This window comes from Citrobacter sp. Colony219 (assembly GCF_019382635.1).
Lineage (GTDB): Bacteria > Pseudomonadota > Gammaproteobacteria > Enterobacterales > Enterobacteriaceae > Citrobacter > Citrobacter youngae.
This window is the reverse complement of record NZ_CP080033.1, coordinates 2,758,190-2,814,408: the sequence shown is the minus strand read 5'-3', so window position 1 is coordinate 2,814,408 and position 56,219 is coordinate 2,758,190. Positions and strand designations below refer to the sequence as shown.

General features: G+C 49.6%; 58 protein-coding genes and 4 pseudogenes (1 of these 62 cut by a window edge). 30 read left to right on the top strand and 32 right to left on the bottom strand.

The window, feature by feature from the left end; all coding sequences use genetic code 11:
• Positions 1-277 carry the 3' end of an orotidine-5'-phosphate decarboxylase gene (gene pyrF, locus JTI85_RS12565; RefSeq protein WP_219351585.1) on the top strand. It extends 461 nt beyond the left edge of the window, so the window shows 277 of its 738 coding nt (coding positions 462-738); the start codon falls outside the window, past its left edge; the stop codon is at positions 275-277.
• Positions 278-604 (top strand): stress response translation initiation inhibitor YciH, encoded by a 327-nt coding sequence (yciH, locus tag JTI85_RS12560; protein WP_048211503.1) that lies wholly within the window; start codon positions 278-280, stop codon positions 602-604.
• Between the two features lie 91 nt (positions 605-695).
• On the opposite strand, the gene osmB is transcribed toward yciH, so the two are convergent.
• From osmB to fabI, 7 genes are all read right to left on the bottom strand, one after another.
• Positions 696-914, bottom strand: a complete 219-nt coding sequence (gene osmB / locus JTI85_RS12555) for an osmotically-inducible lipoprotein OsmB (RefSeq protein WP_003020583.1) — start codon at positions 912-914, stop codon at positions 696-698.
• Positions 915-1,180: 266 nt separating this feature from the next.
• On the bottom strand, positions 1,181-1,933 hold the full coding sequence (locus tag JTI85_RS12550; RefSeq protein WP_219351583.1) for a DNA-binding transcriptional regulator YciT: 753 nt from the start codon (positions 1,931-1,933) through the stop codon (positions 1,181-1,183).
• A gap of 96 nt (positions 1,934-2,029) precedes the next feature.
• Positions 2,030-2,212, bottom strand: a complete 183-nt coding sequence (locus JTI85_RS12545; protein WP_048211505.1) for a hypothetical protein — start codon at positions 2,210-2,212, stop codon at positions 2,030-2,032.
• A gap of 194 nt (positions 2,213-2,406) precedes the next feature.
• A complete protein-coding gene (gene pdeR / locus JTI85_RS12540; RefSeq protein ID WP_061068002.1) occupies positions 2,407-4,398 on the bottom strand; it encodes a cyclic di-GMP phosphodiesterase in 1,992 nt (663 codons plus the stop codon).
• Positions 4,399-4,659: 261 nt separating this feature from the next.
• Positions 4,660-6,594 (bottom strand): exoribonuclease II, encoded by a 1,935-nt coding sequence (locus JTI85_RS12535; protein WP_119922088.1) that lies wholly within the window; start codon positions 6,592-6,594, stop codon positions 4,660-4,662.
• An 89-nt stretch (positions 6,595-6,683) separates the two neighbouring features.
• Positions 6,684-7,829 (bottom strand): carboxymuconolactone decarboxylase family protein, encoded by a 1,146-nt coding sequence (locus JTI85_RS12530; protein WP_219351581.1) that lies wholly within the window; start codon positions 7,827-7,829, stop codon positions 6,684-6,686.
• Positions 7,830-8,045: 216 nt separating this feature from the next.
• Entirely contained in the window at positions 8,046-8,834 is a 789-nt protein-coding gene (gene fabI / locus JTI85_RS12525; protein WP_005126472.1) for an enoyl-ACP reductase FabI, read from the bottom strand.
• Positions 8,835-9,346: 512 nt separating this feature from the next.
• On the opposite strand from fabI, the gene JTI85_RS12520 reads away from it, so the two are divergent.
• The gene (locus JTI85_RS12520) at positions 9,347-10,036 is read left to right on the top strand and encodes an EAL domain-containing protein (protein ID WP_219351579.1); all 690 of its coding nucleotides are present in this window, start codon (positions 9,347-9,349) and stop codon (positions 10,034-10,036) included.
• 44 nt (positions 10,037-10,080) lie between these two features.
• On the opposite strand, the gene sapF is transcribed toward JTI85_RS12520, so the two are convergent.
• From sapF to sapA, 5 genes are read right to left on the bottom strand one after another with little or no spacing between them, the layout of a single operon-like run.
• The gene (sapF, locus tag JTI85_RS12515; RefSeq protein ID WP_048211509.1) at positions 10,081-10,887 is read right to left on the bottom strand and encodes a peptide ABC transporter ATP-binding protein SapF; all 807 of its coding nucleotides are present in this window, start codon (positions 10,885-10,887) and stop codon (positions 10,081-10,083) included.
• 1 nt (position 10,888) lies between these two features.
• A complete protein-coding gene (gene sapD / locus JTI85_RS12510; protein WP_003020556.1) occupies positions 10,889-11,881 on the bottom strand; it encodes a peptide ABC transporter ATP-binding protein SapD in 993 nt (330 codons plus the stop codon).
• Positions 11,881-12,771 (bottom strand): peptide ABC transporter permease SapC, encoded by an 891-nt coding sequence (gene sapC, locus JTI85_RS12505; protein ID WP_005126480.1) that lies wholly within the window; start codon positions 12,769-12,771, stop codon positions 11,881-11,883. The genes sapD and sapC overlap by 1 nt, the downstream gene beginning before the upstream one ends.
• A complete protein-coding gene (sapB, locus tag JTI85_RS12500; protein WP_005126482.1) occupies positions 12,758-13,723 on the bottom strand; it encodes a peptide ABC transporter permease SapB in 966 nt (321 codons plus the stop codon). The genes sapC and sapB overlap by 14 nt, the downstream gene beginning before the upstream one ends.
• Entirely contained in the window at positions 13,720-15,363 is a 1,644-nt protein-coding gene (gene sapA / locus JTI85_RS12495) for an ABC transporter substrate-binding protein SapA (protein ID WP_101742276.1), read from the bottom strand. The genes sapB and sapA overlap by 4 nt, the downstream gene beginning before the upstream one ends.
• Before the next feature lie 545 nt (positions 15,364-15,908).
• Between sapA and JTI85_RS12490 the strand changes: the two genes are divergently transcribed.
• A complete protein-coding gene (locus JTI85_RS12490) occupies positions 15,909-16,361 on the top strand; it encodes an SgcJ/EcaC family oxidoreductase (RefSeq protein WP_048211511.1) in 453 nt (150 codons plus the stop codon).
• 74 nt (positions 16,362-16,435) lie between these two features.
• Here the strand turns inward: JTI85_RS12490 and JTI85_RS12485 are convergent.
• From JTI85_RS12485 to pspF, 7 genes and pseudogenes are all read right to left on the bottom strand, one after another.
• Positions 16,436-16,576: pseudogene (locus JTI85_RS12485) on the bottom strand (pentapeptide repeat-containing protein); the annotation flags it as partial.
• 5 nt (positions 16,577-16,581) lie between these two features.
• Positions 16,582-17,223 carry a transcriptional regulator gene (locus tag JTI85_RS12480; RefSeq protein ID WP_048211512.1) on the bottom strand — a complete coding sequence of 214 codons (642 nt, stop codon included), beginning with the start codon at positions 17,221-17,223 and terminating at the stop codon, positions 16,582-16,584.
• A gap of 126 nt (positions 17,224-17,349) precedes the next feature.
• Positions 17,350-18,318: a threo-3-hydroxy-L-aspartate ammonia-lyase gene (locus tag JTI85_RS12475; RefSeq protein WP_101742274.1), complete on the bottom strand. Its 969-nt coding sequence runs from the start codon at positions 18,316-18,318 to the stop codon at positions 17,350-17,352.
• 26 nt (positions 18,319-18,344) lie between these two features.
• A complete protein-coding gene (locus JTI85_RS12470) occupies positions 18,345-18,740 on the bottom strand; it encodes a RidA family protein (RefSeq protein WP_199954026.1) in 396 nt (131 codons plus the stop codon).
• Between the two features lie 374 nt (positions 18,741-19,114).
• Entirely contained in the window at positions 19,115-19,687 is a 573-nt protein-coding gene (locus JTI85_RS12465) for a TetR/AcrR family transcriptional regulator (RefSeq protein ID WP_061067996.1), read from the bottom strand.
• An 85-nt stretch (positions 19,688-19,772) separates the two neighbouring features.
• Positions 19,773-20,636 carry an arginase family protein gene (locus tag JTI85_RS12460; protein WP_115643346.1) on the bottom strand — a complete coding sequence of 288 codons (864 nt, stop codon included), beginning with the start codon at positions 20,634-20,636 and terminating at the stop codon, positions 19,773-19,775.
• Between the two features lie 213 nt (positions 20,637-20,849).
• Positions 20,850-21,839, bottom strand: coding sequence for a phage shock protein operon transcriptional activator (pspF, locus tag JTI85_RS12455; RefSeq protein ID WP_161958607.1), 990 nt, complete (start codon positions 21,837-21,839; stop codon positions 20,850-20,852).
• Between the two features lie 156 nt (positions 21,840-21,995).
• Between pspF and pspA the strand changes: the two genes are divergently transcribed.
• The 8 genes from pspA (at position 21,996) to tyrR (ending at position 28,215) form a co-directional block, all read left to right on the top strand.
• Positions 21,996-22,664, top strand: coding sequence for a phage shock protein PspA (pspA, locus tag JTI85_RS12450; RefSeq protein ID WP_003020532.1), 669 nt, complete (start codon positions 21,996-21,998; stop codon positions 22,662-22,664).
• A gap of 54 nt (positions 22,665-22,718) precedes the next feature.
• Positions 22,719-22,943 (top strand): envelope stress response membrane protein PspB, encoded by a 225-nt coding sequence (gene pspB / locus JTI85_RS12445; protein ID WP_048211519.1) that lies wholly within the window; start codon positions 22,719-22,721, stop codon positions 22,941-22,943.
• Positions 22,943-23,302, top strand: a complete 360-nt coding sequence (pspC, locus tag JTI85_RS12440; RefSeq protein WP_048211520.1) for an envelope stress response membrane protein PspC — start codon at positions 22,943-22,945, stop codon at positions 23,300-23,302. The genes pspB and pspC overlap by 1 nt, the downstream gene beginning before the upstream one ends.
• An 8-nt stretch (positions 23,303-23,310) precedes the next feature.
• Complete coding sequence (gene pspD / locus JTI85_RS12435; RefSeq protein WP_040230893.1) at positions 23,311-23,532, top strand: phage shock protein PspD; 222 nt, start codon at positions 23,311-23,313, stop codon at positions 23,530-23,532.
• Between the two features lie 76 nt (positions 23,533-23,608).
• Positions 23,609-23,926: a thiosulfate sulfurtransferase PspE gene (gene pspE / locus JTI85_RS12430; RefSeq protein WP_101742271.1), complete on the top strand. Its 318-nt coding sequence runs from the start codon at positions 23,609-23,611 to the stop codon at positions 23,924-23,926.
• A 142-nt stretch (positions 23,927-24,068) separates the two neighbouring features.
• Entirely contained in the window at positions 24,069-25,466 is a 1,398-nt protein-coding gene (locus JTI85_RS12425) for a YcjX family protein (RefSeq protein ID WP_048212579.1), read from the top strand.
• Positions 25,463-26,524 carry a YcjF family protein gene (locus tag JTI85_RS12420; RefSeq protein WP_219351577.1) on the top strand — a complete coding sequence of 354 codons (1,062 nt, stop codon included), beginning with the start codon at positions 25,463-25,465 and terminating at the stop codon, positions 26,522-26,524. Before JTI85_RS12425 ends, JTI85_RS12420 begins: the two co-directional genes overlap by 4 nt.
• A gap of 146 nt (positions 26,525-26,670) precedes the next feature.
• On the top strand, positions 26,671-28,215 hold the full coding sequence (gene tyrR / locus JTI85_RS12415; protein WP_061067993.1) for a transcriptional regulator TyrR: 1,545 nt from the start codon (positions 26,671-26,673) through the stop codon (positions 28,213-28,215).
• A 52-nt stretch (positions 28,216-28,267) separates the two neighbouring features.
• On the opposite strand, the gene tpx is transcribed toward tyrR, so the two are convergent.
• Entirely contained in the window at positions 28,268-28,774 is a 507-nt protein-coding gene (gene tpx / locus JTI85_RS12410; RefSeq protein ID WP_040230898.1) for a thiol peroxidase, read from the bottom strand.
• 115 nt (positions 28,775-28,889) lie between these two features.
• On the opposite strand from tpx, the gene ycjG reads away from it, so the two are divergent.
• Positions 28,890-29,876, top strand: a complete 987-nt coding sequence (gene ycjG, locus JTI85_RS12405; protein WP_115601986.1) for an L-Ala-D/L-Glu epimerase — start codon at positions 28,890-28,892, stop codon at positions 29,874-29,876.
• On the opposite strand, the gene mpaA is transcribed toward ycjG, so the two are convergent.
• The gene (gene mpaA / locus JTI85_RS12400; protein WP_219351575.1) at positions 29,851-30,558 is read right to left on the bottom strand and encodes a murein tripeptide amidase MpaA; all 708 of its coding nucleotides are present in this window, start codon (positions 30,556-30,558) and stop codon (positions 29,851-29,853) included. The genes ycjG and mpaA overlap by 26 nt on opposite strands.
• 184 nt (positions 30,559-30,742) lie before the next feature.
• On the opposite strand from mpaA, the gene mppA reads away from it, so the two are divergent.
• Both mppA and JTI85_RS12390 read left to right on the top strand, forming a co-directional pair.
• Complete coding sequence (mppA, locus tag JTI85_RS12395; RefSeq protein WP_061067990.1) at positions 30,743-32,356, top strand: murein tripeptide ABC transporter substrate-binding protein MppA; 1,614 nt, start codon at positions 30,743-30,745, stop codon at positions 32,354-32,356.
• Positions 32,357-33,310: 954 nt separating this feature from the next.
• On the top strand, positions 33,311-33,544 hold the full coding sequence (locus JTI85_RS12390) for a hypothetical protein (protein ID WP_048211527.1): 234 nt from the start codon (positions 33,311-33,313) through the stop codon (positions 33,542-33,544).
• Between the two features lie 573 nt (positions 33,545-34,117).
• Here JTI85_RS12390 and JTI85_RS21450 read toward each other — a convergent pair.
• Positions 34,118-34,229 (bottom strand): annotated as a pseudogene (locus JTI85_RS21450) (SOS response-associated peptidase); the annotation flags it as partial.
• 285 nt (positions 34,230-34,514) lie between these two features.
• On the opposite strand from JTI85_RS21450, the gene JTI85_RS12385 reads away from it, so the two are divergent.
• Positions 34,515-35,096, top strand: a complete 582-nt coding sequence (locus JTI85_RS12385; RefSeq protein ID WP_048211528.1) for a YrbL family protein — start codon at positions 34,515-34,517, stop codon at positions 35,094-35,096.
• A gap of 130 nt (positions 35,097-35,226) precedes the next feature.
• Here the strand turns inward: JTI85_RS12385 and JTI85_RS12380 are convergent, their stop codons facing one another.
• On the bottom strand, positions 35,227-35,790 hold the full coding sequence (locus JTI85_RS12380) for a MarR family winged helix-turn-helix transcriptional regulator (RefSeq protein WP_219351573.1): 564 nt from the start codon (positions 35,788-35,790) through the stop codon (positions 35,227-35,229).
• A 115-nt stretch (positions 35,791-35,905) separates the two neighbouring features.
• Here JTI85_RS12380 and JTI85_RS12375 point away from each other — a divergent pair, with 115 nt between their 5' ends.
• Together JTI85_RS12375 and JTI85_RS12370 are read left to right on the top strand one after the other, a co-directional pair.
• The gene (locus JTI85_RS12375; protein WP_048211530.1) at positions 35,906-36,136 is read left to right on the top strand and encodes a glutaredoxin domain-containing protein; all 231 of its coding nucleotides are present in this window, start codon (positions 35,906-35,908) and stop codon (positions 36,134-36,136) included.
• Positions 36,137-36,204: 68 nt separating this feature from the next.
• A complete protein-coding gene (locus JTI85_RS12370) occupies positions 36,205-36,474 on the top strand; it encodes a Rho-binding antiterminator (protein ID WP_040231149.1) in 270 nt (89 codons plus the stop codon).
• 28 nt (positions 36,475-36,502) lie between these two features.
• On the opposite strand, the gene JTI85_RS12365 is transcribed toward JTI85_RS12370, so the two are convergent.
• Positions 36,503-37,273 (bottom strand): DeoR/GlpR family DNA-binding transcription regulator, encoded by a 771-nt coding sequence (locus JTI85_RS12365; RefSeq protein WP_116360040.1) that lies wholly within the window; start codon positions 37,271-37,273, stop codon positions 36,503-36,505.
• 118 nt (positions 37,274-37,391) lie between these two features.
• Here JTI85_RS12365 and JTI85_RS12360 point away from each other — a divergent pair, with 118 nt between their 5' ends.
• The 4 genes and pseudogenes from JTI85_RS12360 to JTI85_RS21435 form a co-directional block, all read left to right on the top strand.
• Positions 37,392-37,775, top strand: a complete 384-nt coding sequence (locus tag JTI85_RS12360; protein ID WP_048211533.1) for a VOC family protein — start codon at positions 37,392-37,394, stop codon at positions 37,773-37,775.
• A gap of 375 nt (positions 37,776-38,150) precedes the next feature.
• Positions 38,151-38,612 (top strand): carboxymuconolactone decarboxylase family protein, encoded by a 462-nt coding sequence (locus JTI85_RS21445; RefSeq protein ID WP_121584702.1) that lies wholly within the window; start codon positions 38,151-38,153, stop codon positions 38,610-38,612.
• A 36-nt stretch (positions 38,613-38,648) separates the two neighbouring features.
• Positions 38,649-39,056, top strand: coding sequence for a cupin domain-containing protein (locus tag JTI85_RS21440; protein ID WP_048211535.1), 408 nt, complete (start codon positions 38,649-38,651; stop codon positions 39,054-39,056).
• A 109-nt stretch (positions 39,057-39,165) separates the two neighbouring features.
• Positions 39,166-39,449: pseudogene (locus tag JTI85_RS21435) on the top strand (zinc-binding dehydrogenase); the annotation flags it as partial.
• 22 nt (positions 39,450-39,471) lie between these two features.
• Here the strand turns inward: JTI85_RS21435 and JTI85_RS12340 are convergent.
• Positions 39,472-40,503 carry a mechanosensitive ion channel family protein gene (locus tag JTI85_RS12340; protein ID WP_048211537.1) on the bottom strand — a complete coding sequence of 344 codons (1,032 nt, stop codon included), beginning with the start codon at positions 40,501-40,503 and terminating at the stop codon, positions 39,472-39,474.
• 245 nt (positions 40,504-40,748) lie between these two features.
• Between JTI85_RS12340 and JTI85_RS12335 the strand changes: the two genes are divergently transcribed.
• Positions 40,749-41,009, top strand: coding sequence for a DUF2534 family protein (locus JTI85_RS12335; RefSeq protein ID WP_048211538.1), 261 nt, complete (start codon positions 40,749-40,751; stop codon positions 41,007-41,009).
• A 48-nt stretch (positions 41,010-41,057) separates the two neighbouring features.
• On the opposite strand, the gene uspE is transcribed toward JTI85_RS12335, so the two are convergent.
• Positions 41,058-42,008: a universal stress protein UspE gene (gene uspE, locus JTI85_RS12330; protein ID WP_005126626.1), complete on the bottom strand. Its 951-nt coding sequence runs from the start codon at positions 42,006-42,008 to the stop codon at positions 41,058-41,060.
• A 174-nt stretch (positions 42,009-42,182) separates the two neighbouring features.
• Positions 42,183-43,583 carry a PLP-dependent aminotransferase family protein gene (locus tag JTI85_RS12325; RefSeq protein ID WP_255574754.1) on the bottom strand — a complete coding sequence of 467 codons (1,401 nt, stop codon included), beginning with the start codon at positions 43,581-43,583 and terminating at the stop codon, positions 42,183-42,185.
• Between the two features lie 75 nt (positions 43,584-43,658).
• Between JTI85_RS12325 and JTI85_RS12320 the strand changes: the two genes are divergently transcribed.
• Positions 43,659-44,420, top strand: coding sequence for an AzlC family ABC transporter permease (locus JTI85_RS12320; RefSeq protein ID WP_233610545.1), 762 nt, complete (start codon positions 43,659-43,661; stop codon positions 44,418-44,420).
• Positions 44,420-44,719 (top strand): AzlD family protein, encoded by a 300-nt coding sequence (locus tag JTI85_RS12315; RefSeq protein ID WP_061067985.1) that lies wholly within the window; start codon positions 44,420-44,422, stop codon positions 44,717-44,719. The genes JTI85_RS12320 and JTI85_RS12315 overlap by 1 nt, the downstream gene beginning before the upstream one ends.
• 261 nt (positions 44,720-44,980) lie before the next feature.
• On the opposite strand, the gene fnr is transcribed toward JTI85_RS12315, so the two are convergent.
• Both fnr and ogt read right to left on the bottom strand, forming a co-directional pair.
• A complete protein-coding gene (gene fnr / locus JTI85_RS12310; RefSeq protein ID WP_003020397.1) occupies positions 44,981-45,733 on the bottom strand; it encodes a fumarate/nitrate reduction transcriptional regulator Fnr in 753 nt (250 codons plus the stop codon).
• A 194-nt stretch (positions 45,734-45,927) separates the two neighbouring features.
• A complete protein-coding gene (gene ogt / locus JTI85_RS12305; RefSeq protein ID WP_048211542.1) occupies positions 45,928-46,443 on the bottom strand; it encodes a methylated-DNA--[protein]-cysteine S-methyltransferase in 516 nt (171 codons plus the stop codon).
• 197 nt (positions 46,444-46,640) lie between these two features.
• Between ogt and smrA the strand changes: the two genes are divergently transcribed.
• The gene (gene smrA, locus JTI85_RS12300) at positions 46,641-47,204 is read left to right on the top strand and encodes a DNA endonuclease SmrA (protein WP_219351572.1); all 564 of its coding nucleotides are present in this window, start codon (positions 46,641-46,643) and stop codon (positions 47,202-47,204) included.
• A gap of 12 nt (positions 47,205-47,216) precedes the next feature.
• On the opposite strand, the gene JTI85_RS12295 is transcribed toward smrA, so the two are convergent.
• Both JTI85_RS12295 and JTI85_RS12290 read right to left on the bottom strand, forming a co-directional pair.
• Positions 47,217-48,449: a sensor domain-containing diguanylate cyclase gene (locus tag JTI85_RS12295; protein WP_048211544.1), complete on the bottom strand. Its 1,233-nt coding sequence runs from the start codon at positions 48,447-48,449 to the stop codon at positions 47,217-47,219.
• A gap of 67 nt (positions 48,450-48,516) precedes the next feature.
• A complete protein-coding gene (locus JTI85_RS12290; RefSeq protein WP_219351571.1) occupies positions 48,517-50,631 on the bottom strand; it encodes a bifunctional diguanylate cyclase/phosphodiesterase in 2,115 nt (704 codons plus the stop codon).
• A 411-nt stretch (positions 50,632-51,042) separates the two neighbouring features.
• Here JTI85_RS12290 and JTI85_RS12285 point away from each other — a divergent pair, with 411 nt between their 5' ends.
• From JTI85_RS12285 to dbpA, 4 genes and pseudogenes are all read left to right on the top strand, one after another.
• Positions 51,043-52,209 (top strand): methyl-accepting chemotaxis protein, encoded by a 1,167-nt coding sequence (locus JTI85_RS12285; protein ID WP_233609601.1) that lies wholly within the window; start codon positions 51,043-51,045, stop codon positions 52,207-52,209.
• A gap of 157 nt (positions 52,210-52,366) precedes the next feature.
• Positions 52,367-53,350 (top strand): zinc transporter ZntB, encoded by a 984-nt coding sequence (gene zntB / locus JTI85_RS12280; protein ID WP_061067982.1) that lies wholly within the window; start codon positions 52,367-52,369, stop codon positions 53,348-53,350.
• A gap of 330 nt (positions 53,351-53,680) precedes the next feature.
• Positions 53,681-53,809: pseudogene (locus tag JTI85_RS21765) on the top strand (hypothetical protein); the annotation flags it as partial.
• 28 nt (positions 53,810-53,837) lie between these two features.
• On the top strand, positions 53,838-55,211 hold the full coding sequence (gene dbpA / locus JTI85_RS12275) for an ATP-dependent RNA helicase DbpA (protein WP_219351570.1): 1,374 nt from the start codon (positions 53,838-53,840) through the stop codon (positions 55,209-55,211).
• A 95-nt stretch (positions 55,212-55,306) separates the two neighbouring features.
• On the opposite strand, the gene ttcA is transcribed toward dbpA, so the two are convergent.
• The coding region (ttcA, locus tag JTI85_RS12270; protein ID WP_219351568.1) for a tRNA 2-thiocytidine(32) synthetase TtcA at positions 55,307-56,219 on the bottom strand (913 nt) is incomplete at its 5' end.

Here is a 56,219-nt window from a genome sequence, read left to right as displayed (position 1 = left end):
GGCGCGTTTGACGCAAAATTGTGGGTTGGACGGGGTAGTATGCTCGGCGCATGAAGCGGTGAGGTTCAAGCAGGCGTTTGGACAGACATTCAAGCTGGTGACGCCAGGCATTCGTCCTGAAGGTAGTGAGGCGGGTGACCAGCGCCGTATTATGACGCCACAGCAGGCGCTGGCCGCTGGTGTGGATTATATGGTGATTGGTCGTCCAGTCACGCAGTCGGAAGATCCGGCGCAAACGCTGGAGATGATCAACGCCTCTCTGAATCGAGGTGCATAAATGAGCGACTCAAACTCTCGACTGGTTTATTCAACTGAGTCCGGACGAATTGATGAACCCAGAGTGGTAGCAGAGCGTCCGAAGGGCGATGGTATTGTTCGCATCCAGCGCCAGACCAGCGGTCGTAAAGGTAAGGGCGTTTGCCTGATTACCGGTATTGATCAAGATGACGCTGCACTGGTTAAATTGGCCGCAGAGCTGAAAAAAAAATGTGGTTGTGGTGGGGCAGTGAAGGACGGCGTAATTGAAATTCAGGGTGATAAACGCGACCTGATAAAATCGCTGCTGGAAGCCAAAGGAATGAAAGTTAAGCTGGCCGGCGGCTAATAAAAAAGCCACGGAGAGCATCCGTGGCTTCTCTAATAATACAAACCTGAAAAAGTAAACGTATTATTATATCGAGCCGTTCAACCGTAAATTATTTACCCACCTGGTGGCCGATAATACCACCTACTGCAGCACCACCCAGCGTACCCAGCGTGCTGCCGTCAGTCAGGACTGCACCGCCTATCGCACCTGCGCCAGCACCTATCGCAGTGTTACGGTCACGTTTGGACCAGTTAGAGCAGGCACTCAAAGACATTGCTAGTGTAATCGCCAGAATGGCAGCGGTCATTTTTTTGCTCGTTACTAACATAATACTTTCTCCTGAATTATTGAATCACGGAATCCAGTTCACTTTAATGATAGCGCCAAAATAGGACGACTAAAGATATTTCCGCGAAACCGTTTAGCGCAGGACGTTACAATCAAATCCTGAGGTGACTGTTCGCTCCTGTTATATCGCTAACATTAATTCTACGACTTTATCCTGTTAACGACAGGTAAAAAGTCTTAATTGGACTGTCGGATAAGTCTCAGAGAGAAGATGATCTGCCCGCGGACAAATCATCTGCTGAAGTATTATGCGTGAGCATCAATGATATTGACGGTTAAACCCGAGTGTTCAAGTTGCATTTGCACGCTGGCGTTGAGTCTGGAGTCCGTGACTACGCGACTGAATCTGTCTAACGGGCCCAGCGTGTATGGATGAATGGCTTCAAATTTAGAGCTATCGGTGAGTACAATCACCTCAGCGCCTTTTTCCAGAACCGCATTAACCACATCAGAGCGCATCATATCACGCCCGGTGAAGCCGGTGTCAGCCTGCCAGCCGTCAATACCGATAAAGGCTTTACTGAAATGTACCTGCTGAATAAATTGGCGAGTCAGCGGTCCGACCATGCTCTCGCTTTTTTTCTGATAGATCCCACCGAGGAGAATGACTTCACACGGTGTTTCTTTGAGCAGGTGCGCGATGTAGCTACTGACCGTGATGATGGTGACATCTTTTTGTTCTGCCAACGTTCTGGCCAGCAGCGCATTGCTGCTGCCATTTTCAATAAAGACGGATTCACCAGGATTAACCAGTGACGCCGCAAATTCGGCCAGTTCACGTTTAAGGGTGAAATTGGTCATCATGCGCGTTTCGACATCATCACTGTTCAGTGACACCGCAAAACCGTGCGCACGGCGCAAGTAGCTCTGTTTTTCCAGTGTGTTCAGATCCTGTCGAATCGTCACTTCGGAGACACCGGTGATTTTAGCCAGGTCGGCCACGCTCATCTGACCTTTATCGATCACCATCTGCAAAATAGATTGTTGTCGGGAATTCATAGTATTAATTTTTATAGCGATATCGTATCGGAAATTAAACGGTAGCTGCGTTATCTGAAATCTGATGGCTACAGCGACATAACGTGAGTGAAGTCATCAGATTTCCCACGGGGCCTTCGGTTTTTTTGACACAGACGCTGTATCTTCTTTGACCGTATCTAACAGTTCAGCCTTGAGAATTTCGAGATTGTGGATCGCTGAGTGGTAATCGCCTGCAACGAGAATATCCAGCACAGTATCAATGCGCTCGGCCAGACGTTGTGCGTCGGTATCAGACATGGTCATCATCCTAATGTCAAAAAGGTTTGAATTTCATGATGCAGAAATTCATGCCAAAAGAGAAGGGAAAAATAGTATTAACATGAATGATTGGAGAATATTATATATTCTGTGATTACATACAGATATGGTCATCACGTAGTGTTCATTTATGGCTATTTTTCACGTTTATCCCTTGCACTTTTCTTGTTGCGTTATCGCAATTTTTTATTCAGATGACGTTTATACCAACGTTCAAATGCAGCGGCTGGCATTGGCTTGGCGAACAAAAAACCCTGACGTTCATTGACGCCATTTTTGGTCAAAAAAGCATCCTCTTTCGTACTTTCAACGCCTTCAGCTATCACCTGTAGGTTAAGCGCCTGCGCCACTGCGACAATAGCGCGCACCAGCGACTGTGAAATGGGTTGTTTATGAATATCCCTGACGAACGCCTGGTCCAGCTTAATGGCATCAAGTGGGAAGCGGGCCAGTTGAGACAACGATGAATAACCCGTCCCAAAATCATCTAAATGGATCTGTGCCCCAAGCTGGCTAAATTGCTGAATAACGGACAGTGCCAGGTGTTCGTTTTCAATTAAACTGCTCTCGGTCAATTCGACATCGATAGGGCAATATTCAAAATTGAGATCGTGAAGCACCTGTTTCAGGTCGGTAAACAGCGTCTGATCGGCAAGCTGGCGAGCAGAAACGTTCACGGCCACTCGCAGATTAATCCCTTTATCGCGCCACTTTGCGACCTGACGAACAACGTCGAGAATAACCCAGCGCCCCAGCGGCACAATCAAGCCTGATTCTTCAGCGTAGGAGATAAACTCCAGCGGAGGAATGAGACCACGTTCAGGGGACTGCCAGCGCACCAGCGCCTCCAGACTACGTACTTCACCACGCCATGTTATTTTCGGCTGGTAATGAATCAACAGTTGATCGTTTTCCAGCGCCTTACGCAAGTTGGTATCCAGCCAAAGATACTCAAAGACTCGCTGGTTCATTTCCGGAGAGAAAACGCAGAATTGTCCCCGTCCGCCTTCCTTTGCGGTATACATGGCAGTATCGGCATTGCGAATAACGCTCTCGCAGTCGTGTCCATGCTGTGGTGCAAGGGAAATTCCAATCGAACAACCGGTATAAACCTCAATCAGGCCAATTCGGAAGGGCTGGCGCAAACGGGTCAAAATACGTGATGCCGTGGCTTCCAGCGCCACTTGAGATGTTTGAGTCGCGAGGACAATAAACTCATCGCCACCAAAACGGGCCAGTAACTGGTTATCATCAAGACAGCTGAGAATTGCCAGTGACACGCTTTGCAACAGTTGATCGCCGAACATATGTCCGTAGGCATCGTTTACTTTTTTGAAATTATCCAGGTCGAGGTACACAATACCAACCTGGGTATCTCCTGCATTCTCAATGGCTTCAGTGATCAGTTCATGAATCGCATTCCGATTAGGTAATCCGGTAATGGAGTCGGTATTTGCCAGAACTCTCAGGCGTTCCTGAGCACGCCGTTCTTCGGTGATATCGGTACCTGAGCAGATTAGAAATATCTCGTTCTTACCGCTGCCGTTGTGCACAAATTTATTGCGAAACAGAAACAGTCGCTGACCTTTACAGGTCTTCACCCAACGTTCGACTTCATATGAGTTACCTTCGCGAAAGAAAACATCGATGTTGCGTCTGGAGGCTGCGGCTTCGCGTCGACTCATAAACAGCGTGAAGACACTTTGACCAATCACTTCGCGTTCTTTGAGTCCGGTATATTCTTCACACAGGCGATTGAAACGCTGAATGTTCCCCATGCGGTCAAGGATGACAATAACGGAGTTGGCTTCAGAGACCACCTGTTCGGCAAAAGAAAGTCCTTGTGCCAAATCGCGGGCGACCGGAGGGGTATCATCCCAGGCGGATGCACTTCCGGCCCATTCGCGTTTATTTATTTTCCGCCCGACCAGGTGAACAGGGATATCGTCATCTTCAATCGACAGTGTTATTAACAGGCTTGACGTGATGACCGTCATCTCCCGAATGCGGTCGGCTTGCTCAGGTGATAATTCGATGTTTTGGTTCGTTTCTGCCGCTTCGTCAATAGAGAAATGCAGGATGTCGCAATCCTCTGACAAACGCCAGTAGGGGTTATGGGTGCCCACATAGCTATACAACGTAGCCAGCTCCCGAACGTCTTTCATGATGTGTACTATCCCGTTTAAAGCGCATAGAGCCTCAAAAGTAAGGGTAGCCATAATTCAAAGGGTGATGATGGCTGAACATATTGTTTTATTTATATATTTATGTGTAATCCAGATTCAGGAAAAAGCAAAGCCGGCGAACGGAAAATAGTAAAAAATAAATCTGACTGGATGGAAGAAGTGTAGTGCGTGGCAGGCAATTGGTCGGGAAAAAAGAAAACGACCTTTCACAAAAGAGAAAGGTCGTTGAGTTAATGCGTATTATACGGCAGGGCGCGCGATGACGCTGCGGGTTTCCATCCGCACTTCGGCGATGGTGACGTCAATGACATCAGTAACTTTGTAAACCACCTCACCTTTGATCTGGACCGTACCACTTTCCTGGCTACACACCAGTTCATCACGAACCGCGTGCAGGAAGGGGGCCGGAATAAAGGCTACCGCGCCGTTATCAATTAAACGTACACGCATACCACCACGGCTGACATCAATAATCTCGGCCGCAAAGCGGGTGTCGGTGCCGGCTTTGTCATTCAGAAAACGTGCATACAGCCAGTCACCCACATCACGCTCGGCCATGCGGTTCAGGCGGCGACGTTCAGCCATCTGCAAAGTTGTATCATCCTGCGGGCGGGAAATTGTCTCACCTTTGATGATGGCCTTAAGCAAGCGATGGTTGATCATGTCGCCATATTTACGGATAGGCGAGGTCCAGGTGGCATAAGCTTCCAGGCCCAGACCAAAATGCGGACCCGGCTCGGTGCTAATCTCAGCGTAAGACTGGAATCGGCGGATGCGGCTGTCGAGGAAACCGGAAGGCTGCGCATCCAGTTCACGACGCAGTTTACAGAAGCCTTCCAGCGTCAGGACCTCTTCAGCATCAACGTGCATACCATGGGTTTTCAGTAGGGCAGCCAGTGCTTCTGCGTTAGCCGGATCGAATCCCATATGCACGTTATAAATACCAAAGCCCAGCTTGTCGCGCAGTACGCGGGCAGCACAAATGTTCGCCGCAATCATGGACTCTTCCACAATGCGGTTCGCGATGCGGCGCGGTTCCGCCACGATATCCAGTACTTCGCCTTTTTCACCGAGAACAAAACGGTAATCCGGGCGGTCTTTGAATACCAGAGCGTGATTATGGCGCCATTCGCCACGACTGAGACAGATACGGTGCAGCAGATGGATCTGCTGTGCAATTGCGTCATTCTCCGGCTGCCAGTCACCCGTGCCTTCAAGCCAGTCAGAGACGTTGTCGTAGGCCAGCTTCGCTTTCGATTCAATCGTTGCTGCGAAGAAGGTGATATTGTCTTCGATCGTGCCGTCAGCAGTGATGCTCATGCGGCAGGCCAGAACCGGGCGAATTTCGTTAGCACGCAGAGAACACAGATCGTCCGAAAGCTCGCGCGGCAACATTGGGATGTTGAACCCCGGCAGGTAGTTGGTAAATGCACGAATTTTTGCAATGTTATCCAGCTTACTGCCTTCAGCAATCCAGGCGGTAGGATCGGCAATCGCGACGGTTAACTGCAATTTACCGTCCGTTTGTTCTTCGGCGTAAAGCGCGTCATCCATGTCCTGCGTACTGGCGCTGTCGATGGTGACGAAGTTCAGTGCGGTTAAGTCCTCGCGCACCAGACCCTCATCCAGCATCTCAGTGGCGATGCCATCGGGTGCTTCTTTTTCCAGATTATGGCGAGCCAGTGTGACCCACCACGGAACGAAGTGATCGTCAGCGAAGGTAATAAATTGGGTTAACTCGGCGTAGAAGGTGCGGTCGCCTTTTAACGGGTGGCGACGCATTTCTGCAACAGCCCAGTCACCTTCTTTAAATTCATGTTCAACGCCACGCGCGGCGCGGCAGGGAATCGCATCTTTCAGGAGCGGATGATCCGGCACAATGGACAGGCGGTCATTCTTACCCTGAACTTTGCCCACGAAGCGCGTCAGGAACGGCTCGATCAGTTCTTCCGGTTCGGCAGATTCGCGATCTTTTTCCGTATGGATAACCGCCACAATGCGGTCGCCATGCATCACTTTTTTCATCTGCGGCGGTGGAATGAAATAGCTTTTTTGTGCATCGACTTCCAGGAAGCCAAAGCCTTTTTCCGTGGCTTTTACCACCCCTTCAGCACGTGGCGTCTGGGAATGTAGTTGCTGTTTAAGCTGCGCTAGCAGCGGGTTGTCCTGAAGCATAATTGTCTATTTTCGTGGCTGAAAGAGCGGCTGACAGTTTTACGCGAATCTGCCAGTCGCAGCAAGCGCTCTTTCAGCAAGTGGATCGGTTAATACGTCTCGCCCAACGCGATCTTCAAACGATTTAACCATCCGCACAATCCGCTCCAGGCCAGTACGTTAATTGCCTGTTCTGAAGATATACCCTGGTCGAGTAACGGAGTAAGCAGTGCGGCGCTAAAGCGATCGGGCGCCCGGGTTAGCCATTGTACCGCCTGCAGGGTGACGCGCTCAACCGGATGTCGTTGCTCCCAACGCTGTATTTGGCGCTCATCCTGGCGAAGTACGGTAATAATCTCAGTGAACTCAGTGGCTGAGAGGGCGTACTCATTGAAGCAGGACACGCTACCGTTAATCCGCGATGTGAACAGCGTGGCCAGAGAAAATGTCCGTGATTGCACATCGCTGTGTAATGTGCTGGTAAAAAGCGCTTCAAATAACGCCAGTTCTTCAGGTGAGTGTTGCAGTAATGGCCTCAGCGCTTGCAACACAATGGGAGTATGGCTGGCATGTGCTTCTGCGCCGGCAAGATGTTTTTCAATTGGCAGGTCGGCGGTGTGCCACTGTGCTTCTTCTGCACTAAAGGGGGATGCCTCGGCAAATTGCTGAATATCAAGGCCTGGAATGCGTCGCACAGGATGGCCAAACCAGGCTTGAAACAACGCAACGACGCGGGCCTGAAAGCCGACAAAGCCAACGATTTGATTCATCAGAACACTGTCGCTGGTCGTGAGGCCAACCGCCTCCAGATGCTGGCGATCGCGTGAGCCGATGACGTCCGGAGAGCTGGCTAGCTGGCGAGCATATTGGGTGATTTGCGCCAGTCGGTGGTTGCTTTCCCTGGATGAATTAGGGCCAGGAAGGGGGGTCAGACGTGCAGCATAATGATTACATAAACGCTGTACGCCACAAACCTGTGCGACGGTTAAAGCGGTACTCATACGTTCATAGGCGCTGAACGTGTGCATTGAATCCAGAGAAACATGCACTGGGAAGAGAAGTTGAGCAAGTTTACGGGCAGGTTCTAACCAGGACTGAAAGGGTAAAAGCGCAACGGCAGGTATCGTCAGATCCAGCAAAAATCGGTCCTCTACGTGTGCGGCTTCGGGCACCAACGGTAGAACATCTTGCGGATATGTACTGGACTGTGTCTCATGATACCAGTGGCTTTTGCCTTCAATTCGGCGTTGTTCCATGGGCGTTCCTTGGTCTAAAAAGTGGCGACCCGGATACGTCGTCATACCTGTACGCCGGATCGTTTGCGCTGCGATATCCTGACGTAAGCGAATGAGGTGATGAAAGATTGTTAAGTGATAATAAATATCAGAAAAGCATATATAGCCACGAGCGAAGGAGAAGGGAGAGGAAAATAATGGGCGACGGAGCGTCGCCCATAGAGGAAGTCTGAAAGATTATTTCAGTTCCAGTTCGTTCATTGCGGCGATGCTGAAGCCGCCGTCAACGTGAACGACTTCACCGGAGATACCGGCGGACAGGTCTGAGCACAGGAATGCCGCAGAGTTGCCCACATCTTCAATGGTAACGGTACGACGAATCGGCGTAACCGCTTCGCAATGTGCCAGCATTTTACGGAAATCTTTGATACCGGAAGCCGCCAGAGTACGGATTGGGCCGGCGGAGATTGCGTTCACACGCACGCCTTCAGGACCCATCGCGTTAGCCATATAACGAACGTTGGCTTCCAGAGAGGCTTTCGCCAGACCCATTACGTTGTAGTTCGGGATCGCGCGCTCTGCACCCAGATAGGACAGCGTCAGCAGTGCAGAACCAGGGTTCAGCATTGAACGGCATGCTTTTGCCATTGCAACAAAGCTGTACGCGCTGATGTCATGAGCAATTTTAAAGCCTTCGCGGGTGACCGCATTCACGTAGTCGCCATCCAGCTGATCAGCAGGTGCGAAACCGATGGAATGTACGAAACCGTCGAATTTCGGCCAGACTTTGCCCAGTTCAGCGAACATGGTGTCGATGCTGGCGTCTTCAGCCACATCACACTGCAGTACGATGTTGGAACCCAGCTGAGCGGCAAATTCTTCCACGCGGCCTTTCAGTTTGTCGTTCTGGTAGGTGAACGCCAGTTCAGCGCCTTCGCGGTGCATCGCCTGTGCGATACCATAGGCGATGGACAGTTTACTGGCAAGACCGGTCACCAGAATGCGCTTACCGGAAAGAAAACCCATAGCTTTAATCCTTATAGTCATTACTTATTTTTTTTAGCAATCAATGAGTTATGATTGCAATTTCAAGGTCACTCGAAATTGGTGTGAAATTATATCCCACTCTTTGCCCCTTGTGTCACGATCTTTCTCTGCTATTCACCAGACGGTGAGCAGCAGTAATCGGCATTTCAGAGGGCAGGGAATCGTTGTCAGCACCTGGTGGTCTGTCACTATTCATTGCACGTGAGGAGTATATCACTCCCCCCTGGTTCTGCCTCATCCAACCAGAGAAGAGCAGGGGTATAAGGTGAAAATACAAGGCGTCAGAGGGTTAAAATGGTATGATCTGACCTCTAGTCGATGTTTTAACACATATCAATGTAAGAACATTCTTAAAACAAAAAATATGACCATATTCATTTAGTTATGATATATTGTTTTTATCGATCAATATCGATTCATTGATCGATATTATTGATTGATTATGATTAAAAGTGCATTATCAGGACGTTATGATCAATTGGAGTGGTCTTATGCACTATCATTTCATCGCGGAACCGATGAGAGACACAACAGATAAGTTGCTGGGTGTTGAGATGCTCGCCCGCTTCACCTCTGAGACGGTTCATCCGTTACACGCAGATTCCATCATTTCGGCATGGAGTAGCGAACAAAAACGTAATTTCATGCTTGAGCAAATTCGGTTAATTGCAGAAAAGCGTAATTGGTTCGAGAACAATAATCTGCTCTGTACGCTAAGCCTTATTGATGAAATGGCGCTATTAGCAATTGGTGATCCCGTCATTAAGTCGGCCTTGCATTCCATGCCCTTTATTGCGCTGGAACTCTCAGAACGCTTTCTGTCGAATACAGTTTGCCTGAACAACCTGCTGATTAATTCGCTGAGTGATGGCCCAAATGCCTTGTGGCTGGGCGATCTCGGATCTGGCAGTATTGGCGCGAGTCCGCTGGTGTGCGGCCGTTTTGACGTTGTGAAAATGGATCGCGACTTCTTCCTGTCACAGGTAGAAAAAACAATTTTCCCGGTGTTGATTAAAAATATCAGAGGATATTGCGAGCGCGTTGTGGTTGAGGGGATAGATACGCCCCATCTTATCGAGGAGGTCTGCACCGCCGGCGTTTGGGCGATGCAGGGTGAAATTTTCCCGTCAGTCACGTTCTCTGAGGTTGACGCGCTACTCTTGCCCCGGTTTTGTCACTGATGACAGAACGGATAGCCCTCCCGTCCTGGTGGGCTATTATCTGATTAACGGTCTTTCCGCCAGGCATCGGCGGTAAGCGCCTCGCCAAAATGCCCTGCAATAAGACGACGAGTCAGCTCATGTAGCGGAGAGGCCAGCACGTCCGCCGTACTGCCGCGCTCGACAACTTCGCCCTGATGCATGACTAACACCTGGTCGCTGATGTGTTTCATCATCCCAATATGTTGGGTCACATAGATATACGAAATCCCTTGTTTTTCCTGTAATTCCAGCATCAGGTTGATGAGTTGCGATCGCATCGACATATCCAGAGAAGCCAGCGCTTCGTCGGCGATAATAACTTTTGGCCGCAAAATCAGCGCACGGGCAAGGCCCAGACGCTGTTTTTGCCCTGGGGCCAGCATATGCGGATAGTAGCTAACATGATCGGGTAGCAGACCCACCATACGCATAGTTTCCACAATCTGTTTGCGGCGCTGTTCAGGCTCCAGATCGGTATTCAGGCGTAACGGAAAATCGAGGATCTGTGAGATACGCTGCCGTGGGTTTAGCGACGTTGACGGATCCTGGAAAATCATGCGAATACGCTGACTACGAAATGAATAATCGCCATATTTTAGCGGATGATCGTCAATCAGCAGCTCGCCGCTGGTCGGCTCAACCATCCCAGCCAGCATTTTCGCCAGCGTGGACTTGCCTGAGCCGTTCTCGCCAATAATAGCGAGCGTTTGACGTTCACGCAGCGTAAAGCTCAGCGGTTTAACGGCTTCGACGGTCTGGCGGCGAAATAATCCCGTCCGGTAGCGGAAGGTTTTGCTCAGATTACGCACTTCGAGCAGGGTTTCTACCATCTCACTCTCTCTCCATATTCAGCGGGAAATGACAGGCGTAGAGATGATTCTTTGCTCCGGTCAGTCTTGGGGTTTCAATGCATTCGCGCTGCGCATAAGGGCAACGCGGCCCCAGACGACAGCCGATGGGCAACTGTTCTAACAACGGAATTGCTCCTGGCATGGTATTCAGGCGGCTTTTATGCGGCATTGCGCTACCAAAATCAGGAATGGCGCGAATCAGCGCTTGCGTATAAGGGTGATGGGGTATCGTCACCAAATCTTTACTGGGCGCGGTTTCCACCGTTTGTCCGCAGTACATTACGTTGATTTTGTCTGCCCATTGGCTGAGCATTTGCAGGTCATGGCTGATCAACAAAATGGTGGTATTGCTGTTTTGATTCAGTCGAGTCAGCAGACGAAAAATTTGCGCCTGGGTTGTGGGTTCCATCGCATTGGTGGGTTCATCTGCAATCAGCAGGCGAGGTTGGTTTGCCAGTGCGATGGCGATCATGACCTTCTGGCACTCGCCGTCAGTCAGCTCATAAGGGAAACTGCGCATGGCATCTTTATGATCTTTTATCCCGACGCGGTGCAGGAGCTCAATCGCGCGGCGTTTGCGCCAGCCGATACGTTGCCACCAGCGCCCCTTGTAAGTCCAGGCGGGAATGTTTTGCATCAGTTGGCGTCCAATACGTTCAGACGGATCCAGACAAGACTGCGGCTCCTGAAAGATCATGGACACGTTATGACCGACCAGCTTACGTCGCTCGCGGGCGGAAAGGCGCAACAGGTCGATATCATCAAAACGCATGCGGTCCGCGGTAACGCGCCAGTTATCTTTGGCGACGCCGCAGATGGCCTTAGCGATCAAACTTTTACCTGAACCCGATTCACCGACCAGTCCACGGATCTCACCTTCGTTTAGCGTCATGCTGACGCGGTCCACTGCTTTCACCCAGTCGTCACCGGTCCTGAACTCGATAGTCAGGTTGCGGATATCCAGTAATGGCATTATTCCACCCCCGCAATAATTGCGCGGCGTACGCCGTCACCTAACAGATTTACCAGCAGCACACTTATCATAATTGCCGCTCCGGGCAGCATGACGGTCCACGGCGCAACATAGATCAACTCCAGCGCATCGCCAAGCATGGCGCCCCATTCTGGGGAGGGCAGCTGTGCGCCGAGATCAAGGAAGCCCAGGGCGGCGATATCCAGAATCGCCATTGACAGTGCTCGGGTGATTTCAGTGATAAGACCGGCAGTGATATTCGGCAGAATCGCAAACCACAGGATATTGAGCGTGCTCGCGCCATCCAGACGAGCAGCAATGACATACTCTTTTTCCAGCTCGTCATGCACCATGCTGTAGACGGAGCGCACCATACGCGGCAGTAAAGCCAGCCAGACGGCGAACATCGCATGCGTCAGATGTGGCCCGGCAAAAGCCACCACAATAATGGCCAGCAGTAGCGATGGAATTGACAGCAGGGTATCCAGAATGTGGTTCAGCACCGCTGAGCGTAGTCCGTGCGTTGCCCCGGCAACCACGCCCAGCAACAGACCGCAGAGTGTGGCGGCGAGGGTAACGACAAACGCACCGCCAACGGTCGGGGCCGCGCCGCTGAGCAGACGGCTTAATACGTCGCGGCCCAGATCGTCGGTTCCGAGGAAGAATGACACTTCGCCATAGCGTGACCAGGACGGTGGCAACAGTTGGTAGCCAAGAAATTGCTGATCGATGCCGTAAGGGGCAAACCAGCCACCAAACACACACAGAATGACCAGTCCCGCACAACCGTACAGACCCACCATCGCAGAAGCATCGCCATAAAAATTACGCCATGCGGTGCGTAGCGTTCCGGGTGGGCGCTTCTCGCTATATACGCTATCGTARGGCATACCATTCCTTATGTTTCAGAGGGTTAGCCATAGCACCCAAAATATCAGAGATGACGTTAACGATAATAACCAGGGAGCCAATCACCATCACACCCGCCGAAATAGCGGCGTAGTCTTGCTGGCGAATTGCGTTAATCAACCAACGTCCCAGCCCTGGCCAGCTAAAGACCATCTCGGTGATCATCGCCAGCGTCAGCATGGTGGAAAACTGTAATCCAAGACGAGGAATGACCGGCGGAAGTGCGTTGTGCAATACGTGGCGACGCAGAATGGTGAAGCGTGACAAACCGCGCGTGGCTGCCGCTTTGACATAGTTCTGATCGAAGACCTCAATGGTGCTGATACGCATCAGGCGAATGACCTCCGTGGTGGGCGCGACGGAAAGCGTCAATACAGGAAGCACCATATGACGGATTGCGCTGACCAACATTTCGTCGCGCCAGGGGGAGTCAGAGATCCACGCATCAATAATGGCGAAACCGGTCACCGGTTTTACTTCGTAAAGTAGATCGAAACGTCCCGAAACGGGTAACCAGCCGAGAGTCAGTGAGAAGAGGAGCGTCAGCAGCAGCGCCAGCCAAAAAACGGGAATGGAAAACCCCATCAGAGCCAATGCGCTGATGCAGCGATCCTGCCATTTATTACGTGTGATGCCGGCCAGCATGCCGATGGGGATCCCGACCATCAGCGCAAACCCAAAGGCAAGAATACACAGCTCCATCGTGGCTGGGAAAACCTCTTTCAGCTGTTCTGAGATTAACTGACCGTTAATACTGGAAACGCCAAAATCCCAGTGGATCAGACCGTTGAACCAGAATATCCAGGCGTTCCACAGCGATGCGCCTTGTAACGGCGCATGGGGGGTGAAGTAGCTCAGGCTGAACCCAATGAATGTCAGGAAGAACAGGGTGACCAGCAGCAATAAGAAGCGACGCAGGGTGAAGATAATCATGGTTTTTTCACCTCATCAGTCTTTTCCCTGGAAACCCCGGCAAAGGAAGCATTCCCGAACGGACTTAGCACCAGACCTTTGATGTCATAGCGGTAAGCCTGTAGACGCAATGATGAGGCCAACGGCAGGATCGGCAACTCTTGCGCCAGGATATTTTGTGCTTCGTCATAGGCGTCAATACGCGAGGAGAGCTGCTGCGAAGACAGCGCTTTGCGTAAAATGCTGTCGAACTGCGGATTGCACCAGTGTGCGAAGTTAGTCTGTGAGTTGATGGCGGCGCAACTGAGCAACGGTCGGAAAAAACTGTCAGGATCGTTACTGTCCGTCGCCCAACCGGACAACGTCAGATCATGGTTCATATCCATTAATCGCGCCTCCTGAAAACGACCTTCAACCGGGATGATCTTCACTTTCACACCCACCTGCGCCATATCTGCCTGGATCAGTTCCGCTGTTTTCAGCGGACTCGGATTCCAGGCCTGAGAGCTGGTCGGGACCCACAGTTGCAACGTCAGGTTCTCAAGTCCCAGTGCTTTTAGCTGCTCACGGGATTTAGCCGGGTTGTATTCAGTAATCTTAGCTTCGTTGTCATAAGCCCATGAGGCGCGGGGCAAAATAGATGCTGCAGTTTCTGCCGTACCGTAGTAGATAGACTGCATCAGACGCTGGTTGTTAATGGCCAGTGCCAGCGCATGCCGCACTGCGGGGTTATCCAGCGGCGGTTTATTGGTGTTGAATGCCAGATAGGCAATGTTCATTCCAGGACGCAGCGTCAGGCGCAGGCGTGGGTCATCACGTAATATGGTGAGCTGACTGGCCGCGGGCCAGGCCAGAACGTCGCACTCCCCGGTCAGGAGCTTTGATAACCGTCCGGTGCCGCCTGAACCGAGATCCACAACGACCTGTGGCATCAGGGGCGTGCCGCGCCAGAATTTTTCGTGACGTTGTAGACGAATATATTGCCCCGCGCGGTTTTCTGAAAGCAGGAACGGTCCGGTACCGACAGGCTGCCTGTCGAGTAATTCCTGGCGATCCTGTTTGGCCAGTTGTGTGGCATATTCAGCCGACATTACAGAGGCATAGTGTGTCGCCAGATGCCACAGGAAGGAGGCATCTGGCTGAGTCAGACGAAATTCAACCGTGTTGTTATCCAGCTTGCGCACGCTTTGCACGTTATCAGCGAATTGCAGGCTATCGAAGTAGGGAAAGCTGCTGCCATTGACGTTGTGCCACGGATGGTGACGGTCAAATATGCGCTCAAAGGTAAATACCACATCATCTGCATTTAGCTTACGGGTAGGCTTAAACCAGGCCGTCTTTTGAAACGAAACGTCGCGGCGCAAGTGGAAACGGTAGGTTGCGCCGTTGTCCAGCACTTCCCAGCTCTCAGCCAGTTCTGGCACCAGTCGGTAGGTGTACGGATCCACATCAAGTAGCCGGTCATAGAGTTGGGCTGCCAGAGTGTCGACAATCAGGCCGCTGCTCGCTTTCTGTGGGTTGAATGTATTGACTTGCCCGCTGACGCAATAGACAAAGCCGCTGTCACGAATATCAGCGTGCGTGGTCTGCAGAGGCGCGGCAACAGCCTGACCACTCAGAAGTCCAGCCATTACGATCAGAGTTGATAAAACCAGGCGCATAATTTTAAGGGACTATGAATAAAGAAGCTATCTTACTAATATTTAATGACATTCGCCATTACCGTTTGAGTTTGGGGGCAACCATACAGTTAGTTGCAAATTCTACGTCGCGGCCTGGTCAATATTCATACCAGCGCTCCACTTTGAATATAACTCATAAACTATCTTAGCATTTTCATGCCTCATCTGACCCGTAATAAACGAAGCGCGAGTTTCATGAGGGTATAGCTATGCCAAATTTATGTGCTGGGGTGTCGCAAGTACCGAAACGTAAGGAAGGGATAGCGTTAAAGAGATTCGGGAAGGGGGACAGAAATCATATGCATGCTGAACTATAATCATTCAGGTAGTGGGTTATGTTAAATACAGAGCATCAATGCCAAAATATCTAATTATTTCATTGTATTAATTACTCATTTATTTAACGTCTTTATTTTCTACACCCGGCGTATGTTAATGGTTTCTATTGGTTATTACAGGTGATTTGACTATCCGGTTATCAATGACCTTCTTGTGGCCATCTAACCATTAATGGAATGATTACTATGAAGCAATTACTTGGTTTTGCTTGTTCACTGATCCTTTTATCGGGCCCCGTTTTTGCGACTCCGGCCCCAGAATGTGTGAAGGTGAACAAAGCGCAAATCGAAGCGCTATTCGACAAGTGGAATGAATCACTGAAAACGGGTAACGCGAAGACAGTATCTGAAAATTATCTTAGTGATGCAGTATTACTTCCCACGGTGTCAAATAAAGCCCGCTTAACAGATGCTGAGCGTGAGGATTATTTTGAACATTTTCTGGCAAAGAAACCGACCGGGAAAATTGACAGTCGTACCATTCGTCTTGGCTGTAATAAGGCGATTGATGCTGGTACCTATACCTTCACCTTCGCAGACAAATCGACTGTTTCGGCCCGTTATACGTTTACTTACGCATGGGATGGGAAGGCGTGGAAAATTTCCACCCACCACTCTTCAGCAATGCCTGAAGGGTAACAGAACAGATACGTAGGGGGCGGGGATTCACCGCTCCTAGGTGTATTGCGGGCTTGATTAACCAGGGCTAACCGCCCAGGCCGTTCCATGATCAACGAGGCCTGGTAACTATCTATCTTAACGCCTTGTAAATCGACGCCCCGAATATCTAAATCACCCAGTTCAGAATTGGTCAGATCGCAATGCGTGAAGTTCGCTGCTCGCCAGTCAAACGACCAACTTATTCGCCGATAGCGTTAGCCTGACGGGCGTACAGGTATGCGGTTGCTCTGGACACTCCCAGATGCTGCGCCACCGTATCCATGGATTTTCGTACGTTCAGTAAACCTTCCTTACGCAATTGTTGAATCAGTACCTTTCTGTCTTCTGTTTTCAGCGCTCGCGCCGTTGTTGCACGTTCAGCCGCAAAGTTATCAATACGCTGGCGAATCACTTCATTACTGCCAGGATCGAGGTGTTCGCTGACAGGTGAGCACTCGGTTTCAGTAAACCGTGCAAGCGCACTCTGCATCCCGCGAAATAGCGTCATATCAACATTCAGGCATAGCGCCGCGATGTATTTGCCTTGTTCGTCCTTGATGCCAATAGAGGTACTTTTTACCGGGCGACCATCAGCAAACTGATTGCTGTAGTTGGCAACGATGCTAGGAAAATCAGGTGATGCGATCCGCGCCAGTCCAAGCTCCGTTGCGGGCTGGCCAGCTTTGCGACCGGACAGATTATTATGTATGGATAAGATCGCATGCTCAGGGTTCTTGAGGTCATGAACCACAACCTCGCAAAACGGAGAGAAGGTATCGCTCAGTCCTTTGGCGATGGTTTCAATTTGATTGAGTAGCGAGTTATCGTCGGTTTTTGGCATGCCAGTCTCCTGCAGTGATGCCTGTTGCCATTATGGCGGCCAGTTTACAGCGTCCTGGGGCTTCTTTTCCAGACTGGAACAGGCGTATAGCGATAAGGTATCCGCACCGCAGATACCTTAATGAGATTACCCTGCAAGGAATTCACTGTAGCGGTTGATATCAACATTGCCACCGCTGATGATAATGCCGATTCTCTTTCCCCGAAGGCCTGCTTTTCGCGCTCTCGCGGCGGCAAAACCAAGGCAGCCTGTTGGCTCCACGACCATTTTCATTCGTTCCGCGATAAATTTCATTGCGGCAATTAATTCATCATCTGAAACCGTCAGAATATCGTTAACATGTTTCTGGATCAGTGGAAAGGTATGCTGTCCTAGATGTTGGGTTTGCGCGCCATCTGCAATGGTTTTCGGCGTATCGATGTGCACAATTTTGCCACTGCGAAACGACTGTTGACCGTCGTTGCCTGCCTCAGGTTCCACACCATAGATAAGACAATCAGGGGACAAGTGTCGCGCGGCCAGTGCGGAACCAGATAGAAGACCGCCACCACCCAGACAAACAAAAAGGGCATCCAGAGCACCAACTTCTTCAATCAGTTCTTTCGTGGCAGTACCCTGGCCTGCAATAACGTGCGGGTGATCGTAAGGTGGGATCAGCGTTAGTCCCTGTTTTTCTGCCAGATCCCGGCCAATTTTTTCACGATCTTCAGTATAACGGTCGTACATCACGACATGTCCGCCATACCCTTTCGTGGCAGCAACCTTAGCGGCTGGCGCATCGTGCGGCATGATAATTGTCGCCGGAATACCCAGTAATTTTGCGGACAGGGCAATTGCCTGAGCATGGTTTCCGGATGAAAAAGCCACGACGCCGGCTGCTCTCTGTTCTGGTGTAAACTGGCGCAAAGCATTCATCGCGCCGCGAAACTTAAATGCCCCCATCCGCTGGAAGTTTTCGCATTTGAAGAAAACGTCAGCACCAAACTCTTCATTCACCGTTCGTGATGTCATAACCGGTGTCTTGTTCGCATAACCTGCGATACGCTCAGCGGCCGCGGCAACATCGTGGTAATCAGGTAGTGTCATTTCAGTCATTGTTGTTCACCTGTAGCAGTTAATAGTCACACTTGTTGTGCTAACGCAATGGCTTCAATTTCTACGGCAAAGCCGTAATGAAGCTCTGCAACGCCAGCGACAGCACGGGCTGGACGGGAATCACCGATCCATTCGCCGTAGATCCGATTAAACGTCGGCCACTGATTAATGTCCGTGACATAGACGCGAACCGATACCAGGTGCTGACGAGAAACGCCGGCTCCTGCCAGACAAGCATCAACATTCTGTAGAGCCAGTCTGGTCTGTTCTTCAAAAGAAGCTTCCGCTTTTCTTTCGCCATTAGTCGTGACAGGTAGCTGTCCAGAAATGAAAACGAATCCTCCGGCAGTCACACTATGTGAGTAATGGCCTGCTGGCGGGAAGCTATCCGTCGTTGTGTTCTGGGTAATATTGGTGGGCATGGTTCAATCTCCAGCTTAAGTATTGATAATTCATTTAGTATAAAATAATACTGTTTGTATTATTTTATACACCATCGTCATCCTGGCATCCAGTCTCTTTTTTCAACTACATGGCCCTGTGGACGACGTAAAACGATCGGCATACCTGCTGAAATGCTTGTATAACGCTAGGATTTATGGCTGTGAGGTCGGGCAGGAATGATGAGTGCGCAGAAATGATTTTTTGCTTTTACTCGTGGTCGGGAGTTCAGCTGCAATTCACCGACAATTGTATAAATTGATACTTTATGTATTGATTGTGTTGACACCCGCAATGCCCACTTCTGGCGCGAAGTGGGCAGGGGAAAGATCAGAAAGCAGGCTCGGGAAGTATTTTATTTAAGCAACTTTGACATTAAATCAGGGAACGCTGGTACATCTGTTTCCAATGAGAACGCAGGGTTAATAGCCTTACGTGCAATCAGTCCGTCAATAAATGCAAACAGAATGATGGTTATCGCTTGTGGGTTAATATCCCGACGAAACTCTCCTGCGGCGATACCTTGCGCAATTATTCCCGCAATGCTTTGTCGCATGATGTTATCACTGGCGATAAACGCTTCCCTCAGTTCCGGGTTGCGTGCCGATTCGGCCATGATCTCTATCCAAAGGTTGTGCGTGACAGGGTAACCGACATCGCTTATGCAAGAAACGACCTGCTTGCAAAGACGATCAAAAAACGATCCGCTACAGGGCTCATTATGGGCAGCCAGCGCAGTGTTTTGCTCTTCCAGAACGATTGCCCGAATAAGCTCATCCTTACTTTTGAAGTAAGTGTACATGGCTCCCTGGCTGATACCTGCACGCGTGGAAATTTCGCGCACGCTGGTTGCATTGAATCCTTTCTCAGCAAAACAGGCTGCGGCAGCGGTAATAAGCTTATGGTAGGTTTCAGTATTCTTTAGCATATCGACCTTTATCTTTGAATCTATGGCGAAACTTTACCGTGCTTTGAGGCCTGGAACCAGCGATGAGATTTATCGATATCTTGCGTTACTTCATGAGAGGTAATGCACTGAGCATGTTCTTCAGGTTCACCATATCCCACGGCAGATGTTCAGCAATGGTAAGCCCGACGGCCTCGGCGTTTGCAGTGGCAAGATTAACCAGTTTAAGCACCTCTTCAATAGTCAGCTTACCCTCGGGCACATCGCCAAAATCATGTTCCCCTCGGCCTGGTTTGGCGAACAAAACAGAACGGAAAAGTGACGGGTCCAGAACATCCAGATCAATATGAATCGCCAGATATTCAATGTGTTCGCGGGCAATCCATTCCATAACCTCGTTGGCACCGTTTTTGACATCATCAGGGCCAGCCGTCGCAATCCGGTGATGGGCCAGATAGTCGCTTTCGTATATCAGTGGATTGTGAATGCCGGCAATCATAATTTTTGACGGCGAAACCTTGTGTGTGACGTGGTCCACTAAATCTTTATCGCCCGTGCCAATCAGTGCGCCAAGTACATGGGCATGCGCATTTGGATACTGTTCAGCCGTCTGCACGTCGGGGTGAGAGTCGATCCAAAGCACGCCCAGCTTATCACCGTACTTATTCAGCAGATGCGCGAAGGGCACCAAAGAAACCAGGCAGTCACCGCCCAATACGACAATCGCGTCGGGATCGTGTTTTTCAATACGCGTCACCGCATCGTTCAACTGTTTAAGAATCTGTGGTTTACCAGTAATGCCATCTATTACACTCAGCGGCTCGCTTTCAGGTAAAGCAACCGGAACATCCTCGACGGGGCCTTTCGCTTCAGGCGAGAGAAAGGACAACAGAAGTGATCCGAGATGATAGGGGGGATTGTTGCCTCCCTGCCACTGGGGGAAGGAAAGTCGAAGCGTTTTTTTAGCCATAATTTACCTGCTGTCAGTTTCTAAAGAGGATCCTCAAGGCGTATCCGTGTTGGTCGCCTTGTAGTGATTATGTGAATGAACGTTCATTCATTATGGGTCAGTATGAAACTTATGCAAGATTGATGATATGTGGGAACCGTTAAACGGTACTATTTCAATGTGCTTTGTGGAGGATTTTGCACATGAAGGCGCTTAACGGTTGGTAATGCATCGTTAAATCTGGTGTTTTTTAAGCAACGCGCGGAGCTGATGGTACGTCAGCCCAAGCAGTTCGGCGGCCTTTTTCTGGTTAAATTTTGCCTGTTGTAGGCTGGTTTGCAGAAACGTCTTTTCTTGCTGTTGCTGGAATGCGCGCAGATCCAGCGGTAACGTTGCCGCTGTAGAGTGGGTTTCCTGCTGCTGAACGTCTGTAGTGTGGCGCTTAAACGGATCTATCACTACCTCGTCCAGCGGATAATCGCTGGTACCATGTCGGTATACCGAGCGTTCAACAACGTTTTTCAATTCGCGGATATTGCCCGGCCAGCGATAGTGGAGAAGTGTTTCTCTGGCTTGTGTGCTAAAACCGGGAAACAGCGGTAATCCAATCTCGCGGCACATTTGAATCGCAAAATGTTCGGCCATCAACATGATGTCGCTTTTACGCTCCCGTAAAGGTGGAAGTTGCACGACATCAAAGGCCAGTCTATCCAACAGGTCTGCGCGGAAAGTACCTTCACTGACCATTCTCGGTAAGTCGGCATTGGTGGCACAGACCAGGCGCACGTTAACCTGCAGCGGCTGGCTACCGCCTACGCGCTCGAGCTCTCCATACTCAATAACGCGCAGCAATTTCTCCTGTACCAACATCGGTGCGGTTGCCAGTTCATCAAGAAAAAGTGTGCCACCGTCGGCGCGCTCGAAGCGGCCAGGATGGCGTTTTTGCGCTCCGGTAAAAGCGCCAGCTTCATGGCCGAAGAGTTCGGAATCGAGTAAATTTTCGTTCAGCGCCGCACAATTAAGAGAAATAAACGGTCCTTGCCAACGAGTGGAAAGGTAGTGCAGACGGTTGGCGATTAACTCTTTTCCTGTGCCACGCTCACCGATAACCAGCACGGGTTTTTCCAGGGGGGCCAGATGGGAGACTTGTTCCAGCACTTCAATGAAGCTGTTTGCTTCCCCCAGAAGAGTATCTTTGTATCCTGCCATGATGAAATTCACCATTTGTTAGTGTTATTCACCAATTTACCCTAATTATCTCGTCAGGTAAAATTAGATATTATCTTTAAAATCAATAATATAAAAAAGTTGGCACGACAAGTGCATTATGGAAGCAGCAGGGCATTGCCCGATATCAGAACAGTAAGTGAGGATTACATTATGGGTATTTTTTCTCGTTTTGCCGACATCGTGAACGCCAATATTAATGCGTTGCTGGAAAAGGCCGAAGATCCGCAGAAACTGGTGCGGTTGATGATTCAGGAAATGGAAGACACGCTGGTTGAGGTTCGATCTAACTCAGCGCGTGCACTGGCAGAAAAAAAACAGCTGTCCCGCCGGATTGAACAGGCCAGTGCGCAGCAGGCGGAGTGGCAAGAAAAAGCTGAGCTGGCGCTGCGTAAAGAGAAAGAAGATCTGGCGCGTTCTGCATTAATTGAAAAGCAGAAACTGACCGATTTAATTGCCTCTCTGGAGCATGAAGTGACGCTGGTTGACGATACGCTGGCGCGGATGAAAAAAGAGATTGGTGAGCTGGAAAATAAACTCAGTGAAACCCGGGCTCGTCAGCAGGCATTGATGTTGCGTCATCAGGCGGCGAGTTCTTCTCGTGATGTCCGTCGTCAGTTGGATAGCGGCAAACTGGATGAAGCAATGGCCCGCTTCGAATCTTTTGAGCGCCGTATTGATCAGATGGAAGCGGAAGCCGAAAGCCATAACTTCGGTAAGCAAAAATCTCTGGATCAGCAATTTGCTGACCTGAAAGCAGATGATGAAATCAGCGAGCAGCTGGCGCAGCTTAAAGCCAAAATGCAGCAAGACAAGCAATAATAACATCTGGCGGTGCCCGAACGCGCCGCCGCTCATCACCTGTAAGGAGTACTCATGAGCGCGCTATTTCTGGCCATTCCGTTAACTATCTTTGTGCTGTTCGTTTTGCCGATCTGGCTGTGGCTGCATTACAGCAATCGTTCCAGCCGTGGTGAACTGTCGCAAAGCGATCAGCAACGTCTGGTAGAGCTCAACAATGATGCACAGCGTATGCGTGAACGTATTCAGGCGCTGGAAGATATCCTTGATGCCGAACATCCAAACTGGAGGGACCGCTAATGGGGGGCGTTAACCTGAACAAAAAGCTGTGGCGTATCCCGCAGCAGGGCATGGTTAAAGGGGTCTGTGCTGGTATTGCGCACTATCTTGATGTCCCCGTGAAGCTGGTAAGGATCCTGGTGGTACTGTCAGTCTTTTTTGGTCTGGCCTTTTTCACCGTAGTTGCCTATATCGTGTTGACGTTTGTGCTGGACCCAATGCCGGACAACGTCGTATCCGGCGACCAACAGCCATCAAGCGGGGAACTGCTAGATTCCGTCGATCGTGAACTGGCCGCGAGTGAAAAGCGTTTGCGTGAAATGGAGCGTTATGTGACATCGGACACCTTCACATTGCGCAGTCGTTTCCGTCAATTGTGAGGATTGAAATGAATAATCGCTGGCAACGTGCCGGGCAAAGGGTTAAGCCGGGCTTTAAAATAGCAGGCAAGCTGGTACTTTTGACTGCGCTTCGCTACGGCCCCGCAGGTGTTGCGGGGTGGGCGGTGAAATCAGTGGCCCGCCGTCCGTTAAAAATGTTGCTGGTGTTGGTACTGGAGCCATTATTGAGCAAGGTTGCCAGGAAAATTTCCCAACGCTACGGCCAGTGATAGCATGCTCGCAATATTTCCTTAAGATCAAGTATATAGTGTTAGGTGACTTTCCATCATTTAACGGAACGATACTATGTTGAAAAAAGGAGTATTCGCGCTAGCGCTGGTCATCGGGATGCCGGTATTTGCGGCCGAGCACTGGATTGATGTTCGTGTTCCTGAACAATATCAGCAGGAACACCTTCAGGGGGCCATCAACATCCCTTTAAAGGATTTGCAGGCACGAATTGCGGCAGAAGTCCCTGATAAGACCGACACCGTGAAGTTGTATTGCAACTCAGGTCGTCAATCCGGGATGGCAAAAGATATGCTGACCGGGATGGGCTATACACAGGTAACCAACGAAGGCGGTATTAGCGGGATTAATCTTCCTAAAGTAGAGAATAAATAATCCGCATGCTTTCTTTTGGCTAAAGGCGACATGAATGATGTCGCCTGATTTCTTTCAGGGAGTTGATAACTCAGTATTAAACCTTATGTTTGCTCCCTGTTTGTTATAATTTCTTCGGTTCCTTCAGCATAACGGGATGGCGATGAAGCGACTTAAAAATGAACTCAACTCGCTGGTTAATCGCGGCGTAGATCGGCATCTGCGCCTGGCTGTCACCGGACTTAGCCGCAGCGGTAAAACAGCGTTTATTACCGCAATGGTAAACCAGTTACTCAATATTCATGCCGGTGCGCGCCTGCCGTTGCTCAGTTGTGTGCGTGAAGAGCGTCTGCTTGGCGTAAAGCGGGTTCCTCAGCGCGATTTTGGTATTCCGCGCTTTACCTATGATGAGGGACTGGCGCAGCTTTATGGCTCTCCGCCAACCTGGCCGACGCCAACGCGTGGCGTCAGTGAAATTCGCCTGGCGTTGCGCTACAAATCCAACGATTCTTTGCTGCGTCACTTTAAAGATACGTCCACGTTGTACCTGGAGATCGTCGATTATCCGGGGGAGTGGCTGCTCGATTTACCGATGCTGGCCCAGGATTACCTTGGCTGGTCACGGCAAATGACCGGATTATTGCAGGGCCAGCGAGGTGAATGGTCGGCCAGATGGCGGCAGCTATGCGAGGGGCTTGACCCGCTGGCGCCTGCTGACGAAAACCGTCTGGCGGAAATCGCCGCGGCGTGGACAGATTATCTGCATCAGTGCAAACAGCAGGGATTGCATTTCATTCAGCCCGGGCGCTTTGTGCTGCCGGGGGACATGGCTGGCGCACCTGCGCTGCAATTTTTCCCGTGGCCGGATGTTGATGCTTTTGGTGAGTCAAAACTGGCACAGGCGGATAAACATACCAACGCAGGTATGTTACGCGACAGGTTTAATTACTACTGCGAAAAGGTCGTGAAAGGGTTCTACAAGAATCACTTCCTGCGCTTTGATCGCCAAATTGTGCTGGTCGATTGCCTGCAACCGCTTAACAGCGGACCACAGGCGTTTAACGATATGCGACTGGCGCTGACACAACTGATGCAAAGTTTTCATTATGGTCAGCGCACGTTGTTCCGCCGGTTGTTCTCGCCGGTAATCGATAAGTTGCTGTTCGCTGCCACCAAGGCCGACCACGTTACGGTCGATCAACATGCCAATATGGTGTCGTTGTTGCAGCAATTGATTCAGGACGCCTGGCAAAATGCTGCGTTTGAAGGCATCAGTATGGACTGTCTGGGACTGGCATCGGTGCAGGCAACCACCAGCGGCCTGATTGATGTGAAGGGCGAGAAGATCCCCGCGTTGCGCGGCAATCGCCTGAGCGACGGCGAGCCGTTGACCGTCTATCCGGGAGAAGTCCCTGCGCGTTTACCGGGCCAGGCTTTTTGGGATCGCCAGGGTTTCCAGTTTGAAGCCTTTCGCCCGCAGGTCATGGATGTAGATAAACCCTTACCGCATATTCGCCTGGATGCCGCGCTGGAGTTTTTAATAGGAGATAAATTGCGATGAGCGAGCCGTTAAAACCGCGTATCGATTTCTCAGGTCCACTGGAAGTGGAACCAAACACGGCATTTAAAGCACAGCAAATGTTCAAGGATACGGAGGCGCAGACTTTTTCTCCGGCGACAGTGGATGAACCACTGGAAGACGAAGGTCAGGCAGAAGCCGTTGTTGATGCGGCCCTTCGCCCTAAACGCAGTCTGTGGCGCAAGATGGTGATGGGCGGGCTGGCACTGTTTGGCGTAAGCGTTGTCGCTCAGGGTGTGCAGTGGACCATGAACGCCTGGCAGACTCAGGACTGGGTCGCGCTGGGGGGCTGTGCTGCGGGTGCGCTGATTATTGGCGCAGGCGTTGGGTCGGTGGCAACCGAGTGGCGTCGGCTGTGGCGTTTGCGTCAACGCGCACACGAGCGTGATGAAGCGCGTGATCTGTTACACAGTCACGGAACCGGAAAAGGCCGCGCATTTTGTGAAAAGTTGGCACAACAGGCGGGTATCGATCAGTCTCATCCTGCGCTACAACGCTGGTATGCCTCTATCCATGAAACGCAGAATGATAGGGAAGTTGTGAGCCTGTATGCCCACCTGGTGCAGCCAGTGCTGGATGCGCAAGCACGACGTGAGATCAGTCGTTCTGCGGCGGAATCCACGCTGATGATTGCCGTCAGCCCGTTAGCGTTGGTGGATATGGCGTTTATTGCCTGGCGAAATCTGCGGTTGATTAACCGTATAGCTACGCTGTATGGCATCGAACTCGGCTATTACAGCCGCCTGCGCCTGTTTCGTCTGGTACTGTTAAATATCGCTTTTGCCGGGGCCAGCGAGTTGGTGCGGGAAGTGGGGATGGACTGGATGTCGCAGGATTTAGCGGCCCGGTTATCCACGCGTGCCGCGCAGGGTATTGGCGCGGGCTTGTTAACAGCGCGTCTGGGGATTAAAGCGATGGAGCTGTGCCGTCCATTACCGTGGATTGATGATGATAAACCGCGACTGGGGGATTTCCGCCGTCAGTTGATCGGTCAGGTGAAAGAGACCTTACAAAAGAACAAATCCCCGCGTGAAAGTTGAGTAAATACGGGTGCCGATCGTATAACTTTACGCTCCGGCGCCCAATTTTCCAGCGTGCTGTCAATATTTGTTGACAGAGTCCTTCCTGCTAACCCAATACTGGCTTATCATTTAATACATAATCCCTTGTCCAGGTGAAGGTTCCTATGCGTTTGGAAGTCTTTTGTGAAGACCGTCTTGGTCTGACCCGCGAATTGCTCGATTTACTGGTGCTGAGAAGCATTGATTTACGCGGTATCGAGATTGACCCCATCGGGCGAATTTACCTTAATTTTGCGGAGCTGGAGTTCACTAACTTCAGCAGCCTGATGGCTGAAATCCGCCGCATCGCAGGGGTAACGGACGTCCGTACCGTGCCCTGGATGCCTTCCGAACGCGAACATCTGGCGCTTAGCGCGTTGCTTGAAGCATTGCCTGAACCCGTTCTTTCTCTGGATATGAAAAGCAAAGTGGAGATGGCAAACCCGGCAAGTTGCCAGCTTTTTGCCCATCCCCAGGAGCGGATGCGCAACCACACGGCGGCACAGCTCATTAATGGGTTTAACTTCCAGCGCTGGCTGGAAAGTAATCCGCAGGATTCCCATAGTGAACATGTGGTGATTAACGGACAGAACTTCCTGATGGAAATTACGCCGGTCCATTTGCAGGGCGAAAATCAGGAGCAAATGCTGACCGGTGCCGTTGTCATGTTGCGTTCTACCCTCCGCATGGGCCGCCAATTGCAAAACATGACCACCCAGGATCTGAGCGCATTCAGCCAGATTATTGCCGTAAGCGCCAAAATGAAACACGTTGTTGAACAGGCGCGCAAGTTGGCGACGCTGAGTGCGCCGCTGCTGATCACCGGGAATACCGGTACGGGCAAAGATCTCTTTGCGCATGCCTGCCATCTGGCGAGTCCACGTGCGTCAAAACCTTATCTGGCGCTGAACTGCGCGTCTATTCCTGAAGATGCGGTAGAAAGCGAACTGTTTGGTCACGCCCCGGAAGGTAAAAAAGGGTTCTTCGAGCAGGCGAATGGCGGTTCAGTGTTGTTGGATGAGATTGGCGAAATGTCGCCGCGCATGCAGACGAAATTGCTGCGCTTCCTCAATGACGGGACGTTCCGTCGCGTGGGTGAAGATCATGAAGTTCATGTTGATGTTCGTGTAATCTGCGCGACGCAAAAGAACCTGGTGGAACTGGTGCAGAAAGGTCTTTTCCGCGAAGATCTCTATTATCGTCTGAATGTCCTGACGCTTAATCTGCCGCCGCTACGCGATTGCCCACAAGATATTATGCCACTCACAGAGCTGTTTGTGGCGCGTTTTGCCGATGAGCAGGGTGTACCGCGTCCGAAGTTGTCTGCCGATCTCAGCACGGTGCTCACCCGCTACGGCTGGCCGGGCAATGTGCGTCAGCTTAAAAATGCTATCTATCGGGCGTTAACTCAGCTTGAGGGCTATGAACTGCGTCCGCAGGATATCTTATTGCCGGATTATGATGCAGCGACAGTTGCCGTCGGAGAAGAGGTGATGGAAGGGTCGCTGGATGAGATCACCAGCCGCTTTGAACGTTCCGTGTTGACGCAGCTTTATATGAATTATCCCAGCACGCGTAAACTGGCTAAACGCCTGGGGGTTTCACATACCGCGATCGCCAATAAGTTACGCGAGTATGGTCTGAGTCAGCAGAAAAAAAACGAAGAGTAATGATGCAAATAAAAATGCCTCCATCCGGAGGCATTTTTGTATTCAGGGCAACTTAGGCTTTCAGCACGGCCAACGCTGCATCATAGTCAGGCTCGTTGGTAATTTCATTGACCAGTTGGCTGAACACGATGTTGTCATTTTCGTCGATAACGACAACGGCACGAGCAGCCAGACCTTTCAGCGGACCTTCGGCAATTTCAACGCCGTAGTTTTTCAGGAATTCAGCGTTACGCAGGGTGGACAGCGTGATAACGTTGCTCAGACCTTCCGCGCCGCAAAAACGAGAATGGGCGAATGGCAGATCGGCTGAAATGCACAGTACGACGGTGTTGTCGATTTCTGTCGCCAGTTGGTTAAACTTACGTACTGATGCCGCGCACACGCCGGTATCGATGCTTGGGAAAATATTCAGCACTTTGCGCTTGCCTGCGAACTGGCCCAGAGTAACGTCAGACAGGTCTTTAGCCACAAGGGTAAAAGCCTGGGCTTTGCTTCCAGCCTGAGGAATAGAGCCGGCAACTGCAACCGGGTTGCCCTGGAAATGAACGGTTTGTGACATGGTTATCTTCCTGTTTACATATAGTTAACGTCAAGGCTAGTTTATGCCATCAGCAGTTAACACGGCAAACGCTATTTGCGGATATCCGCTTCAGGGACTGCATTAAGGAAAACAAATGAGATCAGTTAAGGTGTATGAGGAAGCCTGGCCGTTACACACTCCCTTTGTGATTGCCCGCGGGAGCAGGACCGAAGCGCATGTGGTGGTGGTTGAACTGGAAGAGAATGGTGTAAAGGGCGTTGGAGAATGTACGCCTTATCCTCGCTATGGCGAAAGCGATGCGTCGGTACTGGCTCAAATCATGAGTGTTGTGCCGCAACTGGAACACGGTGTGACGCGTGAAGCGCTGCAGGCATTGCTGCCCGCGGGGGCGGCGCGTAATGCCGTTGACTGTGCGCTTTGGGATCTCAATGCGCGTCAGCAACAACAGTCTCTGGCCGACTACGTTGGTACTGAACTGGATGCAACAGTAACGACCGCGCAAACCGTCGTGATCGGCACGCCGGAGCAGATGGCGGCGAGCGCGACTGCGCTATGGGATAACGGTGCCAGATTGCTGAAAGTCAAACTGGATGCACACTTAATCAGCGAAAGGATGGTTGCGATCCGGGCGGCTGTGCCTGAGGCGACAATCATTGTTGATGCTAATGAATCCTGGCGTGCTGAAGGGCTGGCCGCACGCTGCCAGTTAATGGCGGATTTAGGCGTTGCGATGCTGGAGCAGCCTCTGCCGGCTAATGATGATGCCGCGCTGGAGAATTTCGTGCATCCGCTGCCTGTCTGTGCAGATGAAAGCTGCCATACCCGCAGCAGTCTGAAAGCGCTGCATGGACGCTATGAAATGGTCAATATCAAACTCGACAAAACAGGCGGCCTGACGGAAGCGCTGGCGCTGGCGACCGAAGCCCGCGAGCAGGGATTTGCACTCATGTTGGGCTGTATGTTGTGTACATCAAGGGCGATCGGCGCTGCATTGCCGCTTACGCCACAGGTCAGCTTTGCCGATCTGGATGGCCCAACGTGGCTGGCCCGAGACGTGGAGCCTGCCTTGCATTTTACAACCGGACAGCTTCATCTCAAGGATGCCAGCGCAAAAGATTAGACATTGCCAGCAGGTATTTTTCGCTCGCTTCATCCGATGAAATGGGCGGAAATTCTGCAGTAATGCAATGTAGGTTTAGATCGGCGCACCAGCTACCAAAAGAGCCCGGCGTTTCATAACCGACGCTGGTTACCAGCGGCAATTCGAACGACTGCGCCAGCCACGCGCCTAATTCGCTGTGTCTGGGATCTTCAATACAGGCCAGCGGATCGTGGAAAGAAACTACCCATGCAGGATGAATGTGGTGAATAAGTTGGCATAGTGCCTGGGCCTCAGGCTCAGATCCCGGATGATCGCCAGTCAATAACACCACATCACGCTCTTCTGCGCTGCTGTTCCAACGATATACCGTTTCACCAGATTTCCAGTTTGCCGCCGGAAAGTTGCGGTTAAGATCTACGCCGTTTGCATTTGCACGCAGACCCAACTGGCAACCGTCAGGGTTTACCGCCAGCACCACATGATGGCGACGCAGGGAGGGATTAAGCGTACGCAATGCGCAGGAAAGGGTAACGACCGAGGAGTTTTCGTCGCCGTGCGTTCCCGCCAGTATCAGGCCGCTTTCACGATCGGCTGCCGGTGCAGGGAACCAGATTAGCGGCGCGCCCAATAGTGAACGTCCGTAATGTTCGGTTCCTGGCGGAAATGCGCCGCGCTCGGCACGGGGGCGGGTAACGGTCATAGTCATCTCTGAATGCTGGGATAGTTACTCGCAGTGTTGTGCAAAATGTATGGATAATCAAATCGTTTTCACACACTTATCTTTTCAGGTGTAATATCACTTTCCTGTCGGAAGTTAATTGCATTTCCTGCTGGCGATACAAATAATTACACATTCACTTAGTAGCCGGAATTGAGGGTATCTTATGCAGCATTCTGTTTCAGTAACCTGTTGTGCGCTGTTGGTTAGCAGCATTTCATTATCCTGGGCTGCTGATGTTCCCAGCGGGACGGTACTGGCAGAAAAGCAAGAACTGGTGCGTCATATAAAAGATGAGCCAGCGTCACTCGATCCGGCAAAAGCCGTTGGGCTTCCAGAAATTCAGGTTATTCGCGATTTATTCGAAGGGCTGGTCAACCAGAATGAAAAGGGTGAGATTATTCCCGGTGTCGCCACACAGTGGAAGAGTAATGATAACCGTATCTGGACGTTTACGTTGCGCAATAATGCGCAATGGGCCGATGGCACGCCGGTAACGGCACAGGATTTTGTCTACAGTTGGCAGCGTCTGGTTGACCCGAAAACACTATCGCCGTTTGCCTGGTTTGCCGCGCTAGCAGGGATCAACAATGCCCAGGCGATCATCGATGGCAAAGCCGCGCCCGATAAGTTAGGTGTCAGCGCGGTGGATGCGCATACCTTCAAAGTGCAGTTGGACAAACCGCTACCCTGGTTTGCCAACCTGACAGCGAGCTTTGCGTTTTATCCTGTCCAAAAAACCAATGTCGAAAGCGGTAAAGAGTGGACGAAGCCAGGCAACCTTATCGGTAACGGTGCCTATGTGCTGAAAGACCGTGTGGTTAACGAGAAACTGGAAGTTGTGCCGAATACACATTATTGGGACAACGCCAAAACGGTGCTGCAAAAAGTGACTTTCCTGCCGATTAACCAGGAGTCTGCTGCGACCAAACGCTATCTTGCTGGCGATATTGATATTACTGAGTCCTTCCCGAAAAATATGTATCAGAAGCTATTGAAGGATATTCCGGGCCAGGTGTATACGCCGCCGCAGCTTGGTACTTATTACTATGCATTTAACACGCAAAAAGGGCCGACTGCCGATTCACGCGTGCGTCTGGCGCTCAGTATGACTATCGATCGTCGTCTGATGGCGGAGAAAGTATTAGGGACTGGAGAAAAACCCGCCTGGCACTTTACGCCGGATGTGACGGCAGGATTTATCCCGGAACCTTCTCCGTTTGAACAAATGAGTCAGGAAGAGCTTAACGCCCAGGCGAAAACGCTGCTGCGTGCCGCGGGCTATGGTCCGCAGAAACCGCTTAAACTCACACTGCTGTACAACACCTCTGAAAACCATCAGAAGATTGCTATTGCTGTGGCTTCCATGTGGAAGAAAAATCTTGGCGTGGATGTGAGGCTACAGAACCAGGAGTGGAAAACCTATATTGATAGTCGTAATACCGGCAACTTTGATGTTATCCGTGCCTCCTGGGTGGGCGACTACAATGAGCCTTCTACGTTCTTGTCATTATTAACATCGACCCATACGGGCAATATCTCCCGCTTTAATAATCCGGCATACGATAAAGTGTTGACCCAGGCTACTCTGGAAAATACAGAGAAAGCGCGGAATGCTGATTATAACGCTGCGGAGAAAATTCTGATGGAACAAGCACCTATTGCGCCGATTTATCAGTACACCAACGGACGTTTAATTAAACCGTGGCTGAAAGGGTATCCGATTACCAACCCAGAGGATGTGGCATACAGTCGCACTATGTATATTGTTAAGCACTAATTGCGTACGTCCTCCTGTTAACCTTCGTTAACCACTTCAAAACCAGAACTGGCGCTGACTTCAGCGCCAGCATCTCCAGATAATCAGTATCAACCTCATTAGAAATAATGATAAAAATATATCTAATGAATTATTCATACTGCAGATTTCTATTTATACCGTCATTTAAATTTAATGAAATGGTATTCTTCAATAAAAAACACTGTCGGTGCTTGTTGAAAATAAGGTTTAATAATTAGAGCGGTGGTGCAAAATATGAAACGGGACTGAAAACACCGGGGCACTTAGCTTGTGCATTGTGGATAAACAAAATATTGTCGAAACCCAACAAAGAACGGCCAGCTATATTAGCCTGCATAATCTGATGTTATATTTGAAGAAAAAAAAGCCGTGCAACCCTGGCGACAGTACTTAAGGGCCGTTAACTGGCGAGCAAGGTATTCGAAACTGCCGGGGGGCATGGCCCTGATATGGCCGATGATTGCCATAATCTCAATGAATTAATGTTTATTAATATTATGTCATGTGTTTATGTATGTGGTTAGATTTTAGTCTGATTAAGCTACTGATGGTATCTGGCCAGGTTATCAGATTGTGACTATGGTTATTTGCAGTGTAAAAACCAATATGGATTGCATGTGGCTTAGAATTAACTTTGTTGGTACTTTGTAAGAAATTCCCACTACCTACAGTGACGCCATTACCTGTTGAATCATCGGGATTTTCTCCAGAGAAGCCTTATGTAATCGGCATAGTAACCTGACCAGAGCCCAGTTATCGTAACGTTAGTATCCGTGCCAGACACATACTTAAACCTGTTTCTTCTCTGCGCGGACATCTATTTCCTGGTGTTTCAAGGGACTACTAAACAGCAGGGAAAAGCTGTATATTTCGCAGGGTTGACATGCTCTGACTTGTAAGTGCAGTTACTAGCTTATAAACAAAGGATTATGAATGTTTTTGATTACTATTTGTTACGCACTTTTTGCTTTGTGTCTTTTTGCAACATTTTATGTCTTGATGACGTACGAAAAACCGGGAAAATTGCACAACTGGGAAATTATAGTATTAATAATTATTTCTACATTCTGGCTTCCTGAGCTGATTATTCTGGTTTTCTCTTTTGCGCTTCTGGGACCAATGCTTTTGGGGATCAGGCATCTGCGCCGGCAGAGTGTTTCCGCCTGAATCATTGGTACCTTAACCTCGTACTGCACGAGGGGTTCCGGCCAAATCTGGCCTGTGAACAGTGGGGACCGACCGGAAGATTGTTAGCGATGAATGTGACTCGCTACAGGGTTATTCTCATTATTGACGTCGAAATACCAACTCTGTACAAACGATTCCGGCATCTGAACGATAAATTTGTGGCGTGCAGGAGTTTCAATTTTAATTGTCCGGGTGTCGTTTTCTGGCGCACAGCGGAGAGAACGCAGGTAGCGGTTATCTACGGTGTTGATGTTGCAACGATGTATAAAAATTACCTACAGGGTGAGCATAAACATCATAGTGAGTCATCTATATTTCTTGAACAGTGTTGAAGTATCGGCAGATACCGTCTCTCTGAATTGTTAATGATTTTGGGTTGATGTAAAAATAATGATTATTGTATTGCTGTGGATTTTTAATCAATTTGTTGGGAGTTAGTATGAAAGATATCCATAGTGATTTTCCCTTGCAGGGTTTAATCTGGTTATCTGACGCAACGTAGTTTGGCTCCCTAATTTTTACATTCTTGCCTGTACGTGTTACGTCCTGTCATATCAATTCTGTAACTGGCACGAAACCATCGTCTGCAATGTCCTCGGCTTCTTTCCCCTCCAACATCCGGCCTCATCCATTCGCGAGCGGCCTCTGGTGGCAGCACCATAGGTCACGGTGAATGAAGCTTAGTTGAATACCTTCCGCTGTTTACCTTCGTTAACAACATCAAAAAAACAAAGCTGGCGTGGGTTTCTCCAACAGTATCTCCTGGCGTTCAACCTGCTGCACATCCACCGTTACTTTGCTTCAGTACGTCACTACAAAAGTTATTTATTGGATGAATACGCTATTTGTTTAACAACCATTGAAATAGATAGATACACAATATTTTTTGGCTGAGACAACTCTTCGTTGAGGCAACTCCATTTCACGTAGGGTAAAAATAAAAAATATTATGAAACAAATACTTATATTGAAAGATGAAGACTTGCTGGCACGAGGTAACGATCGCTACGTCTTCCAGCATCCACAGGATAGTAAACTGCTGGTCAAAATCGTGATTCCAGGCATTGCGAAATATAAAAGCAAGCTACGTGAGGTCTTTCGGGACATCAAAGAATGTAAGTTGAGTCACCAAACAGACGCATTTTATATGCAAAAAATTGAAGGACTTGTTGAAACAAATAAAGGAATAGGGCAACTCACGGTTAAGGAATGTGATGAGCATGGTCACATCGCACAAACTCTTTATCAGCTTGCCCTGAACAAAGAACTTGATGCCAGCAAATTGCAGAAGTTGAATGTTTTTTTAGCGTGGTTTGTCAGTACCGGTGTCATTATTAACTCCCTGCATTGTAAAAACATCGTCTACGCCTGGGATGCCACGCGCCAGGAATATTGTTTCAAAGTCATTGATGGTTTTGGTGACAAAACGTTTTTTCAGCTCAGTAAGTTTTCAGCGGCAATACGAGATAAAAATAAAGTCAAATGTCTCAAGCGGATGCTACGGGATCTGAACCACCTGCAACATACGTAATCCGCAGAAATTGTTGACGATATGGCGTGGGAACGCGGCTACCGTAATATCGCCGTGTCAAATGCCTGTAGCGAGTGGTTATCCTGGAAAGCGGCAACCCGGCCACATGAAGACACTATAACAGAGAAGATCATACGTCCGGGGGCTGATGCTCCCGACAAATTAACATCGAATCATCCTCGCTCAACGGTTCTTTCGTTAAATTACAAAATCCCTGACCATTTACTTTTTGGTGGAACCGACAGCTCTGGCACAGACCAAATCCCGGCACATTACTGGTGCGCTGAATGCCCCGCAGAAATTCGAAGAGTAGCTCCTTGAGTAAACCCGCGCGTTCACCCATCGCAGATTCGCCCGTCATCAAAAATGAGGGGGGAAGCAGGGCATCCAGCAAATTTTTGGCCGACTCGGTGAGCTGCAGATGAACGCTACGCTTATCCCTGGCATCCTGCGTGCGTACCACCAGTCCTTTTGATTCCAACAACTTTAGCGATTGTGACACCGTTCCTTTGGTGAGACCGAGGTAGTCCGTCACGGCGAGAGGCGTATTGGAGTAGCGGTTACAGCGTGCGAGATACATCAACGCACTGAGCTGTACTGGCTGAAGATCCGCCAGTAAAGGATGCTGGCGAAACCACATCCGCGTCAGACCAGACAGTCGGTCCAGTACGTCAAAAAGCGACATATCATGCATAACAAAATCCTCCTCGGCATATAGTATCGACTAAAAACTATATTGACAAAGCATAAAACTGGCGTAGCATAAATTATAGTATCGATTCGATACTATAATTTAAAGGAGAGGTATCATGACCAAAGCCCGTTTTTATCATGCTGGTTGCCCGGTTTGCGTTTCCGCAGAAGAAACACTGCTACAGTATCTGTCCCCGGATGTGGAAATCGAGGTTATTCATTTGGGAGAACAACCCGATCACGTTGCAGAGGCGGAGCGAATCGGAGTGAAGTCTGTTCCCGCTCTGGTAATCGACGGTAATGTGCTGCATATCAACTTTGGCGCACCTATCGAAGCGCTGAAATAGCGTCGCATGTTCGGGAAGTCGCGTGAGCTATTTCCCGAACCGGCGTGGACATAGGGAAGGGGGGATTTATGTGTGCGGCAGAAAAGTACCATCCTGTCGATTGCGATCTGCATGACTATCTGGAGATTGCCTGTCTTTATCACTATTTGCTGCGCATTGAACTGACTACCGGGGAACACTTTGATGCCAGGGCCGTGACGACATGCACCACAGCAGACAAAGAGGAATTCTTGCTTGTGGAGTGCCATGAACACCATCATAGAATTCGCCTGGACTATCTGTCAGCCATTACCCCATTGACGGCTGGCGCCACTTTTAGCACCGTGATATTCCGTTGAATTTACACGTAAAAAGACTGCGCCACCGTTATACGGTGTAAATGCGGATGTCATGCGCCTGAAAAGCGGTGCCGTACTGTTTGCTGATGTTTTCCTCCACGACAATGACATCAATGTTACTGCTGGCGGTGACAACATAACGTGCGACGGCAGGGATCTTATCCGCCGTCAGTGCGACGATAGTTTCGTTACACTGCTTAATTACCGCTTTTTTAAACTCACAATCGGCGTAATCAAACCCGGTTAATCCGGACTCCGGTGCCATCGCACAACCACCAATAAAACCTTGATCAAATAAAATATCCTGTACCTGGGCAATGGCTGTCGGACCTACGCACCCACCGGACGATCGCTGCACTGGCCCACCTAACATGATGACCTCGAATAGCGGTTTTTTCAGCAGTACGGCGGCAATATCAGGTGAATTTGTCACGACGGTTAATGCAAGCTCAGAGGGAAGGGCTTCAGCCATTGCCAGGTTGGTTGTTCCTGTGTCGATAAAAATACAGCTTCCGGATTTCACTAGCCGGGCACATCTTTGCGCGATGCTGCTCTTTTTCGCGGTATTAATATTCTTGCGTACTGTGATGTCAGCTGACTCTGGTAGTGAAATGACAGCCCCGCCATAGACTTTCTTGCAAACACCTTCTTTACACAACTCTTGTAAATCGCGGCGGATCGTATGTTCTGACACCCCCAAACGGACGGCCAGTTCAGTACAGATCACTCTGCCGTTTTCCTGCAGGATCTGATAGATAAGCGCCTGGCGTTGATCCGGGAATGCAGCGTAATCGAGCATGAGAACTCCATAAAAATAAACATCGAGCAATAACGTGCATAATCCTGCATTATAATGCAGGATGTCAATATCCCTTAACGGGGGCGTACCGTTCAGAGTAAACGATAAGAGGATCGCGATGAAAATTGCACACATGGCTTTATGGACCCGGGATCTTGAACGACAAGCCCGGTTCTGGGTGTCGTTTTTTGATGGTGTGATAAACGAAAAATACTGCAGCAAAACCAATCCCGGGTTTGAATCTTATTTCGTCAACATTGGTGAGGACATTGCGATTGAGTTAATGACCAAACCGGGACTGACCCACCCTGTACCTGACAATAACACTTCAGGATGGGTGCATCTGGCTCTCTCTGTTGGTGGCGCGGGGCATGTTGATGCTCTGGCTATACGCGCAAAAGAACAGGGCATCCTGGTCTCCGGACCGCGAACCACCGGTGACGGGTATTACGAGGCCGTCATTCAGGACCCCGACGGTAATTTAATCGAGATTGTAGCGTAATACGTAGATCAGTCCGGATGACAAAATTGCCCGCGCAGGATCTGTAGTTCAGTAATACCTCGGGTTATTTGTTGGGTGGCCAGACCGAGTGTTGCGGCAGCCTCTCTGAACTTCAGCGTTTCGGCTGCCGTAAAAAATATCTTTCATGTGTCGAGTTTATCCAGCATATGAGTCGCTGGCCCGTGAAATTGGATGCACCGCAAGTGGATGTGACGGACAGCGCTGTACTGCCTCATTGTGAATAGCGCTATTCATGACTTGTCTTCATTGGTTTGTCCTTATTTAACCCTCTAATCGTCGATACGCTGAGCCTCTATAATTTTTGCGTTTTCAGCATTCGGCGGCAGAGACTGTCGCCTCCCCGGAGAATCGAACATGTCAAATCATTTGAATGCCAGACAACTGGCAGTTGTCCCCATTGCAGCATTCACTGCCACAGGACAGCCAGATAAGCTGGAGGCAGCGCTTAATGCAGGGTTAGCTGTTGACTGGAACAGCCTGCTGGCGGGGAGCCAAACGCAAACCCAACTGGTTGGACAGCCGGTTAGCGGTCCGCTGTTTGATTTTGCCCCTGCCATTGATACCTGGCTTAAAGCACATCTGTTTGGCGATATTTTTCAGCGCGATGTACTGGACTGGCCGACTCGTGAACTGGCAACCGTCTCTGCGTTAGCCGTACTGGGCGGCGTGAACAGCCAACTGAAAAGTCACTTCGCGATCAGCCTGAATGTTGGGTTCCGCCCTGAGCAACTTATCGCGTTTACTGCGCTACTTAAGCAGCACTGTGGTGCTGAGATTGCGGAAAATGCCCGTGCAGTTCTTGATGAATGTATTTAAGGAATTCCGTTAGCTAATACCCCAGCAGGAGTCATGATGAACGAACAATTTGATGGCAACAGCGTCTTTCCCCGGGGAGAGAAAAATGAAGCCTATGCGAAGTACTTCACCGGGACCAGCTATCTGACCATGCTTTCAATGGAAGGAGTGGTGATTGGTAACGTTGCATTTGAACCTGGCTGCCGTAATTTTTGGCACATTCATCATCAGGGCGGTCAAATTCTGCTGGTGACTGGCGGCAGAGGCTGGTACCAGGCGTGGAATCAACCTGCGCGAGAACTGAAAACGGGTGATGTGGTTCATATTCCGGCGGGAATGAAACACTGGCACGGAGCTGCACGTGATAGCTGGTTTGCCCATATTGCGGTAGAAATCCCGGTAGCAGGCGCATCGAATGAATGGCTGGAGCCGGTCGCTGACGCCGAGTACAACCTGTTGCCCTGAGCTATGCTGGTTGAGGTGCACTTTATCTCTGAGGAGATCGAAATAGCCATGAACGTGAAGGGTTATGCCGCGCTGGCGGTGAAAGAAGATCTGGTCCCGCACAGTTTTGTTCGTCGTGAAGGTGCCGGAAGGAATCGACTTACGTGGTGCTGCACCGTTGTTGTGTGCCGGTATCACCACATGGTCGCCGTTGCGTCACTGGCAGGTTGGGCAGGGGAGTAAAGTCGCTGTTGTTGGGTTGGGTGGCCTGGGACACATGGCGATCAAGATTGCTAAAGCATTGGGGGCTGATGTTACGTTATTCACGCGGTCGCCTGGCAAAGAAGCTGATGCCAGACGCCCGGGGGCAGTGATGTTGTGCTTTCAGCAGACAGCGAACAGATGAAAGACGCGGGTATCCGCGTCTTGATTTTGGTTAGTGGGCAGAAGGTTGTGCCTCGGCGTTATCCATATACAACGTCTGACTGGGGAACGCAAAGTCAGCACCGTTTTCCTGAACTATTGTAATAATTTTCAAGTACACATCTTGTTGTACAGCAAGCCACTCCTGCCACACGGTGGTTTTCGTGAAGCAATACACCATGATATTCAGTGATGAATCGGCAAATTCATTAAAATAGACCAGCAGGGTTTGTTTTTGATCTATTCCGGGATGATTTTGCAACATTTTTCTGACCGACTCGACAACTGCGCCAATTTTATCAGCATCTTCATAACGTAACCCGATCACCGTTTTGATTCGTCGATTACTCATCCGCCCCGGGTTTTCTACACTGATGGAAGAGAAAATTGAGTTCGGCACGTATAACGGACGGTGGTCGAAGGTGTTTATTTTGGTCATTCTCCAGCCGATTTCCGTTACCGTACCTTCGATATTTCGGTCCGGAGAGCGGATCCAGTCACCGATGCTAAACGGCCTGTCGAAGTAGAGCATAATGCCAGAGAAAAAATTGCTCAGGATATCTTTACCTGCCATACCGACAGCGATACCGCCGATGCCGCCGAACGTTAACAGCCCTGACAGGCTCATGCCGAAATGCTCACCGTACAGCAAGATGATGGCGACGACGATCGTAATCTTAATGATGCGTGACATGATCCTCGCACTGGTGATATCTCTGCCCTTACTAATCTGCGTTTTTTCAAACTGGTTGATGACCAGAAAGAGTTTTATCGTCAGGATCAACGCAATCAACGAGGTACAGATAAAGTCGACCACGCTTGGGGAGATAAATTTCAGCTTATAACTATCGATGACGTTATTCGCAATAGTGCCAAACGTACCAATGATAATGGCATAAACAAAAAACTGTGCTGCGTGGAATATGAATCCTTTGCAGTGTTTTTCACTACGATGAAACCACACGCTCATCAGGACTAACGCTGCACAGCTGCTGAGAATTACCGTTAAATTAAACGCATTATTTATAAACAGTTCAGCGATCATGATTCTCCCAGGTCACTCCGTGTTAGCTAAATATCATCTGACATCCTTCATCAGCGGATATTTTACCTAGTTCAGGCTGTCAGATCATTCATCAAAAGGAGAGCGAAATAATACAATCAGCGTTATTTTCAGGCGAATAGTACGCATGTCAAGTTTGAGTGTGGCGTATGTAGCAGACAGTGAGTTGATGTCATGGTATTGTTGCTGCAAAGTAACACGGTATTCATCTGCATAAGGACGATATTATGATCATGGCTAAGCTGAAGACAGCGAAGGGACGGAAGTTTCTGTTATGTCTGCTTGGGGTATTTATTATTGCGGCATCGGTTGTGACGCGCGCGACGATTGGTGGCGTCATTGAACAGTATGACATTCCGCTTTCCGACTGGACAGCTTCGATGTATGCCATTCAATCCGCAATGATTTGCGTCTACAGTATGGTTTTTACTATTTTGCTGGCTATTCCGCTCGGTATCTATTTCCTCGGAGGCGAGGAGAAGCACTAAGAACATGTCATGCCGGATGACATCGCCATCCGGCATTTTGCTGCAGGATTAATCGTCTTCTTCGTCGTCCAGTTCAACCGGGGTCTGGTACTGATCCGGTTTGATAACCAGCAGGTCGCAACGCAGATGGTCGATAACCTGTTCTGCGGTATTCCCCAAAAACGCAGCTGATATGCCGGTGCGCCCAACGGTGCCGAGTACCACGATACCCGCCTGTAAATGCTCAGCTAAATCCGGGATGACCTCTTCAGGCAATCCTTTTTCAACGTGTGTAACTTTTTCATCAATACTGAATTTCTGGCGTAATGCCTTCATGGCCAGCAGATGTTGTCCACGGATGGCGTCGTTGTACACGCTGGGATCAAATTCAGGTAGCTCAATCGCAATGTTGATAGGCGTTACAGGATAGGCGCCCACCAGGTGTACTTCGGTATGGTTAACCTGTTCTGCGAGCTGCAACGTTTCTTTGACCAGTTTTTCGTTGAGTGCATTGTGATATGCCTCTTCACTGGCGAGGTTCACCGCTACCAGCGCTTTACCACCTTCCGGCCACGGCTGATCTTTGACCATCCACACCGGGCTTGGACATTTACGCAACAAATGCCAGTCAGTTGGTGTGAAAATCACGGCTTCAAGGCGATCGTGTTGGTGTGCCATTTTGAGCACCAGGTCATGCTTAGCGCTGATCACTTCCTGGATGATGGCTTCAAAGGGACGGTTGTGCCAGACCACTTTAATATCAAGCGGGATCCCTGCTTCGATATAGTATTTCGCTTGTTCACGTATCCATGCAGTTCGCTGGCTGATGACCCCCTGACGCATTGCCGTACGCTCGTCCGGCGACAGCAGGGTGGTCATCTCGTAGGAAAAGTCATAGATCGGCAAAAAGGCTTTAATTTTGCCACCAATCCGTTGATGCAAATAAACAGCTCGCCGTAATGCTGGTTGATCGTCCTGGTTTGGATCGATGACTACCAGCATGTTTTGATACATAGCCATACAGGGTCTCCTTACAACTGTCACCGCAGTTTGTATTTAAAAGAGTAACCCAATAATGTGGATTGAAACAGGGGAGAACCTCTTGCCAGATCAATAAACTGGGGAAATCTCCAGCTTTTCCCCACATCCCGCTCAATTTAAACCATTTTCCGTTGTTTCTATTGTGCTTGCGCGCTACACGGAAAAAGTTTGGACGCGTGGACGTTTCAACTGCCCGGCAATCTCTTTAAGAGTTAAGAGTGCCCGGTGAAGTTGTTCGATCTCCGGCCCACCAATGCACAGTCGGATACCTGACTGCTCGGATAACGGGTTGACCTCTGTTGATACGGGTGAGGTAACTTTGATCCCTGCCGCTAAGGCTGCTTCGTAGAACGGCTGTACGCTTTCGCGAGCCAGTGGCAACCAGAGGTGAAAGCTGGGATGCCCGGAGCGATAAAGATGCTCACCTAAAATAGAAAAGGCTAATTCATAGCGGCGAATTGTTTCGTGTTCTATCGCAGAGGTTACGGTTTCCGCTGTACCATCAAGTAACCATTGCTCCATGATCGCGCAACTTATCGGGGAAACCATCATTGCCGTTGCTCTGAGCATCGATTCAGCTCGGGAATATAGCTGTTCAGGCAGCAGAAGTCCGCCGATGCGTAACGTGGGGTTCAGTATTTTAGATAAGCTATTTACATACAAAGTGATATCCGGTGCTAATCGGGCAATTTGTGGGAGTTCAATATTACGGGTGAGTCGATAGACATCATCTTCGATAATAAATAATGCGTTTGCACGGCAAACGCGTATCAGGTCTTTTCGCCGGGCAAGACTCATTATGCGCGTCGAAGGGCTTTGTAGCAGGGGAGTGACATATACCGCACTGCGTTTGTCATCGCTGGCATCCAGCATTTTCTCCAATACTGAAACATCCATCCCTTCGTCATCCATCGGGATGCCAACCAGTCTCAGTTTTAACAGCCGTGAAAGTTGGATCAGTCCGGAATACGTTTGCGCCTCCACATAAAGTGTCCCAAAAGGTTCGCATACCGTTGATAACGCCACTGAAAGCGCATGTTGCGCTCCGCTGGTAATAATGAGTTGGCGATAATCAGCGGGCATTCCCAGCCTGTTGAACCAGCGAGCCATCAGGCGACGGTGTTCGTCATGGCCGGCTGCTGGCGCGTAGGTGTTGAACATGTCCATATCCGGACGGCGAGCGATTGCCGAAAGTGTCGCGCTGAGTGAACGCGAGCTTAGCGCAGCCGGGGGGGTATTTTGCGACAAATCGATGACGGTCTGACCACGCGAATTTGCTAGTGCTACAAACATCCCGCTTCCTTTCACACTTCTGACAAGTCCACGTTTCTCAAGGATCCCATAGGCTTTCGTTACGGTGCCAAGCCCGATACCCAATGTGTCCGCTAAATTACGGTGGGCTGGTAAGCGGGCGCCATGCTGAAGCGATCCTGAGAGGATATCTTCGGCCAGGGCCTCAACTAATTGTTCTGTTGGAGATGTCGCATTGCTGGACAGTCTTGGCTGCCAGGGAGAACGCTCACGCATCGGATCACCATAAGTGTAATGTGACACTATTTATATTTACTAATAGTGTCACGCATTCTATTCTGACGCCAGTATCAAAATGGGTCAGAACAGGCATCGGGTATGAGTGTGAAAAGTATGAGTGAAAGTATAGATGGCGCAGGATCTGCAGATGATCCGACAGCTATTGATAGTATTAGAAAAGACGTTGTCCGTGGGTTGAAAGACGGTTTTCCCGTTTTACTTGGCGTGATTCCTTTTGCTCTGGTTTTGGGGGCCCAGGCCAGCCATAAAGGACTCAATGGTTTAGCTGTTCCGCTAATGACGGGATTAAATTTCGCTGGTGGATCTGAATTTGCAGCAATACAAATCTGGACTTCACCTCCCCATATTTTTCTTATTATGGCAGTTACATTCCTGGTTAATAGCAGACATATTCTGATGGGGGCAACTCTTGTTCCGCTGTTGATGCGTTTTTCTAAGCGTAAAGTTTTACCTGCACTTTTTTTTATGACTGATGAAAGTTGGGCGTTAAGTTATAGTGATGCATATAAAAGAAGCATTAATAATGTTCCTCATTTTAGTATGCCTTATTATTTAGCCGCTTCTTTTTCTTTTTATATTATGTGGGTAGGTTGTACCACGTTAGGCGCGTTAATCGGCCCTGTGCTTGGCGATGTTCATCGTTACGGTTTTGATATGGCTTTTCCCGCTGTATTCCTTGTGCTTGTCAGGGGCATGTGGAGCGGTTTTCGCAAAGCGATACCGTGGTTTGCCAGCCTGATTGTTGCGGTTGCGGTTTATCATTATGTCCCCGGTGTTTGGTATGTCATGGCAGGTCCGTTGGTGGGATTAGTGGTTGCATGGTTGCAGGGGGATAAATAATGCCAGACCAGCAAACGCTGTTCGCCATCCTCCTGATGGCTCTGACCACCTATGCGACACGTATTGCGTCGTACATGATATTGCGCAACCGGGTGTTATCCCCCAGATCGATGGCCGTTCTTAAATCATCGCCAGGATGTGTCATGCTGGCATTTATCGCACCTTATTTTGCGTCCGGAAACCCTGCCGATCTTATCGCATTAGGTTTAACACTGATCGCCGCTTTACGTTTTCCTATGCCTGTCACCGTTGCTATTGGTGTGCTGACCGCTGCTATCCTGCGTCATTATCTTGGCTGAGAATATTGGATTATTTACAGAAGTAAATGTCTGACCATGGAATAGTTTGGTTATTATATTGAATCACCTCAGAGGCTTTTTATGCTACCAGGCAGGAAAGAGTTTTTAACCGTAGTTATTGTGACAGCATTAATGATGGGAATATTTATATTGAGTACACTTATAGTTTTTATATTTTAATTAAATCAGAGCAGAAGAGCCTTCTGCCAAACCATTAAATTGGGGTAATTTAGCAATTTGACAGAAGGTTAACTGAGAAGGTTACGCAACGTTACGCGTGTGGCCAGCAAGGACGGCCAGCGCATCGCTATTCTCAATAGTGATATATTTACCTTTCACCGCCAGCATACCGCTTTTCTGGAAGCGGCCCAGCAGACGGCTAATGGTTTCAACCGTCAGGCCGAGGTAATTACCGATATCGCCACGGGTCATTGTCAGACGGAATTCGCGCGGAGAGAAGCCTCGCTGGGCAAAACGGCGGGACAGATTGTAGATAAAGGCCGCCAGGCGCTCTTCAGCATTCTTCTTCGACAACAGCAGGATCATGTCCTGGTCGCCTTTGATTTCGCCACTCATCAGACGCATCATCTGTTGACGCAGGTTCGGCATTTTGCCGGACAGGTCATCCAGGGTTTCGAAAGGAATTTCGCATACCATTGACGTTTCCAGCGCCTGGGCAAAGCTTGGGTGATGACCGCTGCCAATCGCGTCAAAACCAACCAGGTCGCCCGCTAAGTGGAAACCGGTGATTTGCTCATCGCCTTGTTCGGTAATGGTATAGCTTTTTATCGTTCCGGAACGGATAGCATAGAGTGACTTAAGCTCGTCACCTGCTTTAAAGAGCGTCTGCCCCTTTTGGATAGGCTTTTTGCGCTCGATAATGTTATCGAGCTGGTCAAGCTCATGCTCGTTAAGTGTGAACGGGATGCAAAGCTGGCTGATGCTGCAATCCTGGCAATGGATAGCACAACCGCCAGACTGAATGCGCCGTATAATTCGCTTTTCCGGGATCATAGGTCTGCTCAAGCCGTAATTGATATTTGTCAATTTTAACATCTTTTTGGTGAGCACGTAAGCCTGAGCTACTCCCAATAGAGAATAATTCAGGCATAAGCGAGTTGAATGTTTGTATCTATCTGATTAACCGCACTTTATTTTGGGATGCATTGTGTGGAAGTGTGATGAATAAGGCATTAATTGCCTGGATTCTAGAGTAACAGATAGCCTTCATGGCGCAATAACCACTCTTTTCGCTGCACGCCACCCGCATAGCCAGTCATTGTGCCATTCCGTCCAATCACGCGGTGGCACGGGACGACGATGCTGACAGGATTGGAACCATTAGCCGCACCAACGGCTCTGGCGGCACCGGGGCGCCCCAGTTGTTCAGCCAGTTGTCCATAATGCATGACCTGCCCGCAGGGGATAGAACGTAACGCTTTCCAGACCTCGCGTTGGAAAGGGGTTCCCGCTGTTGCGGTTTCAAGCGTATCTATAATGCTGAGATTTCCCGCAAAATACTCTGCCAGCTTATCGCTTAGCCCTCCGGGGTTTTTGGCAGCAATACGCTGATAACCCTCGGAACGATAATGAATATCGAGTAATTGCTCCATACGATCGCGATGTTGATCCCATTCAACCGCACGCAGGCGAAATTGCTCATCACAAATTACCCACAACGGGCCTAGGGGTGTTGCAATGATGTCTTCAAGTAAGTTCAGCATCCGTTTTTCTCATTACAGGCGGGGTTACACATTATCATGTCAGTGATAGTCGTTTCTATACCCCCAAAAACGGATCTTAACTTGTGGAGGTAAAGGAATGTCGAACGGTGCGTTATTGGAAATAACCGTAAACCGTTGTCGGTATAATAGTGCGCGGTTATGATAATGACCGTCGTAAAATCGCTGGAGGATGAAACATGAACCATGATGATGCATCGCTGTTTCTTGACGCCATGGGGGATGTTCAACCACTGAAGGGATGCGCCGATGTTCACTGGCAGCCAACGCGTAATCTTCGCGCTCCGGCACGTATTGATACGCTGCAGCTGGATAACTTTCTCTCGACAGGTTTTCTGGATATCGTCCCGCTGAGCGTTCCGCTGGAGTTTCGTCGTGAAGGGTTACAGCATGGCGTGGCTGACAAGCTGCGCACCGGGAAATATCCGCAACAAGCAAGCCTTAATCTTGTGCGACAGCCCGTTGAAACCTGCCGCCAGATGCTATTTAGCTTTATTTTACAGGCGCAGCAGGATGGGTTGCGCAACGTCCTGGTGATTCACGGTAAGGGGCGTGATGATAACTCCCATGCCAACATCGTTCGTAGCTACGTCGCGCGTTGGTTAACGGAGTTTGATGATGTGCAGGCTTTCTGCACCGCACTGCCGCATCATGGCGGCAGCGGGGCATGTTATGTGGCGTTACGTAAAACGGCGCTGGCGAAACAGGAGAACTGGGAACGCCACGCTAAACGTAGTCGCTAGACAGGGTAGTCATCAGGCAGCCAGCACTCTGTTTCTGCCTTCATTTTTGGCTTTGTACAATGCGTCGTCCACGCGTTTAAATAACTCATCAATACTTTCATTGGCTTCGTGTCGCGCCACACCAATACTGACAGTAAAGCGGGGAAGGCCAGGGAGGCTTACCTTGGCTACCGTCGCGCGTATTACTTCAGCGAGATTAAGTGCTGCATCTAAAGACGTGCGTGGCAAAAGCAGTACAAACTCTTCTCCCCCCCAACGAAAAACCAGATCGTCTTTTCTTGCACAGGATTCCAGGGTGCGTGCCAACGCGCAAAGTACATCATCCCCTTTTAAATGCCCGAAAAGATCGTTGATGCTTTTAAACCGGTCGGTGTCGATTAGCAGCAAACTGTAATCCTGCGTTAACGATGTTGTGTGTGTCTGCGCTGGCTCAGTTATCTGATAAAAATGCCGCCGGTTGAGTAATCCGGTTAACGCGTCATGCAAGGCGGCGCGTTCCAGTTCCAGTTCCAGACGTTTTTGCTCGGTAATATCGTGAACAATGCACAGCATCAGCTTATTGCCGTAGATTTCGATAGGACCGGCATAGGTTTGTACGTGACGGGTGCTTCCATCGGCAAGTCTGTGGACAAAATGTAAGGGCTTATGGCCACCAGGAAGATGCGCAATTTTATGCATTATCGGCAATATATGGCGCCCCAGCATATTGATTTCCCAGGTATGCTTCTGACACATCACGTCATGATCATAGCCATAGAAATTCAGGGCACTGAGATTTGCATCCACAATCAATCCGTCGCGTGACGGATCAATAAGCAACATGGGTGCTGAGTTAGTCTGGAAAAAACGGGCATAGAATCCTTGTTTTTTCCGCTGATAGGTGGCAGAGCGGCTGGCTTTCAGACCTTGCGCTGTCGGTGTTTCAATGCCTTCATAGAGGATAACATCACCTATATCCTGAAGCGTCCTGATGGACAAACGACAGGCCAGCGCGATTTCCTCGCTTTCGCGGTAAACCGTGAGGATCTCCACAATGTCATGATGATTTCGCAAATCACTAAGATACATAGGTAAATCATTTTGTGCGTGCGTGGAGAATGTGCCTTTTCTGAGAGGGGGGAAACACGGGGCCTGCATCAGTTCCCGTGCAACGGTATTGGCGAACACCAGTTCTTCGGTATGTGGCGAAACGATCCAGACCGGAATGGTTAATAAATCCAGTGAATGCAGCTCGTTTATGCTCATCGATAATCCCGTTATCTTCATATGCTGTGTTGCCGGTTTATTGGCGAATTTTTTTAATTATGCAATCTCACAATGTTATTGATTGTCGGTGAGACAAGGGTTGTACCGTTGGTTTTACTTTTGTGGCGTTTTCAGTTTGTATCAAGTCATAGATTTTATGTGCTGGCAGCGGTTTCGCATACAGGAAGCCTTGCAGCACACCGCAGCTCATCTGGGTTAACAGCGTTTCCTGCTCCTGGGTCTCTATACCCTCTGCCACAACGCGCATATTCATAGAGTGCGCTATGTCTATAATAGTAGACACGATTTTTGTATTTTTGCTGTTCTCACTAATATCTTTGACAAATATTCTGTCGATTTTTAATTCTCGTGCCGGAAGTGATTTCAGCATCAATATATTTGAATAACCGGTGCCAAAATCATCAATAGAAACGGTGATCCCCAAATCGGCAAACGCGTTCAGGACTTCTACGCTGCGTTTTAAATTTTTAAGTGCCGTACTTTCAGTCAGTTCCAGCGTGAGATGTGCTGGTGAAAGCTGATATTGTGCCAGGGCGTTGCAGACTATATCGACAATATCAGGTTGTTCAAACTGGGCTGGTGACAGATTAACGGCAAGGGTCCACTCCGTGTGGCCTTGTGACTTCCATTGATATAATTGACTGCATGCCTGCTGGAGAACCCAGGTGCCGACAGGAATAATCAGGCCTGTTTCTTCAAGTGCGGGCAGGAATTCAGCCGGCAGCAGAATGCCGCGTTCAGGATGGTGCCAGCGTAACAACGCCTCAAAACCCGTCAGAGAGCGATCCCCGGCGGTGTATTTAGGTTGATACCATAATTCAAATTGATTCCGCTCAAGCGCTTGCGACAGTTCCTGCAAGAACGTTGGTGGCGTATCGGCGATAGCCTCCATCTCTGGGGTATAAATCGCCCAGCCGTTTCTGCCAGCCTGTTTGACATGATACATCGCAGTATCGGCTTTAACTTTTAGCTCATGTAACGTTGAGCCGTGTTCGGGATAAAGACTGCTTCCCGCGCTTAACGAAACGCGAATGGTATGTCCAAACAGTGTAAAAGGTTCTTTGACGGCGCTGGCAATACGGGTCATCAGCACTGAAATTGCTTCCCGGTTGCTGTTTGGCACCAGCAGGATAAATTCATCACCACCCAGCCTCGCCAGCGTCATGGTGTCCTCAAGGCAGTTGTATATGCGTTGTGTGCTGGAGATAAGCAACTGATCGCCAATGTGATGGCCCCAGGTGTCGTTTACGATTTTGAATCGATCAAGGTCGATAAAGACCAGGGCGAAGTGTTGTTGATGCAGTTTGGAATGACGCAGGCAGGTCTGTAAGCAGACGTCTATTTGCGTTCGATTGGCAAGGCCGGTCAGCGCATCGAAGTGGACCTGGTGCTCAAGCTGGCAGTTCAGTTGATGCAGATTATCGGCCAGTCTTGAGGTGCGTAGCTGAGAATCCACCATCGAAATGACCAGCATAATACCCAGAATCACCAGCGTGACGGCGCAGACCCAGATAGAGAGTTCCAGCGTGCTCAGTCCATCATGCGCAGTGTGACCGAAATGCGTGAAGGTGGCCGCCCCCATCCCGGTGTAATGCATTGAGGCGATCGCCAGCGCCATTACCAGAGCGGCAATAAGTCGGTTTATTAATGCGCGTCGGGTATTTTGCCGCAAATGAAAAGCTAACCACAGGCCGATCCCTGACGCGATAATGGCAATGACCACGGAAAGCAAAATGAGTGAGAACTGCCAGCGGATAGCAACATGTTCAACGATAGCGACCATGCCAACGTAGTGCATGGTCACAACACCGGTGCTTAATAGGCTTGTTGCAACAATAAGCCGCCTGGCCGAAAGCGTTTGACCTGATATCGCAATATTGATGGCAAGCGTCGCGGAAATGAGAGCGATCAAAAAAGAAAATGCCGTGAGTGAAAAGTGATAATTAATTGGCATACTCATTTTCATGGCCAGCATGCCAATAAAATGCATCGACCAGATCCCCATCCCCAGCGTTGCCCCGCCAGATAAACGCCAGAAAGTCGATTCCCGACGATTAGAGATCGCCACTTTCCCTGCGCTATCGAGGGCAATAAACGAAGCAATGAATGCGACAACAAAGGAAATCCCAATCAGTACAGGGTCCCATGACACGTGCAACATCTTACTACCCATCGATAAAAAACCGTGATGATAAATCTAGCAGATTCTGTCCAGTTAACCTGGTAAAACCAGGCGCGTTCTTAGTTTCCTGTCAGCAGTATTAGTCTGAGCCGCTATAACGGTGGAGTACGTGATGTTTGCTTATGAAAACATTCACCGAGTTTATGATTTGGCGTATTTTTGTTCGCATTGTGCACTGGGTGACAATAGTCTGGCAACTGGCGTGAACGCCAGCTTATGCGGGATAAATAACCAAACTAATGTAAACTGGTGGTGCGATAGTGTGCTTTAAGTGAAAAGGCGGCATGCTCTCTTTGAAAGTGGAACTTTCGGTATCGCGGAATGGCAATCTGCATTGCAGGTGCTATAAAAAATAATACTCCGCGTTATTCTTTGGCAGGCAGGATTAAAATGTTAAATAATATAAGCGTCAGGACGTTTATTACTTTATTTCTGGTATGTACCGTAGTGGCCCTCAATATCGTAGAGGTAATATTATCTGCAGGATTTAATGTCATTATTGGCACTGATGTGGTTTGTACTATTTCACTATTATATTTATGGTGGTATATGACAAAATATCTCGTCGTGCCGATTAATACGGTAAAAGAAAGTATTGAAGAGGTGACTGCAGGGAATCTGGCAATGAGTATTCCTGAGTTCGGTAATAATTGTGCTGGCAGACTTATTCCGGGAATTAACAGTCTGGCGAGTAATATTTCCACGTTAGTCAGTGAGATCAGATCCTCTTCGCGGACCGTGATGACGCTTTCTGAACAACTCGCGGAGCGTAGCGCTGAACTGTCAGTAAAAACGGAACAGCAGTCTGGCGCGTTAATGCAAACAGCTGCGAATATGGATGAGATAGCGGTTAGTACGCGCAATAATGCAGACAATACGCACATGGCGAGCGCCCAGGCAAATATTGCGACACAATCTGCTCGCCAGGGGGGCGATTTAATGGTGCAGGTCGCCACCAATATGCGCTCGATCACCGACTGCGCTCAGCAGATGACTGAAATTATCGCGTTAATAGATGGTATTGCATTCCAGACGAATATTCTGGCATTGAATGCGGCGGTTGAGGCGGCGAGGGCTGGTGAACATGGCAAAGGTTTTTCTGTCGTTGCAGGTGAAGTGAGAATATTGGCACATCGTAGCGCAGAAGCGGCAAAAAGTATTAAACGGCTTATCGATGAAACGCATCACAATGTCCAGCAGGGTGCGGCGGTTGTACGTGAAGCCGAAAAAAACATGCAGGATATTGTGGGTGGTGCAGGGCAATTAAATCAGCTGATGGCGGAGATATTAACAACCACACGGGAACAGGAAAACGGGATCACCAGAATTACCCAGGCTCTTGCCGAACTGGAAAACGTGACGCAAAGTAATGTCAGCATGGTCGATGAGTTATCTGATTCGTCCGGTATCCTGAAAAGTCAGGTGAATGATCTTCTGTCACGCACACATAAATTTCGCTTAAGTAAAAATATATCTGTCGAAACAACCACGATCTTGCATCGAGATTCTCCTGTCTCCGGACTACGTCAACGGGTTAAATGCAGTTCTTCATATTAAGATTCAACATCTGCTCGCCACAGCGCCGAACCCGTCGGCGCTTTTTATTTTCTTGAACACTTTTATGAATCATTTCAGCATAATGGGACAATGCGATATTGCTTAACATATACTGAAGACTAGACTAACGAAAAGTTTGAATGTTTATGGAGGCGCTGTGGAAGCCATTAAGGGAACCGAAGTTAATGTGCCGGATGCCGTGTTTGCCTGGCTGCTGGATGGTCGCGGTGGCGTGAAACCGCTGGAAGACAACGATGTTATCGACAGTGCGCATCCGTGCTGGCTGCATCTTAATTACACCCATTCTGATAGCGCGCAATGGCTGGCGACAACGCCTCTGCTTCCTAATAATGTGCGTGATGCACTGGCGGGAGAAAGTACTCGCCCGCGCGTAAGCCGGGTCGGGGAAGGGACGCTGATTACGTTACGCTGTATTAATGGCAGCACCGACGAACGCCCTGACCAGCTTGTCGCCATGCGCTTATATATGGATGAACGCCTGATTGTCTCAACACGTCAGCGTAAAGTGCTGGCACTGGATGATGTGGTAAGTGACTTGCAGGAAGGGACGGGACCGTCTGACTGTGGTAGCTGGCTTGTGGATGTTTGTGATGCCTTAACCGATCATGCCAGTGAGTTTATCGAACAATTGCATGACAAAATTATCGATCTGGAAGACAACCTGCTGGATCAGCAGATCCCGCCTCGCGGTTTTCTGGCATTGCTGCGCAAACAACTGATAGTCATGCGGCGCTATATGGCCCCTCAGCGCGATGTTTATGCGCGCCTGGCCAGTGAACGTTTACCGTGGATGACTGACGATCACCGACGTCGGATGCAGGATATCGCCGACAGATTGGGAAGAGGGTTGGATGAGATCGACGCATGCATCGCCCGGACGGGCATTATGGCGGATGAAATTGCTCAGGTTATGCAGGAATCTCTGGCGCGAAGAACCTATACCATGTCGTTGATGGCAATGGTTTTTCTGCCCAGCACATTTTTAACCGGACTGTTTGGCGTCAATCTCGGGGGGATTCCCGGTGGCGGCTGGCAGTTTGGTTTTTCGCTATTCTGTATTCTGTTAGTTGTCCTGATTGGTGGTGTTACTTTATGGTTGCATCGTAGTAAATGGTTGTAACAACTACGTTTTTCATCGACTTTCGTGAGTGAAAACGGCGAAGTTTTTGAGCGAGGTCAATAAACCATCTACCTATTCGGGGCAATATCTCTCTCGCAGGTGAATGCAACGTCAAGCGATGGGCGTTGCGCTCCATATTGTCTTACTTCCTTTTTTGAATTACTGCATAGCACAATTGATTCGTACGACGCCGACTTAGATTAGTCGGCTTTTTTTTTGCCTGCAGGAAACCAGCGTCTACCCTAAAAGGGTCAGTCTGACTCACTGGAGGGTAATATGACCTGCTTATTCGCCCCGTTGCAGTTGCAACGTCCCCATTCCGATACTGTTCCCACCGACCCGGTTCCGATTCCCGACTCCATACCTCGTCCGCAACCTATGCCGGACCCGTCACCGGATGAAGAGCCGATTAAATTGTCGCATCACGGGCGCAGATCTGCGAGGATACGCGCCTGCTGAATGTGAGTTTTTACCGCGAGATTAAATTGTGACCGCTTTTTCAACCCTGAATGTTTTGCCTGCCGCCCAACTCGAGAATCTTAATGAGCTGGGTTATCTTGAAATGACGCCTGTTCAGGCCGCTGCGTTGCCGGCAATCCTGGCAGGAAAAGATGTTCGTGTGCAGGCAAAAACCGGCAGTGGCAAAACGGCCGCGTTTGGTCTTGGCCTGTTACAACACATTGATGCTGCGCTGTTTCAGACTCAGTCGCTGGTGCTGTGCCCAACCCGCGAACTGGCTGACCAGGTCGCCGGTGAATTGCGTCGTTTGGCGCGTTTTCTGCCAAATACCAAAATTTTGACGCTGTGCGGTGGCCAGCCCTTTGGCGCACAGCGTGATTCTCTGCAACATGCCCCACATATTATTGTTGCCACGCCGGGACGTTTACTCGACCACCTGCAAAAAGGCACCGTCTCCCTTGATGCGTTGAATACGCTGGTGATGGATGAAGCCGACCGGATGCTGGATATGGGATTTAGTGATGTAATTGATGACGTAATCCGCTTTGCGCCAGCGTCACGTCAGACATTGCTGTTTTCTGCAACCTGGCCGGAAGCGATTGCCGCGATCAGTGGTCGCGTGCAGAACAATCCGTTAACGATTGAGATTGATACAGTCGATGCGTTGCCAGCGATTGAACAACAATTCTTTGAAATCTCCTCACACGGCAAAATTCCGCTGTTGCAAAAATTACTTAGCCAGCATCAGCCGGCATCATGTGTGGTTTTCTGTAACACCAAAAAAGATTGTCAGGCTGTTTGTGATGCACTGAACGCAGCCGGGCAAAGCGCATTATCGCTTCATGGCGATCTTGAGCAACGCGATCGGGACCAGACGCTCGTACGTTTTGCCAACGGCAGTGCCCGTGTTCTGGTTGCCACCGATGTGGCGGCGCGTGGCCTGGATATTAAATCGCTCGAGCTGGTGGTTAACTTTGAACTGGCATGGGATCCGGAAGTTCATGTACACCGTATTGGACGTACTGCCCGTGCGGGTAACAGTGGCCTGGCGATTAGCTTCTGTGCGCCGGAAGAAGCGCAACGTGCCAATATTTTGTCCGAGATGCTGCAACTGAAGCTGAACTGGCTATCCGCACCGGGTAATGGTTCAATTCTGCCGCTGGAGGCTGAGATGGCGACACTGTGCATCGATGGCGGTAAAAAAGCTAAAATGCGGCCTGGTGATGTATTAGGGGCGTTGACCGGAGATATTGGGCTGGACGGGGCAGATATCGGCAAGATTGCCGTTCATCCGGCGCATGTCTACGTGGCCGTTCGCCAGGCTGTAGCACATAAAGCGTGGAAGCAACTGCAGAACGGTAAGATCAAAGGTAAGAACTGCCGGGTTCGTTTATTAAAATAAATGCCCGTAGGAATGCCTGATGGCGTTCCGCTTATCAGGCCTACTGGTACTGACGTAATACCTTGTCCAGTAGGCCGGATACGGCATCCTCTCTATTACTTCACTTCCACCACGTTCAGACGCAACTCATCTAACTGGTTTTCATCTTCTTCCGGCTGCCAGCCTGCTGGTTGCAGTGGGATCTCTTCACGATCGAATGCCAGATCACCGCCATCTACCACTTCTGAGCCGTGTTTGATGCCTTTAAAATCGAACAGATTAATATCGCTCAGGTGAGAAGGCACCACATTCTGCATCGCACTGAACATCGTTTCAATACGACCTGGATAGCGCTTGTCCCAGTCACGCAGCATATCAGCGATCACCTGACGTTGCAGGTTAGGCTGTGAACCACACAGGTTGCACGGAATAATCGGGAAACCTTTCGCTTCAGAGAAGCGCTCGATATCTTTTTCGCGGCAATAGGCCAGCGGACGGATCACAATATGCTTACCATCATCGCTCATCAGCTTCGGCGGCATGCCTTTCATTTTCCCGCCGTAGAACATATTTAAAAACAGCGTTTGCAGGATGTCGTCGCGATGGTGTCCGAGCGCAATTTTGGTGGCGCCTAATTCGGTTGCCGTGCGGTACAAAATGCCGCGGCGCAGACGAGAACAGAGAGAGCAGGTCGTTTTGCCTTCAGGAATTTTATCTTTGACGATCCCGTAGGTATTTTCTTCGACAATTTTATACTCAACACCCAGTTGTTCCAGATACTCCGGCAGGATGTGCTCCGGGAAGCCCGGTTGTTTTTGATCCAAATTTACGGCGACCAAAGAAAAACTGATTGGGGCGCTTTGCTGCAAATTCCGCAGGATTTCCAGCATGGTGTAGCTATCTTTCCCACCGGAAAGACACACCATAATGCGATCGCCGTCTTCGATCATATTGAAATCGGCAATAGCTTCACCTACGTTACGACGCAGGCGTTTCTGTAATTTGTTCAGGTTGTATTGTTCTTTCTTT

What these genes read in the sequence shown, in the direction of transcription:
- yciH (WP_048211503.1), top strand. Translation starts at nt 278, where the DNA reads ATGAGCGACTCAAACTCTCGACTGGTTTATTCAACTGAGTCCGGACGA.
- osmB (WP_003020583.1), bottom strand. Translation starts at nt 914, where the DNA reads ATGTTAGTAACGAGCAAAAAAATGACCGCTGCCATTCTGGCGATTACA.
- JTI85_RS12550 (WP_219351583.1), bottom strand. Translation starts at nt 1,933, where the DNA reads ATGAATTCCCGACAACAATCTATTTTGCAGATGGTGATCGATAAAGGT.
- JTI85_RS12545 (WP_048211505.1), bottom strand. Translation starts at nt 2,212, where the DNA reads ATGTCTGATACCGACGCACAACGTCTGGCCGAGCGCATTGATACTGTG.
- pdeR (WP_061068002.1), bottom strand. Translation starts at nt 4,398, where the DNA reads ATGAAAGACGTTCGGGAGCTGGCTACGTTGTATAGCTATGTGGGCACC.
- JTI85_RS12535 (WP_119922088.1), bottom strand. Translation starts at nt 6,594, where the DNA reads ATGCTTCAGGACAACCCGCTGCTAGCGCAGCTTAAACAGCAACTACAT.
- JTI85_RS12530 (WP_219351581.1), bottom strand. Translation starts at nt 7,829, where the DNA reads ATGGAACAACGCCGAATTGAAGGCAAAAGCCACTGGTATCATGAGACA.
- fabI (WP_005126472.1), bottom strand. Translation starts at nt 8,834, where the DNA reads ATGGGTTTTCTTTCCGGTAAGCGCATTCTGGTGACCGGTCTTGCCAGT.
- JTI85_RS12520 (WP_219351579.1), top strand. Translation starts at nt 9,347, where the DNA reads ATGCACTATCATTTCATCGCGGAACCGATGAGAGACACAACAGATAAG.
- sapF (WP_048211509.1), bottom strand. Translation starts at nt 10,887, where the DNA reads ATGGTAGAAACCCTGCTCGAAGTGCGTAATCTGAGCAAAACCTTCCGC.
- sapD (WP_003020556.1), bottom strand. Translation starts at nt 11,881, where the DNA reads ATGCCATTACTGGATATCCGCAACCTGACTATCGAGTTCAGGACCGGT.
- sapA (WP_101742276.1), bottom strand. Translation starts at nt 15,363, where the DNA reads ATGCGCCTGGTTTTATCAACTCTGATCGTAATGGCTGGACTTCTGAGT.
- JTI85_RS12490 (WP_048211511.1), top strand. Translation starts at nt 15,909, where the DNA reads ATGAAGCAATTACTTGGTTTTGCTTGTTCACTGATCCTTTTATCGGGC.
- JTI85_RS12480 (WP_048211512.1), bottom strand. Translation starts at nt 17,223, where the DNA reads ATGCCAAAAACCGACGATAACTCGCTACTCAATCAAATTGAAACCATC.
- JTI85_RS12475 (WP_101742274.1), bottom strand. Translation starts at nt 18,318, where the DNA reads ATGACTGAAATGACACTACCTGATTACCACGATGTTGCCGCGGCCGCT.
- JTI85_RS12470 (WP_199954026.1), bottom strand. Translation starts at nt 18,740, where the DNA reads ATGCCCACCAATATTACCCAGAACACAACGACGGATAGCTTCCCGCCA.
- JTI85_RS12465 (WP_061067996.1), bottom strand. Translation starts at nt 19,687, where the DNA reads ATGCTAAAGAATACTGAAACCTACCATAAGCTTATTACCGCTGCCGCA.
- JTI85_RS12460 (WP_115643346.1), bottom strand. Translation starts at nt 20,636, where the DNA reads ATGGCTAAAAAAACGCTTCGACTTTCCTTCCCCCAGTGGCAGGGAGGC.
- pspF (WP_161958607.1), bottom strand. Translation starts at nt 21,839, where the DNA reads ATGGTGAATTTCATCATGGCAGGATACAAAGATACTCTTCTGGGGGAA.
- pspA (WP_003020532.1), top strand. Translation starts at nt 21,996, where the DNA reads ATGGGTATTTTTTCTCGTTTTGCCGACATCGTGAACGCCAATATTAAT.
- pspB (WP_048211519.1), top strand. Translation starts at nt 22,719, where the DNA reads ATGAGCGCGCTATTTCTGGCCATTCCGTTAACTATCTTTGTGCTGTTC.
- pspC (WP_048211520.1), top strand. Translation starts at nt 22,943, where the DNA reads ATGGGGGGCGTTAACCTGAACAAAAAGCTGTGGCGTATCCCGCAGCAG.
- pspD (WP_040230893.1), top strand. Translation starts at nt 23,311, where the DNA reads ATGAATAATCGCTGGCAACGTGCCGGGCAAAGGGTTAAGCCGGGCTTT.
- pspE (WP_101742271.1), top strand. Translation starts at nt 23,609, where the DNA reads ATGTTGAAAAAAGGAGTATTCGCGCTAGCGCTGGTCATCGGGATGCCG.
- JTI85_RS12425 (WP_048212579.1), top strand. Translation starts at nt 24,069, where the DNA reads ATGAAGCGACTTAAAAATGAACTCAACTCGCTGGTTAATCGCGGCGTA.
- JTI85_RS12420 (WP_219351577.1), top strand. Translation starts at nt 25,463, where the DNA reads ATGAGCGAGCCGTTAAAACCGCGTATCGATTTCTCAGGTCCACTGGAA.
- tyrR (WP_061067993.1), top strand. Translation starts at nt 26,671, where the DNA reads ATGCGTTTGGAAGTCTTTTGTGAAGACCGTCTTGGTCTGACCCGCGAA.
- tpx (WP_040230898.1), bottom strand. Translation starts at nt 28,774, where the DNA reads ATGTCACAAACCGTTCATTTCCAGGGCAACCCGGTTGCAGTTGCCGGC.
- ycjG (WP_115601986.1), top strand. Translation starts at nt 28,890, where the DNA reads ATGAGATCAGTTAAGGTGTATGAGGAAGCCTGGCCGTTACACACTCCC.
- mpaA (WP_219351575.1), bottom strand. Translation starts at nt 30,558, where the DNA reads ATGACCGTTACCCGCCCCCGTGCCGAGCGCGGCGCATTTCCGCCAGGA.
- mppA (WP_061067990.1), top strand. Translation starts at nt 30,743, where the DNA reads ATGCAGCATTCTGTTTCAGTAACCTGTTGTGCGCTGTTGGTTAGCAGC.
- JTI85_RS12390 (WP_048211527.1), top strand. Translation starts at nt 33,311, where the DNA reads ATGTTTTTGATTACTATTTGTTACGCACTTTTTGCTTTGTGTCTTTTT.
- JTI85_RS12385 (WP_048211528.1), top strand. Translation starts at nt 34,515, where the DNA reads ATGAAACAAATACTTATATTGAAAGATGAAGACTTGCTGGCACGAGGT.
- JTI85_RS12380 (WP_219351573.1), bottom strand. Translation starts at nt 35,790, where the DNA reads ATGCATGATATGTCGCTTTTTGACGTACTGGACCGACTGTCTGGTCTG.
- JTI85_RS12375 (WP_048211530.1), top strand. Translation starts at nt 35,906, where the DNA reads ATGACCAAAGCCCGTTTTTATCATGCTGGTTGCCCGGTTTGCGTTTCC.
- JTI85_RS12370 (WP_040231149.1), top strand. Translation starts at nt 36,205, where the DNA reads ATGTGTGCGGCAGAAAAGTACCATCCTGTCGATTGCGATCTGCATGAC.
- JTI85_RS12365 (WP_116360040.1), bottom strand. Translation starts at nt 37,273, where the DNA reads ATGCTCGATTACGCTGCATTCCCGGATCAACGCCAGGCGCTTATCTAT.
- JTI85_RS12360 (WP_048211533.1), top strand. Translation starts at nt 37,392, where the DNA reads ATGAAAATTGCACACATGGCTTTATGGACCCGGGATCTTGAACGACAA.
- JTI85_RS21445 (WP_121584702.1), top strand. Translation starts at nt 38,151, where the DNA reads ATGTCAAATCATTTGAATGCCAGACAACTGGCAGTTGTCCCCATTGCA.
- JTI85_RS21440 (WP_048211535.1), top strand. Translation starts at nt 38,649, where the DNA reads ATGAACGAACAATTTGATGGCAACAGCGTCTTTCCCCGGGGAGAGAAA.
- JTI85_RS12340 (WP_048211537.1), bottom strand. Translation starts at nt 40,503, where the DNA reads ATGATCGCTGAACTGTTTATAAATAATGCGTTTAATTTAACGGTAATT.
- JTI85_RS12335 (WP_048211538.1), top strand. Translation starts at nt 40,749, where the DNA reads ATGATCATGGCTAAGCTGAAGACAGCGAAGGGACGGAAGTTTCTGTTA.
- uspE (WP_005126626.1), bottom strand. Translation starts at nt 42,008, where the DNA reads ATGGCTATGTATCAAAACATGCTGGTAGTCATCGATCCAAACCAGGAC.
- JTI85_RS12320 (WP_233610545.1), top strand. Translation starts at nt 43,659, where the DNA reads ATGAGTGTGAAAAGTATGAGTGAAAGTATAGATGGCGCAGGATCTGCA.
- JTI85_RS12315 (WP_061067985.1), top strand. Translation starts at nt 44,420, where the DNA reads ATGCCAGACCAGCAAACGCTGTTCGCCATCCTCCTGATGGCTCTGACC.
- fnr (WP_003020397.1), bottom strand. Translation starts at nt 45,733, where the DNA reads ATGATCCCGGAAAAGCGAATTATACGGCGCATTCAGTCTGGCGGTTGT.
- ogt (WP_048211542.1), bottom strand. Translation starts at nt 46,443, where the DNA reads ATGCTGAACTTACTTGAAGACATCATTGCAACACCCCTAGGCCCGTTG.
- smrA (WP_219351572.1), top strand. Translation starts at nt 46,641, where the DNA reads ATGAACCATGATGATGCATCGCTGTTTCTTGACGCCATGGGGGATGTT.
- JTI85_RS12295 (WP_048211544.1), bottom strand. Translation starts at nt 48,449, where the DNA reads ATGAGCATAAACGAGCTGCATTCACTGGATTTATTAACCATTCCGGTC.
- JTI85_RS12290 (WP_219351571.1), bottom strand. Translation starts at nt 50,631, where the DNA reads ATGTTGCACGTGTCATGGGACCCTGTACTGATTGGGATTTCCTTTGTT.
- JTI85_RS12285 (WP_233609601.1), top strand. Translation starts at nt 51,043, where the DNA reads ATGTTAAATAATATAAGCGTCAGGACGTTTATTACTTTATTTCTGGTA.